The following is a 56,557-nucleotide window of genomic DNA, read 5'->3' as shown; positions in this document are numbered from 1 at the left end:
GCAGGCTGGCAACGCGATGAACTGCCGCTACAGCAGGGCGAAGTGACGTTTCCGGAAGGCGAATTTGACGCTGAACTCGATGCCACCGTCATCAAACGCCTGACCGACATGCTGCTGGTCAGCCATGAAAAGACCGCGCAAATCGTCGATGCCCGTCCCGCGCCACGTTTCAATGCCCTGGCAGACGAACCTCGTCCTGGCCTCAAGCGTGGCCATATCCCCGGCGCGCACAACGTGCCTTGGGGCGACCTGGTGTTTGAGGGGGAGCTAAAAACTGTCGACGAGCTACAGTCCATCTTTGAGCGTCAGGGCGTAGATTTAAATCAGCCTATTATTGCCAGCTGCGGTTCGGGCGTGACGGCATGCGTTGTCATCCTGGCGCTGGCAACGCTCGGCGTGACCAACGTATCGTTATACGACGGCGCATGGAGCGAATGGGGCGCGCGGGACGATCTGCCGGTTGAACCCGCTCAATAATGGATAACCGTCTGGCAACGCTACTCACGCGCGGGGAATCACTGACCCGCGCGGAATATCGCGTACTGGCACATCTGACAGAACACCCGTTACTGGTGGGCAATATCACGGTACGCGAACTGGCGCAGGCCACGTTTGTCTCGACCGCTACCATTATGCGGCTGTGTCAGAAACTCGGATTTAGCGGTTTCAGTGAGTTTATCTGGCACTGTAAACAGCTGCTTTCTGATACGCCTCACATCGCTGCACAGTCTCAGGATGTGAACCCGCTACCTGCTCTATTTAACCAGTTCATCGCCAACTTTCAGCAAACCTTTCAATGGGTGACGGAAGAAAAGCGTCGTCAGTTCTCCACCCTGCTACGGGAAAAAGAGAGCTTTTTTCTCTATGGAGCCGGATTTTCCTATTTGTTCGCCGAATACCTGACGAAGAAATTACAGGTCCTGGGCAAGACGGCATTTATCTCCGGGCCGGGCGATAGCCGGAATATTTTTCTCAGCAATGCTGCGCGCTATCAGGTATTTATCGCCGTCTCTCGGAGCGGTGAAACGGAACAGGTACTGGATAAGGCGCGGATCGCGAAAAACGTCGGGATGACGGTGGTGGCGTTTACGCGCGCTTCGGCCAACGCGCTGGCTGGCATGGCAGATCTTCATTTTGCGCTGTATGACGAAGCGGTGCATTACGACGCTGAAGCCGCCGGGGTGACATCGTTTGAATCGAACCTGGTTTTGCTGATGGATTTAATGCTGCTGGAAGCAACGGGGTGACATTCACCCCGATGGCCTTAAATGATGCGGTTGGTTTTGAGATCGCGCAGGAACCCGCCCCAACGGCGCTCGTAGAACGGCGTGATGTGTTCGGTAATAAAGTGGCTGATGCCCTTTTCACCTTTCACGACGCGGCAGATATCAATCGGCTCATCGCCCGGTAACGTATCGGTGGCGACGCTTCCCGCCGCCTGAATAATCTCGTCAATTTCGCCGTCCGCTTCAATACCAATCAGCAAAATCGGCTGTTCGTCGGCGCTCTCCTTGATGGAGCACAGGAACGCGCGCTTAACCGGCTTGATGGTTTTGAACAGCGTGGTCAGCGAATCAATCATCTGCGCTGGTGGCTCTGCAACTTCTGACAGCAGCAGCGTTTCACCGCCTTCCAGCACTTCTTGCGTACTGAGCGGGTTGCCCTCTTCGCCAATCAGATGGCTGATTTCGCGCGGGGTGAACTCTTTCCCCGTCGGCAGTTTGGCATTGAGGAACAGGGTTTCGCCCAGCGTCATCTCAAACAGCGTACGCACGGGCATCACCACAAAGGCCTGCTCGTCTTCAATGGCTTTCTGCAATGTTTCCAGCGAGGTAAAAAACGGGATCACAGAGGTGCCGTCGTCTTTTTCCCAGTGCAGCAAATCCAGCGCGCTGTCTTCAACAACCTGCTCTCCTTCTGCCGCGGTGCCAGGCACCCATACGGTAGATTCCAGCAGCGTGCGGAAAAAGGCCGGACGATGAGCAGGCTCAGTCGCTGCCTGCTCCAGCAGGGTTTCTAATTCGTTTTTGGTATCGGACATAATCATTCCAGATAGTGCATTCTCCCCTCACCCCTAACCCTCACCTCTGGGGAGAGGGCTGGGGTGAGGGGGATGTAGTTATTCTGCGGTCAAAAGGTTCGCAATGGTGCGCACACCCAAACCGGTCGCGCCTGCGGACCACTGCTCAACGCCCGCTTTGCGATAGGTTGCAGAACAGTCGATGTGCAACCAACCTTCGTGGTAGTTTTCAACGAAGTGGGACAAGAAACCTGCCGCAGTGCTTGCACCTGCCGGATACGCCGCACTCGCGGTGTTGTTCAGTTCGGCAAAGTTAGACGGCAACTGGCTACGGTGGAACTCGGCCAGCGGCAGACGCCAGAACGGTTCGTTTTCTGCGGCAGCGCTCGCCATCAGACGACCTGCCAGCTTATCGTCAAAGGTGAACAGCGCGTGATAATCGTTGCCCAATGCGGTTTTCGCCGCGCCGGTCAGGGTTGCCATATCAATAATCAGTTCTGGTTTCTGCGCACAAGCGTCGATCAGGCCATCGGCCAGCACCAGACGGCCTTCGGCGTCGGTATTCATCACTTCAACGTTTTTGCCGTTACGGTAGCGAATGATGTCGCCCAGCTTAAAGGCGTTACCGCTTACCATGTTGTCCGCACAGCACAGATACAGCTTCACACGCTTGTTCAGACCACGGTTAATGGCGAACGCCAGCGCACCGGTAATGGTCGCCGCGCCGCCCATGTCGGACTTCATGGAGTCCATAAAGGCGCTCTGCTTCAGGCTGTAGCCGCCAGTGTCAAAGGTAATGCCTTTACCGACCAGACACGCATACACAGGCGCTTCTTTATCGCCAGTCGGGTTGTAATCCAGCGCCAGCAGCACCGGTGGACGCTCGGAGCCGCGACCCACGGTGTAAAGACCCATATAGTTCTGCTCGCGCAGATCTTCACCTTTGGTGATGCGATAGGACATTTTGTCACCAGCCGCACCACACAGCAGATCGACAGCACGTTGCGCCAGCTGCTCAGGACCGAGCTCTTCTGCCGGGGCATTAATGGTGTCACGCACCCAGTCGATAATTTTCAGACGGCTTTCCAGCTCTTTCTGACCCGCGTCGTCGAGGTTTGCCCACTCAACTTTACGGGTGCCTTTCGGCCCTTTAAAACCCGCCCAGAATGCCCAGCTATGGTCGGTGTCCCAGCCAACGCCCTCCAGAGACACATGCTTAATACCCAGGCCGTCAATTTTACGCGCGACGCGCTGAATCAAACCCAAATCATCATTGCCGTTCAGGTGCACAGAGATGCCGTCGTTGTTAATGCTGTAGGTGGCTTTTTCGCCCCAGCGTGCATCAGCAGGCTGCGTAGAGAGCGTAATTTTCATCGCTTCGGTCATTTTATTTATCCTTATTAGCAACTAGCAAACGGGCCGCCTCAAGGCAGCCCGTTTCATTTTCTATTCTGCTTCATCTAACCAGACTAACAGAATCGCCTCCAGAATTTTTTCACTGGATGCGCTGGGATCGTCGTCAAAATCTTCCAGATCGCAAATCCACTGATGCATATCGGTGAATCGTACGGTCTTCGGATCGAGATCCGGATTGGCATCGTACAGCGCCTCGCCGATTTCACGGCTATCGGTCCACTTCAGTCCCATACTAACCTCTATTAATGCTCGCGCGCATGGTTGATAGTGTAACGAGGGAATTCGACCACCAGGTCTTCATCGGTGACGCGCGCCTGACAGCTTAAACGGCTGTCAGGTTCCAGACCCCATGCCTTATCCAGCATGTCATCTTCGTCTTCCGTGCTTTCCGCGAGGGAGTCAAAACCTTCACGAACGACACAGTGGCAGGTGGTGCAGGCACAGGATTTTTCACAGGCGTGTTCTACCTCGATACCGTTACGCAGGGCAACATCGAGAATAGTCTCGCCGGTCTCAGCTTCCAGAACTACGCCATCCGGACACAGGTCCGCATGAGGCAGAAAAACAATCTTTGGCATATTAAACCTCGTCCACGGACTGGCCTTTCAGCGCCACGCGGACAGATTTGTCCATGCGGCGAGCGGCGAAGTCCTGGGTTTCTTTATCAACGTTTTTAATGGCTTGTTCTATTGCGTCAGCGTCATTGCTTTCGGCAACTACACGTAAGTGAGCGGTTGCTTCATCAATCACCTGACGCTCTGCGGCGCTGAGCAGCGCGGCATCAGCAGTGAGCGCACCTTCCAGACTTTCCAGCACGCGAGCGGCTTCAACTTTTTGTTCAGCCAGCATACGCGCCTTTACGTCTTGTTCGGCGTAGCTCATTGAATCCTGAATCATGGAGGCGATTTCGCTATCGGTCAGACCGTAGGACGGTTTCACCTGAATAGACGATTCGACACCGGTCGATTTTTCCATCGCCGTGACGCTCAGCAGGCCGTCAGCATCGACCTGGAAGGTGACACGAATATGCGCCCCGCCCGCCGGCAGCGCCGGAATTCCGCGCAGCGCAAAGCGCGCAAGGGAGCGGCAATCCTGCACCAGCTCGCGCTCGCCCTGCATCACGTGGATGGACATTGCGGTCTGGCCGTCTTTGAAGGTCGTGAACTCCTGCGCACGCGCCACCGGAATAGTGGTGTTACGCGGGATAACTTTCTCGACCAGGCCGCCCATGGTTTCTAAACCAAGGGAAAGTGGAATGACGTCAAGCAACAGCATTTCGCTGTCCGGCTTGTTGCCCACCAGAATGTCGGCCTGAATGGCTGCACCTACGGCGACCACTTTATCCGGGTCGATTGCGGTCAGCGGCGTGCGGCCAAAGAACTCACCCACACGCTCACGCACCTGTGGGACACGGGTAGATCCGCCGACCATCACCACTTCCAGCACCTCGCTGGCTTCCACACCGGCATCTTTCAATGCGCGACGACAGGCCAACAGAGTGCGTTTAACCAGTGATGCAATCAGTTCATTGAACTGGTCGCGAGTGATTTCCCCGCTCCAGCCTGCCACGTTGACGGTGACGGTCTGTGCGTCGCTCAAGGCGATTTTGGCCGCGATGGCCGCATCCAGCAGTTCGCGCTGTACGCGAACGTCGCTGCGATCGGGGATTCCCGCCTGCTCGCGAATGAAATCCGCCAGCAGATGGTCAAAGTCGTCGCCGCCCAACGCAGAATCGCCGCCGGTCGCCAGCACTTCAAACACGCCGCGGCTCAAGCGCAGAATAGAGATATCAAAGGTGCCGCCGCCCAGATCGTACACGGCAATGACGCCTTCCTGACCGGAGTCCAGGCCGTAGGCAATCGCCGCAGCCGTGGGTTCATTCAGCAGACGCAGCACATGCAGACCAGCCAGACGCGCGGCGTCTTTGGTGCCCTGTCGCTGTGCATCGTCGAAATAGGCCGGAACGGTGATGACAACGCCGTCCAGTTCGCCTTCAAGCGTGGCGGTAGCTCGCGCCGCCAGCGCTTTGAGGATATCGGCAGAAACGCGAATGGGATTCAGCAGCCCTGCATCGGTGGCAATCATCGGCAGACCATTAACACTGGCCTGTAGCTGATACGGCAGATGCGGGTAACGTTGCTGAATGTCAGCCAGAGAGCGGCCCATCATGCGTTTAATAGAGCTGATGGTGTTGGCAGGATCTTTCGCCGCGTTAGTACGCGCGTCATAACCCACCGTGTGGCCCTGCTGCTGGTAGTGGACCACGGATGGCAGCAGATGACGCCCTTCGGCGTCTGCCAGCGTTTCCGCCTGGCCGCTACGAACGGTCGCCACGAGAGAATTGGTGGTGCCTAAGTCAATGCCAACCGCCAGACGACGCTGGTGAGGTGCGTCGCTTAAGCCAGGCTCACTAATTTGTAATAAGGCCATAATCGCTTCCGAAATTAAAAATCGAGCAGTTTTTCTTCGAGTTGTTCAGCGCTGCTTCGTAGTTTATCGAGAAAACGGAGCTTGCGTACAGTATCCGCCGCCACGTCCCACGTCTCGTTATTCAATTGTTCAACCATCTGTTGATGGCGGGAATCGAACATCCCTTTTACCCGTTTGATAAAACTCTCCAGCCGCGCTTCGTCTTTTGCCTGGTCGATTTCATCAAGCTCTTCACGCAGATCCAGCTGTTCCATCAGGAACGCGGTGTCGCGAACGGTGTGTTGTTCGCTTGCAAGGTCAAAACCGTGCAGCGAGAGCAAATATTCCGCGCGAGAGAGTGGATTGCGTAGGGTTTGCCACGCCTGATTGATCGTGGCCGACTGAGAAACTGCCGCCAGCTGTTCCGCTGGGGTGCCGCTCGCGAACTTATCAGGATGGAATTGACGTTGCAGATCCTGGAAACGCACCGTCAGCGCGGGGATATCAATCGGGTACTGGGCAGGTAACCCGAAGAGGGTGAAATAATCCATAACAATCTCAGGGTTAGCCAATTAAAACAAACCCCACCGCAGGAGTACTACGCGTGGGGTTCTTAGGGTACAGCGCGACTATACGTGGAAGCTTTCGCCGCAACCACACTCATCTTTGACGTTCGGGTTGGTGAATTTAAACCCTTCGTTCAGGCCTTCTTTAACGAAGTCCAGCTGAGTGCCATCGAGGAATTGCAGGCTCTTGCCATCGATCACTACCTTCACACCTTTGTCTTCAAACACGGTATCATCGGTCGCCGGTTCGTCCACAAACTCCAGTACATAAGCCATACCGGAACAGCCGGAGGTACGCACGCCCAGTCGCAGGCCATAGCCTTTACCACGGTTCTCCAGGAAGGAGCTTACTCGCGCGGCAGCGCTGTCGCTAAGGGTAATCGACATACTCAAACCTCAATTATTTTGCTTCACGTTTGCTTTTGTAGTCCGCAATAGCGGCTTTAATCGCGTCTTCTGCCAGAATAGAGCAGTGAATTTTCACCGGTGGCAGTTCGAGTTCGTCAGCAATATCGGTATTTTTAATTGCCTGTGCTTCGTCCAGAGACTTGCCTTTAACCCACTCTGTCACGAGGGAGCTGGAGGCGATTGCAGAACCGCAACCATAGGTCTTGAAACGCGCGTCTTCAATGATACCTTCATTGTTGACTTTGATCTGCAACTTCATCACGTCGCCACACGCTGGTGCGCCAACCATGCCGCTGCCAACGCTCTCGTCGCTGTTGTCGAAAGAGCCAACGTTGCGTGGGTTCTCGTAATGATCAATAACTTTTTCGCTGTATGCCATGATTGAATCTCCTTACCTACCGATTAGTGATGTGACCATTCGATGCTGTTGATATCCACGCCCTGTTTGAACATTTCCCACAGTGGAGAAAGATCACGCAGACGGCCAATGGAGTTACGAACCAGCTTGATGGTGTAGTCAATCTCTTCTTCGGTAGTGAAGCGACCTAAAGAGAAACGGATAGAACTGTGTGCCAGCTCGTCGGTCATACCCAGCGCGCGCAGCACGTAGGATGGCTCGAGGCTTGCAGAAGTACAGGCAGAACCGGAAGAAACGGCAAGGTCTTTCAGCGCCATAATCAGCGATTCGCCTTCAACATAGTTGAAGCTGACGTTGAGAATGTTTGGTACGCCCTGCTCGAGGTCGCCGTTCAGATACACTTCTTCCATATCTTTCACGCCGTCCCACAGACGGTTACGCAGAGTGCGCAGACGCGCCATCTCGGATTCCATCTCTTCTTTCGCAATACGGTAGGCTTCGCCCATGCCGACGATCTGATGAACAGGCAGAGTACCAGAACGCATGCCGCGCTCGTGACCGCCGCCGTGCATCTGTGCTTCGATGCGGATACGGGGTTTACGACGAACGTACAGCGCGCCGATACCTTTCGGGCCATAGATCTTGTGGCCGGTGAAGGACATCAGGTCAACTTTCAGCTGGCTCAGGTCGATAGGCAGTTTGCCCACGCTCTGGGTGGCGTCAACGTGATAGATGATGCCGCGTGCACGGCACATTTCGCCGATAGTCGCGATATCTTGAACCACGCCAATTTCGTTGTTCACGTGCATGATGGAGACCAGAATAGTGTCATCACGCATCGCCGCTTCGAGCTCTTTCAGGTCGATGATACCGTTGCTTTTCGGGGCGAGATAGGTGACTTCAAACCCTTCACGCTCCAGCTGACGACAGGTATCCAGCACGGCTTTGTGTTCGGTTTTGCTGGTGATGATGTGCTTGCCTTTTTTCTGATAGAAATTGGCCGCACCTTTAATCGCCAGGTTATCGGATTCGGTCGCACCGGAGGTGAAAACAATTTCACGCGGATCGGCACCAACCAGCTCGGCAATCTGATTACGGGCGATATCAACCGCCTCTTCAGCATGCCAGCCAAAACGGTGTGAACGGGAAGCTGGGTTACCAAAGTTTCCGTCCAGGGTCAGACACTGCATCATTTTCTCGGCAACACGCGGGTCCACCGGCGTGGTTGCGGAGTAATCGAGATAGATCGGTAATTTCATTGCTCTATAAACTCCGTACATTGCTTCAATGCAAGGAACCAGGCTACCGGCTGGATGTACGACCGAGTAGACGGGGCGCAGACGCCCCGGCCTGATTCTAAAATTCTTATCGTTTTATTACGCGCGTAACTTAACGTCGATTGCGTCTTGCGCGCGGGTGCTGCGTTGTGTTTCATGGCTCTGCTGACGGCCCGACACATCCAGAACTTCCTGGTTATTCACCAGTTCACCCAGGGTGATGTTGTTCAGGAAGCCGGTCAGACGGTCGCTCAGATCGCGCCACAGCGCGTGGGTCAGGCATTTATCGCCGCCCTGACAACCGCCTTTACCCTGGCAACGGGTCGCGTCGACAGATTCGTCAACCGCGCTAATCACTTCGCCAACGGCAATACTGCCCGCATCTTTACCCAGCAAGTATCCGCCGCCTGGGCCACGAACGCTGGAAACCAATCCGTTTTTACGTAATCTGGAGAACAGCTGTTCCAGATAGGACAGGGAAATACCCTGACGTTCAGAAATATCTGCCAACGGAACCGGGCCCGTTTCGGAGTTGAGCGCAACGTCCAGCATCGCGGTCACGGCATAACGCCCTTTAGATGTCAGTCTCATGTCTTACTTAACCTCAAACTCGCCCCTGCCCGGGGTTTTTTATTGTAAAATGGGGGTATTGCATAGCAGGAGCAAGTCTGACATTCCCGACTAAAATGGTCAACTATTTACTTGACTGTTTTAGTCAGGTATTTAACCTTCCGTGCCGTTTATTGGTCTTTGTTCTTCTGCTCAACAATAGAAGCCAGCATCCCGCGCAGGATGTTCAGTTCCTGCGTTTCCGGGCGGGCGCGGGTAAACAAACGGCGCAGCTTATTCATGACCTGACCCGGATGTGACGCGCGGATAAAACCGGTGGTCAGCAGCGTTTGCTCCAGATGACCGTAGAAACGCTCCAGATCGTCCACCAGCGGATACGGCGTATCTTCTGCTCCGGTGACAGGCTCTTTTTCCTGCGTGGCCAGCCAGGCCATACGCACTTCATAAGCAATAACCTGTACCGCCATCGCCAGATTCAGCGAGCTGTATTCCGGGTTCGCAGCAATAGCCACGTGATAGTGACATTTTTGCAATTCGTCATTGGTCAGACCGACGCGCTCACGACCAAACACCAACGCGACCGGCGCGTGTTCGGCTTCTTGCGTGCTTTTGAGGCCACATTCGCGCGGATCGAGCATCGGCCACGGTAGCGTACGCGAGCGAGCGCTAGTGCCGACCACCAGGCTACAACCGGCCAGCGCTTCGTCAAGGGTATCGACGATGTGGGCGTTGCCAATGACGTCACTGGCACCCGCTGCCAGCGCGATCGCCTGGGAGTCTGGCTTCACCAGTGGATTGACCAGCCAAAGATTGGTTAACCCCATGGTTTTCATGGCACGGGCCACAGAGCCCATATTGCCGGTATGCGATGTTTCGACCAGTACGATTCGGATATTTTGCAGCATAATTTTAGTTTTCTGAGTTCAGTGTCTGAAGAATATTCGGGCATATTATCATAAAGAAGAGACATGATCAGAACTCGCTGCTATACTCTGCGCCGTTTTAGCTTCCCTGTTCTTTAACATCCAGTGAGAGTAACCGATGCAACATCCTATGTTGACCATCGCCGTGCGCGCAGCGCGCAAGGCGGGTAATGTAATTGCCAAACACTACGAAACTCCAGATTCTGTAGAAACCAGCCAGAAAGGCAGCAATGACTTTGTGACTAACGTCGATAAAGCCGCAGAAGCGATTATTATCGAAACCATTCGCAAATCTTACCCGCAGCACACCATTATTGCCGAAGAAAGCGGTGAGAATGAAGGCGAAGATCAGGATGTTCAATGGATTATCGATCCGCTGGATGGCACCACCAACTTCGTCAAACGTCTTCCCCATTTCTCCGTTTCTATTGCAGTGCGCATCAAAGGCCGTACTGAAGTTGCTGTAGTTTACGATCCAATGCGTAACGAATTGTTCACCGCGACCCGTGGTCAGGGCGCACAGCTGAACGGTTATCGTCTGCGCGGCACCAACGCTCGCGATCTGGATGGCACTATTCTGGCAACGGGCTTCCCGTTCAAAGCCAAACAGCACGCGACCACCTATATGAAAATCCTTGGCAAGCTGTTCACTGAATGTGCGGATTTCCGTCGTTCTGGTTCTGCTGCGCTGGATCTGGCCTACGTTGCCGCTGGCCGCGTTGACGGTTACTTCGAAATTGCGCTTAAGCCATGGGATTTTGCCGCGGGCGATCTGATTGCTCGTGAAGCTGGCGCACTGGTGTGCGATTTCACCGGCGGTCATAACTACCTGACGAGCGGTAACATCGTTGCGGGTAACCCACGCGTAGTGAAATCTATGCTGGCGAGCATGCGTGATGAACTGAGTGATGCGCTGAAGCGTTAATTCGGTTTTGCCTGGTGGCGATACGCTTACCGGGCCTACGAGATATTATTGTAGGCCGGATAAGCGTAGCGCCATCCGGCGATGTCAAAACGGTCTCAACCCTCTTCCGACCAGCACCGCACTCATCCACATCGTGACCGAAGCCACCAGCAGTATCACCCCTCCTGCCAATGCCAGCGTCGTCCAGCCAACCTGTCGCCACAGCACCGGTGCTTTATTCCCACTCAGTTTGACCGCTAATTGGCGAAAGCTATGAACCAGTAACGCCAGAGACGTAATCGTCAACGACGTTCCCGCCGCCATCGCCAGCGCAGACATCACGCCCCAGTTAAATACCCCAATCACCTTACTGAACAGCAGTACCATGATCGCCCCGGAACAGGGACGCAGTCCCATCGATAAAATAATCATCAGTCGCGCACGCCAGTCGTCACCGCTCTGGAGCTGCTCCTGCGTAGGCAGATGTTGATGCCCACAGCCGCAGTGGGCATCGTGAACGTGGTGCGGCGTAAACGCCTTAAATTTCGGTTTCTGCATTAATGCGCGTAGTTTTTTGAGCGCTCGCCAGCACAGCATGATCCCCAGCACCCCCACCAGCGCGTAACTGCCCTTCTCCAGCCAGAAACTGCTCAGATGCAGCTGACGGGCAGGTAATTGCAGCAACGTCAGGACCACCACAACCAGCCCGATCGCCACGCAGCCCTGTAATAACGACGAGGCCAGCGTCAGGCCAATACTCGATTTCAGTTTCGAAGGATGGGTCGCAAGCCAGGTCGTTATAACGATCTTTCCATGCCCCGGACCGAGAGCATGCAGTACGCCGTACAGGAAGCTAAAGATCAGCAGCGAGCCCCCCGCTTTGGTCGGATTCTCGGCAACGGCTTTCAGCAAGCCGCTCATCTGCTGATTCACCTCTCGCTGCCAGATGATGCTTTTCATCATCACCTGCGGCCACGCCTGCCATAGCCACAGCGCGCCAAACGCCGCCAGGATCAGGAACAGCGCCAGCGGCCATAGATGTAGCCAGCGCGGTTTTTTCTTCAGTGGCGGTGAGATTACTGACATTGCAACGTCACCTGTTGTGCAAACTGTTTACCCAATTCCATGTCCTCCGGCGGGGCGTCTTCTTTATCAAGTGCTATCGCAAAATTCAGCGTTTCTTCGCTGGGATTCGGGGTGTGGACCGCCAGCTTGCAGCGTTGTTGCAGCGCGGCGGGCAGCGTGACGTCGCTGTCTTCGGTATAACTCATATCGACGTAGTAAGTGGGGTCAAAGGTGGAGAACGTGTATTTTTGTCCGGCTAACGGCTGCGGTTGAGCCAGGGGCAATATAAAGGTCAGCACCGCCTGATGACCGTCGCGCGCCATTGCGTAAGTCGTCGGTCGATTGAGAAACTTAACCTTCTGCCCGTTATGCCAGAACTCGGTAAAGTAATGCTGACCTAGCACGTTCGCCATTACCTCTGCCGCCAGTTTTTTCCAGATTTCATCGCCCGGTTTCGCGTTACCCGCATCGTAGAGCAGGTCCGCAGAGGTGATTTCATCCATCGTCCAGCGCATTTTCAGGCCAGTAAGCTGCATATCATCAGCCACCAGTTCCGTTTTCAGGCTGATAAAACTATGAGGATGCGCGGCAGCGGTGAAAGATAAAACCGCAAAAAATAACGCACTGGCGCTGTGTTTAACTATTTGCATCGTTTCCTCACGTCATAAATTCTGTGATGTTCTCCCGCATTCCTGAAGGAAAGAGCCACCGGCGCGCTTTCTTGCGTTCATCCTTTAGCTATTCTTATCGAATACTCACACTGGATACCGACAGATGATGACGACACTCGAAACCCCATCTGTGCTTTCCAGTTCGCAGCGCCGCTGCCAGGTACTGTTGATGCTCTATCAGCCCGGCTTTGCCGTTACCCCGCAAACCATTGTTGATATCAATGGGGTCGATGATGATACCGCACGGCAAGATATAGCCGAGACCCGCTTTGAAATCCAGCGCTATCACCGGCTAGACATCACCACGCACCATGACGGCAGCTACCGGATTGAAGGCACGACCCTCGATCAACGCTTATGCCTGTTGCAGTGGTTACGTCGGGCGCTGCGCCTTTGTCCGCATTTTGTTTCCCGCCAGTTTACCCCAGCGCTTAAAACTGAACTTAAACAACTGGGAATTGCGCGCACGCTTTATGACGATACCAACCTGCGCGCGCTGATTAACTTCTGCTCGCGCCGCCTGCAGCGCCAGTTTGAGTGTCGTGATATCCAGTTTTTGCAGCTCTATCTGCAATATTGCCTGATTCAACATCATTTGGGCCAGACACCGCTGTTTTCGCCGATTCAGCGCAACTGGACTCAATCACGTGGTGAATATTCTACGGCGGAGGAAATCGTCCGCCACTGGCAGCGCCGCGTGTTGCAAATGCCCCATATTGACGAGCACATCTTCCTGTCCCTGCTGTTTATGATGTTAAGAACGCCCGATCCGCTTCGGGATGTACACCAGCAGGATGAACGCCTGCGTCGTGCCATTACTCGCATGATAGGTCGCTTTCGCGGGCAAACGGGGATGCGTTTTAGTGATGAACAGGGCTTAACGGATCAGCTGTACATTCATATTGCGCAGGCGCTCGATCGCTCCCTCTTTGGCATTGGTATCGACAACAGCCTGCCCGAGGAGATTGCGCGTCTTTATCCCCGCCTGATGCGCACTACGCGCGACGTTTTGTTTGAAATTGAGGCCGAGTTTGGGCTGCGGTTTTCGGAAGAAGAGATGAGTCTGGTCGCCGTGATTTTTGGTGCCTGGCTGATGCAGGAAACGGATCTGCACGAAAAGCAGGTCGTGTTACTCACGGGTGATGATAAAGCCTGTGAAGTCATCATTGAGGAACAGCTCAGGGAACTGACCTTACTGCCGCTCAACATTCGCTATCTCACGCTACAGGCCTTTCAGAAAGAAGGCGCCCCACGTGAGGCGGCGCTGGTGATTACACCTTACGCCACCGCCCTGCCGCTGTTCTCACCGCCGCTCATTCATGCCGTAGAGACGTTGAATGCGCAGCAGCAAGAACATATTCGCGTCATGCTGGAATCTTAACGAATTACGTCCGCGCCGCCACTTTGGGACGAACGAACAGCGCTGGCAGCGCTACCGCCGCCATCACCCAGAACACGCCGTGCCCCAGGTGTTGATAGAGGAAACCGGCAAAAACAGTCATCACTGCAATGCTGCCGCCCATCGCCACGGCGGAATAGACGGCCTGGAGGCGAATCACTTCGCTTCCCTGTCGCGCAGCGATATAACGCATCGCGGCAAGATGGCACACGGTAAAGGTGCCGCAGTGAAGGATCTGCGCCACGATGAGCCACGGCAGCTCGGTGGTCCAGCCCATAATGCCCCAGCGTAAGATGCCGCAAACGGCAGAGAGCAACAGCAAATCCCGCGCACCAAAGCGGCGGAAAAGCTTTTTGCTCAGGGCGAAGATAATGACCTCCGCCACCACCCCGAGCGACCAGAGATACCCTATCGCCGAAGCCGAATAACCCGCCCCCTGCCAGTAGATTGCGCTAAACCCATAGTATGCCGCATGTGCTCCCTGGAGCAGACACACGCACGCCAGAAAACGCCAGCTCTGGGTAATCAAGGTCCGCCACGCGGGCCATCCTGCGCTATCGCTTTCCTGTTGGCGGTTTTCGCCCTGCGGCATAATCGACGGGCGCAGCAGCATTCCCAGCAACATCGAGGCAATACCCACGCTTAACAGCGCCAGAATCGCGTGGTAGTCATAAAGGCTGACCAGCTTACCCACCAGCGCCGAGCCAATCACAAAGGCAACCGAGCCCCACAGGCGTACGCGGCCATAGTCCATCGTTATCTGTTTTTGCCACGTATTTGCTAACGCATCCGTCAGCGGCACCAGCGGCGAGAAAAAGAGGTTGAAACCGACCATCACCACCATCAGCCAGGCAAACTGCTGGCTCACCCAGAAGGCCGCCAGAAAGACCAGCGTGAGCAGCGCCAGAATGCGCATGGCCTTGATCAGCAAAGAGGGATCGCTCACGCGCGGGGCAATCAGCAAACTCCCCAGAAAACGCGCCACCAGGCCCGCTCCCAGCAGAATACCGATGGTTTCTGGCGTCAGGCCAATCCCTGCGAGCCAGACGCTCCAGAAAGGCAGAAAAACGCCGTAACTAAAGAAATAGGTAAAATAGCTGAGCGCCAGCCAGCGTGTGGAATGCAAAACCATGAATCCCTCCCGTTTTGGAGGCGCTAGTCTGGCGTTAAAAAGGGGCGGGTGCAAGCTGAGTCGCGCAGAGCAATTACGGGGAATTGGCTATTTATACGTGGAATTGCAGCTCAGCGCGCCGTGAGGACGAAATGTCTAAAGAACAACAAAAAATTAAGGCCGCTTGCGCGGCCTCTATTATTTCTGCATTGCAGAACTAGGCGTAAACCGGGAAACGCGCGCAGATATCCAGCACTTTACCTTTGATACGCTCAATGACCGCTTCGTCATTAATGTTATCAAGAACGTCGCACATCCAGCCAGCCAGCTCTTTCACTTCGGCTTCTTTGAAGCCACGGCGAGTCACCGCTGGAGAACCAATACGGATGCCAGAAGTCACAAACGGGCTTTTCGGATCGTTTGGCACGCTGTTTTTGTTCACGGTGATGTTCGCACGGCCAAGCGCCGCATCTGCTTCTTTACCGGTCAGGTTTTTGTCTACCAGATCCAGCAGGAACAGGTGGTTCTCAGTACCGCCAGAAACCACTTTGTAGCCACGATTCAGGAACACTTCGACCATCGCTTTGGCGTTTTTAGCAACCTGCTGCTGATAAACCTTGAACTCTGGCTCCATGGCTTCTTTCAGCGCCACGGCTTTAGCCGCGATGACGTGCATCAGCGGGCCGCCCTGAGCGCTTGGGAAAACAGCTGAGTTCAGCTTTTTGTACAGCTCTTCACTACCGCCTTTCGCCAGGATCAGGCCGCCGCGCGGACCCGCCAGGGTTTTGTGGGTAGTGGTGGTCACAACGTGTGCATGTGGAACCGGGTTAGGGTAAACGCCTGCGGCAATCAGACCTGCAACGTGTGCCATATCGACGAACAGATATGCACCAATGCTGTCTGCGATTTCACGCATTTTTGCCCAGTCAACCACGCCGGAATAAGCAGAGAAGCCACCGATAATCATCTTCGGTTTGTGTTCCTGCGCCTGCTTGGCCATGTCTTCGTAGTCAATTTTACCGGCTTCGTCGATGCCATAAGGAACGATGTTGTACAGTTTGCCGGAGAAGTTAACCGGAGAACCGTGAGTCAGGTGACCACCTTGTGCCAGGTTCATACCCAGAACGGTATCGCCCGGTTGCAGCAGTGCGGTGTAGACCGCGAAGTTAGCCTGAGAGCCAGAGTGCGGCTGCACGTTTGCGTAGTCAGCGCCAAACAGTTCTTTTGCACGATCAATCGCCAGTTGTTCAACGATATCAACGTACTCGCAACCGCCGTAATAGCGTTTGCCCGGATAACCTTCAGCATATTTGTTGGTCAGCTGAGAACCCTGCGCCTGCATGACGCGCGGGCTGGTGTAGTTCTCGGAGGCGATCAGTTCAATGTGCTCTTCCTGACGTACTTTTTCCTGCTCCATAGCCTGCCACAGTTCGGCATCATAATCGGCAATGTTCATTTCACGCTTTAACATCCGCATCTCCTGACTCAGCTAACGATAAATTTTTGGCTTAAAAAGCCGGTCCTGTTGGACAACGGGCAACAGTATAACCGAATCGTTCTGTGATAACAGGTCTTGACAAACGATTTTACGCAAACGATTACCTCCACGCCACGCAAGGGTTTGTAGAATAAAGGCCTGGTGAATTTCAACGGATTTCTTTTCAGGTTTGTGATGCATATTTTTCACGTTGCAAAGAACCATTTACAACGCAGGGTTATTTTTTATAAGATGCATTTAAAATGAAACTTATAAATGACATTGAAGGAAGTTGCTATGTTAGACGCTCAAACCATCGCTACCGTTAAGGCTACTATTCCGCTGCTAGTGGAAACCGGTCCTAAACTCACCGCGCATTTTTACGATCGTATGTTCGCGCACAATCCTGAGCTCAAAGAAATTTTCAACATGAGCAACCAGCGCAACGGCGATCAACGTGAAGCGTTGTTTAACGCTATCGCGGCTTATGCCAGCAACCTCGAAAACCTGGCGGTTCTGCTGCCCGCGGTCGAAAAAATTGCGCAGAAGCACACCAGCTTCCAGATCAAACCTGAGCAGTACAACATTGTTGGTGAGCACCTGCTGGCGACGCTGGACGAATTGTATAACCCAGGCCAGGAAGTGCTGGATGCGTGGGGTAAAGCTTACGGCGTGCTGGCAAACGTGTTTATCAACCGTGAAGCACAAATTTACAGCGAACATGCAGAAAAGAGCGGCGGCTGGGAAGGCACTCGCGCCTTCCGCATCGTTGAGAAAACCCCGCGCAGCGCGCTGATTACCAGTTTTGAATTTGAACCTGTAGATGGTCTGCCTGTTGCTGATTATCAGCCAGGCCAATATTTGGGCGTATGGTTGAAGCCGAAAGGGTTCCCGCATCAGGAAATCCGTCAGTATTCCCTGACCCGCAAACCGAACGGGAAAGGCTATCGCATCGCGGTGAAACGCGAAGACGGCGGACAGGTTTCAACCTGGCTGCATCATCACGCTAACGTGGGCGACGTGGTTCATCTGGCATCGCCTGCTGGTGATTTCTTCATGGCCGTCGAAACCAACACGCCAGTGACTCTTATTTCAGCGGGCGTTGGCCAGACGCCCATGCTGGCGATGCTGGACACGCTTGCCAAAACCAACCATAGCGCACAGGTGAACTGGTTCCATGCAGCGGAAAATGGCGATGTGCATGCCTTCGCAGATGAAGTAAAAGCCCTGGCAACCACTCTGCCACACTTTGCTGCCCACACCTGGTATCGCCTGCCGACGGATGCCGATCGCGCAGCGCCACGTTTTGACAGCGAAGGTTTGATTGATTTACGTCAGCACGAAGGTCTGTTCAGCGCACCGGAGATGCAATTCTACGTATGTGGTCCGGTGGCATTTATGCAGTTTGCCGCGAAGCAGCTGGTTGAGCTGGGCGTGAACAAAGACAACATTCATTACGAATGTTTCGGCCCGCATAAGGTGTTGTAATGAGATGTCCCCTCCCGGACGGGAGGGGAATTATGTGGATTAGATTGCCGCGTCGTCTTCTTCACCCGTACGAATACGAATGACGCGAGCCACATCAAAGACGAAGATTTTGCCGTCGCCAATTTTACCGGTCTGCGCGGTACGGATAATGGTATCCACGCAGGTATCCACGATATCGTCGGTCACCACAATTTCGATTTTCACTTTCGGCAGGAAGTCCACCATGTACTCTGCGCCACGGTACAATTCGGTGTGGCCCTTTTGACGACCAAAGCCTTTCACTTCCGTTACCGTCATCCCCGTGATGCCGACTTCCGCCAGCGCTTCACGTACATCATCCAGTTTGAAAGGTTTAATAATCGCATCAATTTTTTTCATGGTGGGTCCTTAAACGCTTGCCTGTTTGCAGCCTCGTAATCGATTGCTCACAGTATCATATTGAATCGGTTTTTGCGGTATTACTCTTTAAAATCGTTGGCTTCCAGCTCGTGGCGCGACAGCAGTTTATAAAACTCGGTACGGTTGCGTCCGGCCATGCGCGCAGCGTGCGTCACGTTGCCCTTGGTTATCTGCAATAACTTACGCAAATAGTTTAGTTCGAACTGATTGCGTGCCTCAACAAACGTCGGCAGCGCGGTATTTTCCCCTTCCAGGGCTTGTTCTACGAGCGCGTCGCCAATGACCGGCGATGAAGTCAGCGCCACGCACTGTTCAATCACGTTCACCAGCTGGCGTACGTTACCCGGCCAGGCGGCTGTCATCAGGCGTTTCATCGCATCGGTAGAAAACGCGCGAACAAAAGGTTTGTGCCGTTCAGCCGACTGACGCAGCAGATGGTTTGCCAGCAGGGGAATATCTTCTGCTCGTTCCGCTAGTGCAGGAATTTTTAGGTTCACCACGTTCAGGCGGTAATAGAGATCTTCTCGAAACTCTTTGCGCTCCATCGCCTTGGGCAAATCACGGTGCGTCGCGGAGATAATACGCACGTTAATATTGATATCCCGATTGCTGCCCAGCGGGCGGACTTTTCGCTCCTGCAAGACGCGCAGCAGTTTGACCTGCAAAGGGATGGGCATATCGCCAATCTCATCGAGAAACAGCGTGCCGCCTTCCGCAGCCTGGAATAGCCCTTCCCTGCTGCTTACCGCGCCGGTAAATGCGCCGCGCGCGTGGCCAAAGAGTTCGGACTCCAGAAGTTGTTCCGGCAGCGCCCCGCAGTTAATGGCAATAAACGCATTTTTGCTGCGCGGACTGGCATTGTGAATCGCCTGGGCGAAGATCTCTTTACCGGTTCCGCTCTGGCCGTTAATCAGCAGGCTGACGTCCGATTGCGCTACCATCCGCGCCTGTTCGAGCAGGCGCAGCATAATCGGACTACGGGTAACGATCGATTCACGCCATTTTTCATCCACGGACGGTGCCGAGTGCTCAAGTGCGTCATCGATGGCTTTGTACAGCGCATCTTTATCTACCGGCTTGGTCAGGAAGCTGAATACCCCTTGTTGGGTAGCGGCGACTGCATCAGGAATAGAACCGTGCGCCGTCAAAATAATCACTGGCATGCCTGGCTGGAGCTTCTGGATTTCAACAAACAGCTGCATGCCGTCCATTTCGTCCATGCGCAGGTCGCTTATCACCAGATCGACTTTTTCGCGCCCCAGCGCTTTTAACCCCTCCTGCCCGCTTTCGGCGGTGACGACGCTATAGCCTTCACTGACCAGACGCATCCCAAGCAGCTTAAGCAAGCCGGGATCGTCGTCCACCAGCAGGAGATGGGCAGGTTTGCGGCTTGTCATGGCTTCACATCCTCTTGTTTCGGTATATCACCATCCGGGTCCGGCGTGGACGTCGAATGTGCACCGCCTTTCGAGCCGTCCGGCAAATAGTTGCTGGCCGGTTTACGGGTGGAAAGTTGCCGCTCGATATCCGTCAAATTTTCCAGCTTGCGGGTGGTGGTATCAAGCTGTGAGCGTAAGTACTGTTGCTGTTGACGCAGCGTGTCCAGCTCGCCATCGGCAGATTGTTGCAGCTTGCTGTAGCGAGAGCGTTCTTCGGCAAGCTGGAGTTGCAACACCTGCCCGTTCCGCCAAAGCTGATAAAGCGGACGCACCTGCGCCGGAATTTGTGGGCTCAACGCATCGAGGCGCGTGGTATTGGCACGACGCTCAACCGGATTGATTTTGGCGTTAGCCAGCAGGATGCCGCGTTTAAAGGTGTCCTGCCAGGTGTCGTCCGCCCACTGATGGGCCTGCGCACGCGCTGCGGCTGGAGCAAGACGGTCGGCACAGTCCATACTGCGCAGCCAGAAAAGCGGGTTAGCTTCAACGTCATGGCCTGCAAGCAACCAGATGTTATCGCACTCTGTTGATAAGAAATCCGCCAACTGGTGCTCAGGCAATTTATCGTCTTGTTTGTCGCTGATAGCACTTTTTGGCGTATGAGAAACACATCCGGCCAGGAAGAGACATGGCAGGCCTAATCGTAAGATTTTGCTGGAAAACGCCGCGTTAATCGCGCGGAAAAGGACGTGTGACATACTCACCAGACTTAGATTCATTTCATTGATTTTTCGGCTCAAGAGGCAGTTCGATACGAAAGCAAACATCGGCGCGAACATCGTGCGAGATGTGTAACTCTCCATGCATACGTCGTATGCAGTCGCGGGCAATGCTTAAGCCCAAACCACTTCCTTTTACCGCACCTTTTCGCTGATGACTTCCCTGGAAAAAGGGTTCAAAAATCATCACTTTTTCGTCATCCGGAATAGGAGTACCGGTGTTGGCGACGTCGATACACACCCGCGAACCGTTGGTAAAACTGCGAATATAAATGTTACCGGATTCAGTACCGTAGTGCACCGCATTGGAATAAAGATTATCCAGCACGCTCATTAACAGCATAGGTTCGGCATAACAAACCGGCTCCTGAAGATCGATCTCAGTACGCATCATTTTAGCCCGTGCAGGCAAGCTATGCGCAGAACGGACCATATCCACCAGCGGTTCAATTTCTACTTTTTCGAGCTCAACGGCACCATCGGCGAGCTTGCGGTTGTAATCCAGCAGTTGCTCAATCAGCTTTTGCAGATTACGGCTGCTGGCGTCGAGAATATCGACAATCTCTTTTTGTTCAGGACTCAGCGGTCCTGCAACTTCGTCTGCCAACAGCTCGGTGCCTTCACGCATGCTGGCAAGCGGCGTTTTTAGTTCGTGGGAGATGTGGCGTAAAAACTGATGGCGCTGAGATTCCAGCCACGCCAGACGTTCGGAAAGCCAGATGATCCGTTGCCCGACGGATCGCAATTCGCGTGGCCCCTTGAATACAACAGTATTCCCAAGCGACTTTCCCTCTCCCAGTCGATTGATCATCCGCTCTATCCCTTTCACCGGGCCGATTATCATACGCGTGAACAGCAATACCAGCCCCAGACTCACCAGAAACAGCACCAGTGCCTGCCAGCCAAAGAATTGACCGCGCTCCGCGATCTCCTGCTGAAGCTGCTGCCCGCGAGAGAAAACGACCGTGCGCGTCGATTGCACCATTTCGGTATTAGCGTTGGCAAAAGCTTCTAAGCGAGTGGTTGCGACAGCATCAGGGCCGCTGTTTTTACACTGTAGCTGGGCCAGATCGTTGAGATCCTGACGCAAGGTTTGATAGAGCTTATCGTCAGGGAGCACACCCGCATGGGCATCAAGCATTTCGCTGTAACGTCTGCGTTGATTTTGATAGACCTTTTCCAGCGTGCGATCGTCCAGGACACAATATTGACGATAGCTACGTTCCATCTCCAGCGCAGCATTGGTCATGGCCTCGCTGCGACGGGCATCGATGAGCGTTGTGCGATTGGTTAACGCGGCCTGGGCGCTGAGCGCATTGAGGCTCTGCCACGCCTGCCATGCCAAAACCAGCAGCGGTAACAAGATCAGCAAAAATGCCATCATTACTAACTGTCGCAGGGAGCGAGGAAAAAGGGACCAGCGTTTCAACGCATTACTCTCTCTGAAAAGGGGTTAAGAGAGACTAACCGAGTCTGTCCTTCAGATACAACAAAGCCGGGTAAAAACCCGGCTTTGTTATGCAATGAGGCGGTGCCTTACTCGACGTTTCGCCCGGGGTCTGATAAAGCAGAGCTATAATCAGTAGTTGGACGGCAGGCACCTTTTTGTGCGTCATTCGAAGTTTATGTAGCGCGTCCCGAAGGGGCTGACATAAGAAGGTGAATGAGCCACTGGTTAATATTATGCAACACTCATGCCAAAAAGCAAAATAAATTTTTAACATGCTGAAAAGTATGATTATTACTACAATAACACGTTAGTTATTCACTGAATGATTTCCAGGCTACGTGTCGCTTATTAGCAACACCTTATAAGCGACTTCTGGACTACTATAAAAATCAGTGAGTTACGTGTCTCCATTTGGAGACACTGTAATATGCTCTTTGTCGTGCATTCACGACACCAATAAAAAAGCCCGGCAGGCTGTGCTTACCGGGCTGAGAAGTTCAAAAACTAAACGTTAACCGAGCTGTTTGCGCGCATTGCGGAAGATGCGCATCCACGGGCTATCCTCGCCCCAGTTTTCTGGGTGCCAGGAGTTGCTCACGGTACGGAAAACGCGCTCCGGATGCGGCATCATCACCGTAACGCGACCGCTTTCGCTGGTCACCGCAGTGATGCCGTTTGCTGAACCGTTCGGGTTGGCTGGGTAGGTTTGCGTCACCTTGCCAAAGTTATCCACGAAGCGCAGCGCCACCAGACCTTTGCTTTCCAGCGTCGCGAGATGCGCCGCATCGCGCACTTCGACCTGGCCTTCGCCATGTGAAACCGCGATTGGCATTTGCGAACCGACCATGCCTTGCAGAAGCAGAGACGGGCTTTGTGTCACTTCAACCAGGCTAAAGCGCGCCTCGAAGCGATCGGACTGGTTACGCACAAAGCGCGGCCAGGCTTCACTGCCGGGGATCAGCTCACGCAGATTCGACATCATCTGGCAGCCGTTGCACACGCCCAGCGCCAGCGTTTGTGGACGGTGGAAGAAGGTTTCGAACTCATCGCGCACGCGATGGTTGAACAGAATGGACTTCGCCCAGCCTTCACCCGCGCCCAGTACGTCACCGTAAGAGAATCCACCGCAGGCTACCAGCGCCTGGAAATCTTCCAGACCAATACGGCCTGCCAGCAGGTCGCTCATGTGTACATCGATGGCATCAAAGCCCGCGCGGTGGAATGCCGCCGCCATCTCCACATGGGAGTTAACGCCCTGCTCGCGCAGAACCGCGACTTTTGGACGCGCGCCGGTAGCAATGTATGGCGCAGCAATATCCTCACTGATGTCGAAGGTGAGCTTCACGTTCAGGCCCGGATCGTTATCTCTGGCTTTCGCGTCGTGCTCTTGATCGGCGCATTCAGGGTTATCACGCAGACGCTGCATCTGCCAGGTCGTTTCCGCCCACCACATACGCAGCGTAGAACGGCTTTCGCTGAATACCGCATGGCCATCAGCTTCAATGACAAAACGATCGCCAGTTACGGCTTTACCCAGATAATGCACGCAGTCAGCCAGACCATGTTGCGCCAGTACCGCTTCGACGGTGTCACGATCCGCAGCGCGAACCTGAATCACCGCGCCCAGCTCTTCATTGAACAACGCGGCCAGACGATCGTCGCCAAGCGCTGCAATGTTAGCTTCAACGCCGCAGTGGCCAGTAAAGGCCATCTCCGCCAGGGTAACCAGCAGGCCGCCGTCTGAACGGTCGTGGTAGGCCAACAGTTGACGTGCCGCGACAAGCGCCTGAATCGCGTCGTAGAACCCTTTAAGCTGTGTGGCATCGCGCACGTCCGCCGGCTTGTCACCCAACTGGCGATATACCTGCGCCAAAGCCGTTGCGCCCAGCGCGTTATGACCTTTGCCCAAATCGATCAGCAGCAAGGCGTTATCTTCGGTCGACAGCTGCGGCGTGATGGTATGGCGCACATCTTCTACGCGCGCAAAAGCGGTGATAACCAGCGACAGCGGAGAGGTCATCTCGCGCTGCTCGCTGCCTTCCTGCCAGCGGGTTTTCATCGACATGGAGTCTTTGCCAACTGGAATCGTCAGACCCAGCGCTGGACAAAGCTCCTCACCCACCGCTTTAACCGCTTCGTAAAGGCCTGCATCTTCGCCCGGGTGACCAGCAGCAGCCATCCAGTTTGCAGAAAGCTTAATACGCTTGATATCGCCAATTTGCGTGGCGGCAATATTGGTCAGCGCTTCGCCCACAGCCAGGCGACCAGAGGCCGCAAAATCCAGCAGCGCGACAGGGGTACGTTCACCGAGCGCCATCGCTTCACCGTAATAGCTATCGAGACTCGCGGTGGTAACAGCGCAGTTCGCAACCGGTACTTGCCATGGTCCAACCATCTGATCGCGCGCCACCATGCCGGTGACCGAGCGGTCGCCAATGGTGACCAGGAAGGTTTTTTCCGCTACCGCAGGCAGATGCAGAACGCGATTTACCGCATCGGCAATAGTGATACCGTGAAGATCCAGCGGTTTACCAACGGCTTTACGGGTTTGCACGTTGCGGGTCATTTTCGGGGTTTTGCCCAGCAGCACGTCCAGCGGCAGGTCGATAGGCTGGTTGTCAAAATGCGGGTCGTTCATGGTCAGGTGCAGTTCTTCTGTTGCCTCACCGATAACCGCATACGGAGCGCGCTCGCGACGGCACAGCTCATCGAACAGCGGAAGCTGATCGGCTGCCACCGCCATGACATAGCGTTCCTGTGATTCGTTACACCAGATCTCTAACGGGCTCATGCCCGGTTCGTCGCTCAGGATCTTGCGCAGATCGAAACGACCGCCGCGACCACCGTCGCTCACCAGTTCCGGCATAGCGTTCGACAGACCGCCCGCCCCCACATCGTGGATAAACAGGATTGGGTTGGCGTCACCCAACTCCCAGCAGCGGTCGATCACTTCCTGGCAGCGACGCTCCATTTCCGGGTTGTCGCGCTGAACGGAGGCAAAATCAAGATCGGCATCCGACTGACCGGAGGCCATTGAAGAGGCAGCCCCACCGCCCAGACCGATATTCATCGCCGGACCGCCCAGCACGATCAGTTTCGCGCCCACGACGATCTCGCCTTTTTGTACGTGATCGGCGCGAATATTGCCGATCCCGCCCGCCAGCATGATCGGCTTGTGGTAGCCGCGCAGCTCTTCACCGTTGTGGCTCTCGACTTTCTCTTCATAGGTACGGAAGTAGCCGTTCAGCGCCGGGCGTCCAAACTCATTGTTAAACGCAGCACCGCCGAGCGGGCCTTCGGTCATGATGTCGAGCGCAGTTACGATACGTTCTGGCTTACCAAAATCTTCTTCCCATGGCTGTTCAAAGCCCGGAATACGCAAGTTGGAAACAGAGAAACCAACCAGACCCGCCTTTGGCTTAGCGCCACGACCTGTTGCGCCTTCATCGCGAATTTCGCCACCGGAACCGGTAGCCGCACCCGGCCAGGGCGAAATCGCCGTTGGATGGTTATGGGTTTCGACTTTCATCAGGATATGCGTTGGCTCCTGATGGAAGTCGTAACGCCCTGCTTCACGATCGGCGTAGAAGCGACCCACGTCGGAACCTTCCATTACCGCAGCGTTGTCTTTATAAGCTGACAGCACGTGATCGGGGATTTTCTCGAAGGTGTTTTTAATCATCTTGAACAGCGACTTCGGCTGCTCTACGCCGTCGATTACCCAATCGGCGTTGAAAATTTTGTGACGGCAGTGCTCAGAGTTGGCCTGCGCGAACATATACAGTTCGATGTCATTAGGGTTGCGATTCAGCTTTACGAACGCATCCTGCAGGTAATCAATCTCGTCGTCCGCCAGCGCCAGACCTAAGCGGAGGTTGGCATCAATCAGTGCCTGACGCCCCTGCCCCAGCAGATCCACACTTTGCACCGGTGCAGGCTGGTGATGAGCAAAAAGCTGCTGCGCGTCGTCCAGAGAGGCAAACACACTCTCCATCATGCGATCGTGCAGTTCATCAGCCACCGTCTGCCACTGTTCCGCGGTCAGCGTTGAGGCTTCAACATAGTACGCCACGCCACGTTCCAGACGGTTAATCTGGCTCAGGCCGCAGTTATGGGCGATGTCAGTCGCTTTGGAAGACCAGGGGGAGATGGTACCCGGGCGAGGCGTCGCAAGAATAAGTTTGCCGGTTGGCGTGTGGCTACTCAGGCTCGGGCCATACTTAAGCAGGCGCCCGAGCTGCTCTTGCTGCTGCGCGTTCAACGGCGCGTTCAGGTCAGCAAAATGGACATACTCAGCGTATATAGTGCTTACCGGAAGGTCGGCTGCCTGAAAACGTGCCAGCAGTTTGTTGATACGGAAGGCAGACAGTGCAGGCGAACCACGCAGAATTTCCATCATAAGTCTCTCGTCTTCGAAGCGCCTGAGGCGCTTACAGTGTGCGCAAGGGGAAAACGGGCGTCATTATAGAGAATCCTGAGCCTCGACGAAACCGTTTGCGTGGAAATAAAATCGACATTTGTTTTTATCAATAGATGTGACCGAACTCTCTAATTTGTTGCCAACTGGCGCAAGTTTGCGCAAAATGCCGCTCAATCAATGGTAAACCTTATTCATAACATGACTACAGCACACTGAGGCATCGCACGGCGCAGAGAATTAACTAATTGAAAAAATTCAAGATTAATTATCTGCTCATCGGCATCGTCACCTTGCTGCTGGCAGCGGCCTTATGGCCATCAATTCCCTGGTTCGGTAAAGCCGAAAACCGCATCGCCGCGATTCAGTCGCGGGGGGAATTGCGCGTCAGTACCATTAGTTCCCCGCTGACGTATAGCAACGTTAACGGCAAAATCATCGGCCTTGACTATGAGCTGGCACAACAGTTCGCCGACTACCTTGGCGTAAAGCTGACTATCACCGTGCGTCAAAATATCAGCCAGCTCTTTGACGATCTTGATAACGACAATGCTGACATGCTGGCTGCGGGTCTGGTCTATAACAGCGAGCGCAGTAAGAGCTATCAGCCGGGGCCGACCTACTATTCCGTATCCCAACAGCTGGTGTATCGCGTCGGCAACGTGCGTCCGCGGACGCTGGCAGCGCTCAACGAGCAGCAGTTGACCATCGCACCAGGTCATGTGGTCATCGACGATCTGCGAGCCCTGCAAGAGACTAAATTCCCCGAGCTTAGCTGGAAGGTCGATGAGAAGCTGGGTACGACGGCGTTACTTGAGCAAGTGAAGGATAAAAAGCTGGCTTACACCATCGCCGACTCCGTCGCGATAAGCCTGTTCCAGCGCGTGCACCCAGAAATTGCCGTCGCCCTCGATGTCACCGACGAGCAGCCTGTCACCTGGTTTAGCCCGCTGGATAACGATCAAACGCTCAGTGCAGCGATGCTCGATTTCTTTAACTCGATGAATGAAGACGGCACGCTGGCACGTCTTGAGGAAAAGTATCTCGGGCATGGCGGCGACTTCGACTATGTCGATACGCGTATTTTCCTGCGCTCGGTAGACAGCGTACTCCCGGATCTTCAGCCATTGTTTGAGAAATATGCTCAGGAGATCGACTGGCGTTTGCTGGCGGCAATTTCCTATCAGGAATCACATTGGGACGCGCAAGCCACTTCACCGACCGGCGTGCGCGGGCTAATGATGCTGACCAAGAATACGGCGCAAAGCCTTGGTCTGACCGATCGTACCGATGCTGAACAGAGCATTAGCGGCGGCGCACGTTATTTGCAGGACATGATGGCGAAAGTGCCGGAAACCGTGCCTGAAGAGGAACGTATCTGGTTTGCGCTGGCGGCGTATAACATGGGTTACGCGCACATGCTCGATGCACGCGCGTTGACGGCCAAAACCAAAGGCAATCCGGATAGCTGGTCTGATGTTAAACAACGCTTACCGTTGCTTAGCCAAAAGCCCTGGTATAACAAGCTGACCTACGGCTATGCGCGCGGGCACGAAGCGTATGCTTACGTGGAAAATATCCGTAAATATCAGATAAGCCTGGTCGGTTATCTGATGGAAAAAGAGAAGGAAGTGACCGAGGCTAAACAACTGGCGCAGAGTTATCCGGTGGTATCACTGAATGAAGTTAATCATCCGACAACTTCAATTCTGCCTTTTGTTGCTTTTTCTGCTGACGGCGCATTCGAAAGAAATCACTTAATAGCCCCGAACACTCTGGTGCAAGCACCCCGCCGATAATCTGTACCTGATGATTCATACCTGGATGCCCAAGCACATCCAACAGCGAACCTGCCGCACCGGACTTTTCATCACGCGCACCGTAGACCAGCGTACCAATGCGGCTGTGGATCATCGCGCCGGAGCACATGACACAAGGCTCCAGGGTGACGTACAGCGTGGTTTCCAGCAGACGATAGTTTTGTAGCACCAACCCGCCCTGCCTCAGCGCAATAATTTCGGCGTGAGCGGTAGGATCGTGACGACCGATCGGGCGATTCCAGCCTTCACCAATCACCTGATTGTTATGCACCAGTACGGCACCCACGGGCACTTCGCCCTCGTCCCAGGCACGTTGGGCCAGGTTGAGCGCGTGGCGCATCCAGTATTCATGATTGAGTTCGAGGTCGGACAACGGGTAATACTCCAGTCTGGAAAGCGGGCGCATTATACACACCCGTTATGGTTAACACTATTCCAGTTGCTGAAGTTCACCTGATGGTGTGACGCGAAAGCGATGCTCGCAGAAATACAGCAGCGGGTTATCTTGTTTACTGTCGCTGTAACCACTGTGCAGACGCAGCGGCGTACCAATTTTTTTCTCGAGTTGCACCACCTTCTCATGCCCAAGGCAGCGCATCGTCAGCACCCATCCACCATAGGCGCGGCCAATTTGCGTGGCGATAAGATTGACGCGCGGGAGCCACGGCGTATCGAAATAGACCTGCTCCACCAGCGGCTGGGGCGAACCGGTTATTAGCCAGATATCGGCATCATTGGCATTCAAATAATGCGTCAGACGATCCTGGACGACCGGAAACGCGGTGACGTGACCGCGAAACCAGACGGCAAAATCCTGTTCCAGCTGCTTGAGGCGCACCTCACTATGGCCGAAAGTGCAGCCCCACAGCAGCAGGCTCATCGGCCACCGCGCCGCACGTCCTTTCATCAACAACGCCATGCCAATCACCGGCAAAAGCGGCAGCACGAGCAGCGCGTTTAGAGGCTGTCGACGCAGCAGATAGCGCATAAATGTGCCAAACATGTCCTGCTGATGCAGCGTTCCGTCTAAATCAAAAAAAACGACACGACGCTCGTGATTAGCCAAACCTTACTCCTCTGGATCGTTGAACCCTAAAAGCCAGGTAAACAAGAACCCGGCAATTACCGCTACCAGATAGCCTAACAGATAGAACATGACTTTTCCGGTCACGATGGTTAATGCCAGTGGTAAACCGGAAATCCCAAAGGTAATGACCGTCGCCACTTTCCAGTAACTAATGAGCGCACCGCCAACCGCACCTCCCAGACATGCTCCCAGGAAAGGCTTGCCGAGCGGCAACGTGACCCCAAAAATAAGGGGCTCGCCAATACCCAATAATCCTACTGGCAGTGCCCCTTTAATGACTTTTTTCAAACGCTGGTTACGGGTTTTCATCAGTACTGCAATCGCCGCACCAACCTGCCCTACGCCCGCCATCGACAGAATCGGCAGCAGCGCGTTATACCCATGAGCCTGCACCAGCTCCACGTGAATGGGCACCAGACCCTGATGTAAGCCCGTGAGCACCAGCGGCAGGAAGGTCCCGGACAGAATCGCACCTACTGCCAGACCACCACGATCGATAGCCAGAGAAGCACCGTGCGCAATGGCATCGGAGATCAAGCCCCCCAGCGGCTGTAGGGCCACAATAGCGATAGTGCCCGTAATTAGCGTCGTCAGCAGCGGGTTAAGGATCAGTTCAATCGAGCCGGGCAAAACGTTGCGCAGCCGTTTCTCAATCCAACACATCAGGACCACCACCAGCAGCACCGCAATGACTCCGCCACGTCCTGGCTGTAATGCCTCGCCAAACAGGGTGATCTGCGCCAGCTGCGGGCTGGAAAGGATCCCTGCCATCACCCCACCCATTGCCAGCGATCCGCCAAAAACTTTCGCGGCGTTGACGCCAACCAGAATGTTCATGATGGCAAACACTGCGCTGCCAAAAATGCCCAAAATTCCGAGCATATTGGGATAGTGCGTAGCGAAATCCCCAACGATATCCGGGCGCTTGAGGATGTTGATAATCCCGGTTATCAGACCAGAGGCGATAAAGGCAGGAATCAGCGGAATAAAGACGTTTGCCAACTGTCGCAGCGCATCGCTCATTGGGGCTTTATATTTGGCTTTCGCCTGCGCTTTATTGCGATCGGCGTCATCAATCGCAACCGAACCTTCTGCGCCCATCAGCGCACGCATTGCGTCCACAACTTTTGCGGCTTTGCCGGGGCCGACAATCAGTTGATGCTGCGCCCCTTGCTTAACATAGCCACTCACGCCAGAAAGCGTTTTCAGGCGAGCGAGATCGAGCTTTTCGTCATCCTGAACTTCAACCCGCACACGCGTCATGCAGTTTTCCAGACGCAGAATATTTTTCTCCCCGCCAATCCCCTGCAAAATATCGCTGGCGAGCGCTGCTGTTTTTTCCATATACGCCTCTGCTGTTCTAGTTTTCTAATGCAGCCCGCAAGAATCCCTGGTGCGCATCAAGTTTTGCTCGTGCGGCAGCGGCGTCCAGCCCGCTGAGGATCATCAAAATGGCCGGTTTAACATCATGATCGGTTTGTTTGAGTACCGCTTCGGCTTCCTCACGGCTCGCGCCCGTAGCTTCCACCACCATACGGCAGGCCCGATCTACCAGCTTGATGTTAGAGGCTTTCATATCCACCATCAGGTTTTGATAGACCTTACCGAATTTCACCATTGCGCCCGTAGAGATCATGTTGAGCACCAGCTTTTGCGCGGTCCCGGACTTAAGGCGCGTTGAGCCAGTCAGTGCTTCTGGCCCCACAACCGGAGAGATGGCAATAGCCGCCACCTGCGCAATCGGGGAACCCGGGTTACAGGAGATAGCGACAGTGGTGCAACCTTGCTGATTGGCATATTCGAGCCCCCCAATGACATAAGGTGTACGTCCGGAAGCGGCAAGACCTACCACCAAATCCTCTGCGGTCAGGTTCAGTGCTTTGAGGTCGTCCTCCCCGAGCTGTTTATTATCTTCCGCCCCCTCAACCGCCTTTAGCAGTGCGCCTGGACCTCCGGCAATAAGCCCGATAACCAGACCGTGAGGGACACCAAACGTCGGCGGGCATTCAGAAGCATCAAGTACGCCAAGACGTCCGCTGGTCCCTGCACCCATGTAAATAATGCGCCCCCCGCTTTTCAGCGATTGTGCGGCGGCGTCAACGGCTTTCGCCACCTCGGGCAATGTCTCTTTCACTGCCTGCGCGACCAGCGTATCCTGTTGATTAAAACGGGTTACAAGGTCAAGCGTGGAGAGCGCATCGAGATCCATGGTTTGCGGATTACGGGTTTCAGAAACTAACTGGCCTAGATTCATCTTTTACACCTCAAGAATTTTTAATTCATAATAACCGTACTATAATGGAATATAAAATTCATTCAGGCGAGTATATTTCTGGATTTGTAGCAACAATCACACTTTCGCCAGGAGAACGTATGAACTGTTTAATTCGTATTCGCCAGCGTTACGCGGGCTTTGCCCAGAGCGATAAAAAACTGGCGGACTTCCTGCTGGCGCAACCCGATCACGCCCGCCATTTAAGCTCACAGCAGCTTGCAAGCGAGGCGGGTGTCAGCCAGTCGAGCGTCGTGAAATTTGCACAAAAGATTGGTTTTAAAGGTTTTCCGGCGTTAAAGCTGGCCATCAGTGAGGCGCTGGTGAGTAACCCTAACCCGCAGTCGATGCCGCTTCACAATCAAATTCGCGGCGATGATCCGATGCGTCTGGTGGGTGAAAAACTTATCAAGGAAAACGTCACGGCGATGCATGCCACTCTTGATGTAAACAGCGAAGAGAAGCTGTTGGAATGCGTCGCCATGCTGCGCGCAGCGCGGCGCATCATTCTTACAGGAATTGGGGCCTCGGGGCTGGTCGCACGTAATTTTGGCTGGAAGCTCACTAAAATTGGTTACAACGGCCTCGTTGAACAGGATATGCATGCGCTGCTGGCTACCGTGCAAGCGATGGGGCCTGAGGATTTACTGCTGGCCGTTTCTTATTCCGGCGAGCGCCGCGAGATTAATCTTGCCGCAGATGAGGCGCTGCGTGTTGGTGGCAAGATCCTGGCCATCACGGGTTTTACCCCTAACGCGCTCCAGCAACGAGCGACACGATGTCTTTATACCATCGCGGAAGAACAAGCCACGCGCAGCGCGGCTATTTCATCCACCAGCGCACAGATGATGCTGACTGATCTTCTCTTCGTGGCGCTGGTGCAGCAGGATCTTGAACATGCTCCAGAACGTATTCGTCACAGTGAAGCGCTGGTAAAAAAACTGGTCTGAGGCGTATAATGCCCGCCCTGTTTGTGATGTTTCTGAGATTTTCCTGATGGCGCTGTTAATCACTAAAAAATGTATCAATTGCGATATGTGCGAGCCCGAATGCCCGAATGAGGCTATTTCGATGGGTGATAGCATTTATGAGATTAACAGCGACCGCTGCACTGAATGCATCGGCCACTATGAAACGCCGACCTGCCAGAAGGTGTGCCCAATCCCGAACACTATCCTTAAAGATCCTGCGCATGCTGAATCCGAAGAACAGCTTTGGGATAAGTTTGTGCTGATGCACCACGCAGACAAGCTTTAACTTTCGAGAATCACCGTGGCACAGGCGTAGCGTCGTTCATCGGCTAGCGTAACATGCATGTTGACCACGCCGAGCTTATCCGCCAGTTTTTGCGCTTCTCCCCATAAACGTAGCCGGGGTTTTCCGAGCTCATCGTTAAACACTTCAAACTGTTCGAATGCAAGCCCGTTACGGATACCGGTACCGAAAGCTTTTGCTGCTGCTTCTTTAACAGCAAAGCGCTTTGCCAGAAAACGCACCGGCTGTTGATGCGTTTCCCAGATAGCCCACTCGTTGTCGCTTAGCACGCGTCTCGCAAGGCGATCGCCACTCCGGGCGATCACTGCTTCGATGCGGGCAATTTCAACGATGTCAGTTCCTAAGCCCAAAATCGCCATTACTGACGTGCTTCATGCATCAGACGCTTCATTTCGGCAACCGCGTCTTTTAAACCACTCATCACCGCACGACCAATAATCGCGTGCCCAATGTTTAACTCGTACATTTCCGGAATGGCGGCAATGGCTTTCACGTTGTGATAAGTCAGACCGTGACCGGCGTTAACCTTAAGACCCAGACTTGCGGCGTAGGTGGCGGCTTTAGCGATGCGATCGAGCTCTTTGGCCAGCGTGGTTTCATCTTCGGCATCTGCATAGCAGCCGGTATGAATTTCGATATACGGTGCGCCGACTTCGGCTGCTGCTTTGATCTGTTCAAAATCGGCGTCAATAAACAGCGAAACCAGAATGCCCGCATCGGCAAGGCGTTTGCAGGCATCACGCATTTTATCCTGCTGTCCCGCGACATCCAGCCCCCCCTCGGTGGTGACTTCCTGACGTTTCTCAGGCACCAGGCAACAGAAGTGTGGTTTGGTGTCGCAGGCTATTGCCAGCATCTCTTCCGTCACCGCCATCTCAAGGTTCATGCGGGTATCAAGAGTCTGACGCAGAATGCGCACATCACGATCGGTGATATGGCGACGGTCTTCACGCAAATGAACGGTAATGCCGTCGGCGCCAGCCTGCTCAGCGATAAATGCCGCCTGAACGGGATCAGGATACGCTGTGCCGCGCGCATTACGCAGCGTAGCAATATGATCAATGTTGACGCCTAACAGTAATTCAGCCATGACAATCCTCGGTTTTCGTAGTTCGTTAGCGCTTTGGCACAAACTGCCTGAATAATTCTCTGCTCTTTAAGGGCTTGCCACCAAGATAAGGCTTGAGGGCAATTCGGGTAAAGCGTTTTGCCGCACGTAGCGTATCCTGGTCGGGGAATTCCCGCTCTGACAGCGCTCTAAGATGCCGCCCGGTAAACGTGCTGTTATCAATGACGATGCTGGCAATGAACCCCTTCTCTTCCCGATACCGGTAGGTCATGGTGTCATCAACTGATTCTCCGCTTCCCGCGCAGTGCAAAAAATCGACCCCGTAACCAAGATGCCCCAATAACGCCAGCTCAAAACGACGTAATGCAGGCTCAGGCGAATCGAGAGCGCCCGCAAGCGCCTGAATACAGTGCAGGTAATCGAAAAAAAGTTCAGAGAAGCGAGTCTCATGCTCGAGGACGCGCGAGATGAGTTCATTGACGTACAGACCGCTGTAAAGCGTGATACCGGAAAGGGGAAGCGCCAGCGAGACGGCTTCAGCACTGCGCAGGGTTTTGACATCCCCACGGCCACCAAAACGGACTAAAAGCGGGGTAAAAGGCTGTAGAGCACCTTTAAGGTTTGAACGTTTGGAACGTGCGCCTTTTGCAACAAGGCGCACGCGACCGGACTCTTCCGTGAAGACGTCCAGCATGAGGCTGGTTTCGCTCCAGGGACGACTATGCAGGACGAATGCGCGCTGCCAGCCTTCCACGAGTTATTGACTTAGACGTCGTCGCCGTAACCGAGACTACGCAGGGCGCGCTCGTCATCGGCCCAGCCGGATTTCACCTTCACCCACAGTTCCAGGTGAACAGGAGATTCAAACATTTCCTGCATGTCTTTACGGGCTTCAATACCGATGGTTTTAATCTTGGAACCTTTGTTACCAATAACCATCTTCTTCTGCCCTTCACGCTCAACGAGAATCAAACCGTTGATGTCGTAACCGCCACGCTCATTGGTCTGGAAGCGTTCAATTTCTACCGTCACGGAGTAAGGCAGTTCGGCTCCCAGGAAACGCATCAGTTTTTCACGAATGATTTCTGACGCCATAAAGCGCTGGGAACGGTCAGTAATGTAATCTTCCGGGAAGTGATGAATCGCTTCTGGCAGATGTTTACGTACAATACCGGCGATGGTATCCACGTTCATTCCGCTTTCCGCCGACAGCGGAACGATATCAAGGAAGTTCATTTGGCTTGCCAGGAACTGTAGATGTGGCAGCAAATCGGCTTTCTCTTGAACGTTATCAACTTTGTTGACCGCAAGAATAACCGGTGCTTTCCCATCACGCAGTTTGTTCAACACCATTTCGTCGTCCGCAGTCCAGCGAGTGCCTTCTACGACGAAGATGATCAGCTCAACATCGCCGATGGAGCTGCTCGCCGCTTTGTTCATCAGGCGGTTGATCGCACGTTTCTCTTCCATGTGCAGACCTGGGGTATCAACGTAAATAGCCTGATATTCACCCTCTGTATGGATGCCCACGATACGGTGACGCGTGGTCTGCGCTTTTCGGGAAGTAATAGAAACTTTCTGCCCAAGCAGGGTATTCAGCAAGGTTGATTTGCCAACGTTCGGACGTCCGACGATGGCGATAAAACCGCAGTAACTTTTTTCTTCGCTCATTCCAACTCCAGCATTATTAACGCCTGTTCGGCGGCAGCCTGTTCCGCCTTACGACGGCTTGAACCCGTGCCAACCACCGGTTCACTCAGGCCGCTAACCTGGCAATGGATGGTAAATTCCTGATCGTGTGCTTCGCCACGGACCTGAACTACCAGATAAGATGGTAGAGGGAGATGACGCCCCTGCAGATATTCCTGCAAACGGGTTTTCGGATCTTTTTGTTTGTCGCCTGGGCTGATTTCGTCCAGGCGCGTTTGATACCAGTTCAGGATCAGTTGCTCTACCGTCTGAATATCGCTATCGAGGAAAACGCCACCGATTAATGCTTCGACAGTATCTGCCAGGATAGATTCACGGCGAAAACCCCCGCTCTTCAATTCCCCGGGACCCAGTCGCAGACATTCGCCCAATTCAAACTCGCGAGCAATCTCTGCAAGCGTGTTGCCACGTACCAGCGTCGCACGCATGCGGCTCATATCACCTTCGTCCACACGAGGGAAACGATGGTAGAGCGCGTTCGCGATCACGTAACTCAAAATGGAGTCACCTAAAAACTCTAAACGCTCATTATGCTTGCTGCTGGCACTGCGGTGGGTTAATGCCTGTTGCAATAATTCATGATGCTGAAAAGTGTAGCCCAGCTTCCGTTGAAGCCGATTAATTACGATGGGGTTCATGCTATACCAATAAATGAATGCGTCAAAAATGCAGCACACGAAACCGTCCTGAGAACACCAACGCGGTTTCGTGTGCCGTGGCACTACATCAGCGCCAACCTTAAACTTCGGGGGAATATTCTATACACAACGGGTGGGGATGTCGTTAGCCAGGTGAGATTATCCCTTAAATAATTCACGTAACCACGTTTTATCGTGGTTACGTGTTCAATTCACAAGAATTAATGAATAGCGCCAATTCGGCTCAAACGGACGCCCGTTGGCCATTCGCCTTCTTGTTTCTCAAAACTCATCCAAATCGCGGTCGCTTTACCGACCAGATTCGCTTCCGGTACAAAGCCCCAATAGCGGCTGTCCGCGGAATTATCGCGGTTATCACCCATCATGAAGTAGTGTCCCGGCGGAACGATCCAGGTTGCCAGCGGCTGGCCAGACTGCTGGTAATACATCCCCAGTTGATCCTGCGCAATCGGCACGGTCAGAATACGGTGCGTCACGTCACCCAGCGTTTCTTTGCGTTCCACTAAACGAATGCCATTCTCTTTGCTCTCGCCTTTAGGCAACTGGAAGAAGCCACTGGTGGCTTCTCCGCCATTACGGCGCGCAAAGGTCTGAACGAAATCGCTCGGCTCAACGTTGGAGTAAGTAATCGGCAGAGCATTTTCACATGCGGTACCGGAGCTGCAACCTGGCTGAACGGACACTTCTTTCGCGACTGGATCGTAACTTACTTTATCACCAGGCAGACCGACCGCACGTTTGATGTAATCCAGGCGTGGGTCATCGGGATATTTGAAGACCACGATATCGCCACGTTTCGGATGACCCGTTTCGATTAAGGTTTTCTGGTAAATAGGATCTTTGATGCCGTAAGCAAATTTCTCTACCAGAATAAAATCGCCAATCAGAAGCGTTGGCATCATCGAACCTGACGGGATCTGGAAGGGTTCATAAATAAACGAACGCACCACCAGCACGATCGCCAGCACCGGAAATACTGAAGCCCCAGTTTCCAGCCAACCCGGTTTCGGGCTGACTTTCTTCAGGGTTTGTGGATTCAGTCCATCGCCAGTCGCTGCCTGAGCAGCGGCCTGACGTTCACGACGTTTTGGCGCGAAAATAAACTTATCCAGACACCACAACAGACCCGTCACCAGAGTAGCAATGACCAGGATCAGGGCAAACATGTTCGCCATGCCAACTCCTTAAGAATTATTTTCCGTCTTTACCCACGTGCAGAATGGCGAGGAACGCTTCCTGCGGCAGCTCAACGTTACCGACCTGCTTCATGCGCTTCTTACCATCTTTCTGTTTCTGCAACAGCTTTTTCTTACGGCTGACGTCACCGCCATAGCATTTTGCCAGAACGTTTTTACGCAGCTGTTTAACCGTTGCGCGAGCAATAATATGGTTACCGATTGCAGCCTGAATCGCGATATCAAACTGCTGACGCGGAATCAGTTCTTTCATCTTTTCAACCAGTTCACGGCCACGATACGGTGCATTATCATTGTGAGTGATCAACGCAAGCGCATCGACACGCTCGCTGTTGATCAGCACGTCAACACGCACCATGTTCGAAGCCTGGAAGCGTTTGAAGTTGTAATCCAGAGACGCGTAGCCGCGCGAGGTGGACTTCAGACGATCAAAGAAGTCGAGTACCACTTCAGCCATCGGGATTTCGTAAGTCAGCGCAACCTGATTACCGTGGTAAACCATGTTGGTCTGCACGCCTCGTTTTTCTATACAAAGCGTGATGACGTTGCCCAGGAACTCCTGCGGCAGCAGCATGTGACATTCGGCAATAGGCTCGCGTAGCTCTTCGATGTTATTGAGCGGCGGCAGCTTAGATGGGCTGTCGACGTAAATAACTTCGTTGCTGGTCGTCTGAACTTCATACACTACGGTCGGTGCCGTCGTAATCAGCTCCAGATCGTATTCGCGCTCCAGACGCTCCTGAATGATCTCCATGTGCAGCAGACCGAGGAAGCCACAGCGGAAGCCGAAGCCTAGCGCGGTTGAGCTTTCTGGCTCATAGAACAAGGAAGCATCATTCAGGCTCAGCTTGCCAAGCGCATCACGGAAGTTTTCGTAATCGTCAGAGCTAATCGGGAACAGACCGGCATAGACCTGCGGCTTCACTTTTTTAAAGCCTGGCAGAGCTTTGTCTGCTGGGTTGCGAGCCTGCGTCAGCGTATCACCAACCGGTGCGCCCAAAATATCTTTAATTGCACAGACCAACCAGCCAACTTCACCGCATTTCAGCTCAGTACGGTCAACCTGTTTTGGCGTGAAGATACCGAGTCGGTCGGCGTTGTAAACCTGCCCCGTACTCATCACTTTAATTTTGTCGCCTTTACGCATGGTGCCGTTTTTAATACGGACCAGTGACACTACGCCCAGGTAGTTATCAAACCATGAGTCGATAATCAGCGCCTGCAGCGGAGCATCCAGATCGCCTTCCGGCGGTGGAATGTCGCGAACCAGTCGTTCCAATACCTCAGGAACACCTACACCGGTTTTTGCTGAACAGCGTACCGCGTCGGTCGCATCAATGCCGACAATGTCTTCAATCTCTTCTGCTACGCGCTCAGGTTCGGCTGCCGGTAGGTCGATTTTGTTGAGGACCGGCACCACTTCAAGTTCCATTTCCATCGCGGTGTAGCAGTTTGCCAGGGTCTGAGCTTCTACACCCTGCCCCGCATCGACCACCAGAAGCGCGCCTTCACAGGCCGCCAGCGAACGGGAAACTTCATAGGAGAAGTCAACGTGTCCTGGAGTGTCGATAAAGTTCAGTTGATAGATTTCGCCATCAGCGGCTTTGTAATCGAGCGTTACGCTCTGCGCTTTGATGGTAATGCCACGTTCGCGTTCCAGGTCCATGGAGTCCAGTACCTGGGCTTCCATTTCACGATCAGAAAGGCCACCGCAAATTTGGATAATACGGTCAGACAGCGTCGACTTACCGTGGTCAATGTGAGCTATGATCGAAAAGTTACGTATGTTCTTCATATAGTTAAATAATTATGCCTTACGAATACCTGGAGGCCGCTGTTCTTAGCCTGACGTTTTTCAGTGCGAAAACGCAGCATTCTACACTACATCTTCGTCACCAGGAAATGCTCTTGCAGCCAAGCATAGTGCTAAGGAACAGTGTTTTCTTTTTGGAGATGTAAATAAAGATAAAGCCCGGTGAAATTACCGGGCTTCTGAAGAGAGTGTTTCGACACGAAGCATGTTGGGTGGGATCCCCACGCTCAGAATAACCGGCTGCCACGCTTCGCGCTCGGCAAGCCTCTGGGAGAAACCACGCGCCAGTAAAAAACCGCCCACTCCGCCCAAAAGGCCACCACACATGGCCGCAAGGTCGGTGCCGAATAGCATCTGAAATAGACCCGCTACGGCGAACAACCCCACCAACGGAGAGAGATAAACCAGCATTGCTGAACCTAGCAGGCTACCTTCTGCAATGCCCAGTTCAACCTTTTGTCCTTCCATCAGCGGCTTGTCGCTTGGTACAGAAATCATATGCGTTGTTTGCGGCCCGAGTTTGTTTAATACCCGGCTGCCGCAACCTGCGCGAGAAGCGCAACTATTGCAGGAGGCCTTAACGTCGCAGCTGACAAGCGCTACGCCATCCTGCCACGAAACAACTGTTGCCCATTCTTTAATCATTGTGCAGCCCTGAATTTAATACTGTCAGCTATACGTTTCGCGGTTTGCGGAGGTAATTCACCCACAATGGTGATCTCCGCGTTGTCGCGTACCGTCGTGCTGACCGTTCGACGTCCAGTGCGAAGCATCTGCTCAGAACTATTCGCTGTCGCCCGATTAATATTGACCGAGAAGCTGAACAAACCGTCAGAATAAAGACGAGATTCGACAGGCGTTTCGATGGTCGGAAGCTGGCGTCGGCTGCTGGAAATCTCACTGAAACCTTGCGGAATCCAGGAAGGCACCCAGTTGAAATTAACGGTGTCGCCAACCGGGACAGAGAGAAGCGGCGGCAGGCTGGCTTTGGCCAGACTCTGCATACTGTTCCCTACCTGATTATTCACCGAGAAGGAGATAACCCGGAATTGCTCAAGCGTTTCACCATCACGATCGAGAAGATCGACACGCATTGGCAGTTTGCTCTCAGCGTCCATCCATACGATATAGCTGTAGCGCGTACCGTCTCTGGCCACCACACGAATCACTTCGCAGAGTCTGTCCGCAATACGTGTACGCCCCACCGAGATGAAATCGTAATAAGGGGCAAGGCGCTTAAAGTCGGTATAGATCAGAGATGGCATTGAATCGACGATGTAATCGCCATTCAAAGTAAAAGGCTCAAGGCCTGGCTCGAAATAACTGATCTCATTGCCGCGCTGAACGACCTCACGACGCGGGCCATCCAACTGCAAAAGCTGGGCAAGCGGCTGATTATCAAGACGAGCATGGCGATAGCGCAACGACTCTACGCCTTGCTTGTTAATACTGATAAAGGCCAACTCATAATTGAGTGACTGGCTCGCCATGTTCATTTGCTGCAACAACGCCCCGGACGATACATCAGCCGAGGCGTTTACAGAGAAGAACAGGCTACCCGCCATCAGAGACATGGCGCACCAAAGTTGCTTCATTACTGCGATTGCGTTCCTAAAGTTTGGGTTCCAGGTACCTGCACAGCGGCTTGCTGGGTCTGCGCCTGCTCAAACTGAAGCTGTTCTGAGTGCAGACGACGCTGCAATTCATAATCCTGCAACATAGCATTAATGCGACGACGTTGTTCCTGGACCTGCTGTTGCTGGCCAGGACTTACCGACGCATCAGCTGGCACGCCCAGACTCACCGGGCTTGCTTTCCCCATCATCGGCAGCGTATTAAACACTGGCGCTTCAGGTTGCTGGTTGGCTTCAGGCTGGCTGTTATACTGCTGGACGCCAACGATAACTGCAAGCGATACGCAAGCTGCGACGCCCATTTGAGTCAATTGGCTGGCCCACGGACGCACTTTTTTCCAGAATGGCATTTTCTGCCACTGGTGCGGCGCAGGCTGAGCTTCAGGAATCAGCGGAGTCGTGGCCTGACGAACAGGTTCGTTCTCAATAGCAGCCATTACGCGCGTAGAGATATCGAAATGGAGAACGTCCCCCGTGTCACCACGCAGGGTGTCACGGATGAGATGGTAACTCTCCCAGGTCTTTTGCATCTCGGAAGAGTCAGAGAGCTCTTTTAGCAGCTCACTATCTAACGTTTCACCATCCATTAAAGCGGAAAGTTTTTCTTTCTGCATGCCTAATACCTTTTCCAGTATCCCGCTACCGTCAACGCCTGATAAGCGGTTGAACTTTATTATCAATAGCTTCTCGCGCACGAAAAATTCGTGAGCGAACCGTGCCGACCGGACAATCCATGATGGCTGCTATTTCTTCATAGCTAAGTCCATCAAGCTCCCGCAACGTGATTGCCATACGTAAATCTTCAGGGAGCGACTCGATCGTACGAAAAACTATCTGTCTCAGTTCTTCTGACAACATTAAGTTCTCAGGGTTCGAAATTTCTTTCAGTGCACCGCCACTTTCGAAGTTTTCGGCTTCAATGGCATCAATGTCACTGGAAGGCGGACGACGACCCTGAGCGACCAGATAATTCTTTGCTGTATTCACCGCAATGCGATACAGCCAGGTGTAGAAAGCACTATCCCCCCGGAACGAATCCAGCGCACGATAGGCCTTAATAAAAGACTCTTGCACCACATCAGGCACATCGCCTGATGGGACATAGCGGGAAACCAGACTCGCCACTTTATGCTGGTAGCGAACCACCAGTAAGTTAAAGGCTTTCTGATCTCCCTTCTGGACCCGTTCTACCAGGACCTGGTCCGTTAACTGCTCGCTCATCCGAGGTAATGTCTCCCCAAACCTAAATTCCACGCGTTATCGAAACGCCACTCTAAAATTACTGCACTTTGAGCAAGCACCGAGTAAGAGTGTCTGTTCTTCAATAAGTTCCGTCACGCCTTTGTTTTTGTTCATCGTGTCACAGACTGCTCGTTTTCTCTCATTATAAGTCTGTTACCGATACCTACCCAGTTTCTAATAAGAAATGGCATTTTTACAGCGAGCAGAGTACCCCAACGCAGGTATTATTTCACCACATAATCTGAAGCTAACGATCTGCTTCGCAAAATATTTTCTTTTTTTCACCACGATTTTCCTCAAGCAGTGAGTTTAGGCGGCGCAACGCAAGTTAAATAAAACGTGCGATTCATCTCATCCTGGTGCTATTCTGGCCAAACACTGTTTAGTAAATTAAACAAACATCATGAACACAACTCCAGAGCTTCATTGTGATGTACTGATTATCGGCAGCGGCGCGGCCGGATTGTCCCTCGCACTCCGTCTGGCCGCTCATCAAAGAGTGATCGTCCTCAGTAAAGGACCGATGAGTGAAGGCTCAACATTCTATGCACAAGGCGGTATCGCCGCCGTATTTGATGAAACAGACAGTATTGCTTCACATGTTGAAGATACGCTGATTGCCGGTGCGGGTATTGTTGACGAGCATGCTGCTGAATTTGTCGCCAGCAATGCACGCCATTGTGTGCAGTGGTTGATCGATCAGGGCGTGTTATTCGACACCCAAATTCAGCCTAACGGTGAGGAAAGTTACCATCTCACTCGTGAAGGCGGTCATAGCCACCGACGCATCCTGCATGCGGCAGATGCCACGGGCAAAGCCGTTGAAACCACATTAGTCAGCCAGGCGCTCAACCATCCCAATATTCAAGTGCTTGAACGCAGCAATGCGGTAGATTTGATTATCTCGGATAAAGTGGGATTAGCCGGAACGCGTCGCGTTGTCGGTGCATGGGTCTGGAATCGAAATAAAGAAAAAGTCGAAACCTGCCGTGCAAAATCCGTGGTGCTGGCAACGGGTGGGGCCTCAAAAGTTTATCAATATACTACCAACCCTGATATCTCCTCAGGTGATGGTATCGCCATGGCATGGCGTGCAGGCTGTCGCGTCGCCAATCTGGAATTTAACCAGTTCCACCCAACAGCGCTGTTCCACCCCCAGGCGCGTAATTTTTTGCTGACTGAAGCCCTGCGCGGTGAAGGTGCCTATCTTAAACGCCCGGATGGCTCGCGCTTTATGCCAGACTTTGATTCGCGTGGCGAACTTGCCCCGCGCGACATTGTCGCTCGCGCTATCGATCACGAGATGAAACGTCTTGGTGTCGATTGTATGTATCTGGATATCAGTCATAAGCCCGCCGAGTTCGTCCGACAGCACTTCCCGATGATTTATGAAAAGTTGCTTGGGCTGGGGATCGACTTAACAAAAGAACCCGTTCCTATCGTCCCGGCCGCTCATTACACCTGCGGTGGGGTGATGGTAGACGATCATGGGCGCACGGACGTTGATGGTCTGTATGCTATTGGCGAGGTAAGTTACACCGGGCTGCACGGTGCGAACCGCATGGCTTCTAACTCTTTGTTGGAGTGCCTGGTTTACGGCTGGTCGGCTGCTGAGGATATTACCAAACGTATGCCGTATGCTCGTCATGTTGAACAACTGCCCGCCTGGGATGAAAGCAGAGTAGACAATCCGGATGAGTTAGTCGTCATTCAGCACAACTGGCATGAGCTGAGACTGTTTATGTGGGACTACGTCGGGATCGTGCGCACGACCAAACGTCTGGAGCGTGCACTACGGCGAATCACAATGCTACAGCAGGAGATTGACGAGTATTACGCTCATTTTCGCGTCTCAAATAATCTGCTGGAACTGCGGAATTTGGTTCAGGTTGCAGAGCTGATTGTTCGTTGCGCCATGATGCGAAAAGAGAGTCGTGGCCTGCATTACACGCTGGATTACCCTGAACGGCTGGCAGAATCCGGTCCTTCCGTATTGTCCCCGCTATCTCACATAAACAGGTAAAAGGCCTGGGTCAGAGCAGTGTAATCTTCGGAGTAGCGCTGGTCTGGCCCACGGATAACCATTCGGTCACTGAAGCACTCCCCTTCTTTTGGGGATAAGGCTAATAAAACACGATGCGGTGTTCGACCTTCTGTATCAGCAATATCGGTGCGCAGGCGTAGATTCCAGCCAATACTCACCGCTTTTTCAATAAACGTGTTACCGGTGGCTTCTGGCAGAACGACGCAGAAGAAACCTTCTTCAGAAATCAGATTTGCGGCGCAGGTTAACAACGCCTCATGACCAAGCGATCCGGTATATCGCGCCTGGTCACGCTGTGGCGTGGCGCATTCAATACCAGGTTCGTAATAAGGCGGATTGCTGACGATAAGATCGTAGCGCGCAGTTTGCTCCGCAGCCCATACCAGAATATCGGCACATTCCACCTGGACTCGATCGGCCCACGGTGATTCAGACGCGTTTTCAGCAGCCTGTATAGCCGCCGGAGCATCAAGCTCAATCGCATCAATGGTGACATGTTGATCGGTACGTTGCGCCAGCATCAGTGCAACAAGGCCGCTTCCGCTGCCAATATCCAAAATTCGCTTAACACCCGCGACTGGAGACCACGCACCGAGTAAAATACCATCAGTACCAACTTTCATGGCGCAGCGATCGTGCGCGACAAAGAACTGTTTAAAAGTGAAGCCATCGCGGCGCAGCTGCGCTTTGGGTAGAGACATGTCAAAGCAACCTTCTTATTCGAAACTGGAGTAGCATAGGGGAAAGCGAAGTGGTGGAAAAGGGATATCCATACAAACAGATGAAGATTGCAGCCATAACGTCTATAATCAGCGCCCCACACAGAGGTAGAACATGACTGTAACGACTTTTTCCGAACTTGAACTCGATGAATGCCTGCTGGAAGCTCTCCAGAATAAAGGCTTCGAACGCCCGACTGCCATTCAGGCGGCAGCCATTCCGCCTGCACTAGAAGGCCGTGACGTACTCGGTTCTGCGCCGACAGGCACCGGTAAAACGGCGGCGTACTTGCTGCCTGTCTTGCAGCATCTTATTGATTTTCCACGCAAAAAATCAGGTCCGCCGCGCATTCTTATTCTGACCCCTACACGTGAATTAGCCGTTCAGGTGGCAGAACATGCGCGCGAGTTAGCCGCCAATACCCATCTGGATATCGCCACCATCACCGGCGGTGTTGCCTATATGAACCACGCCGAAGTGTTCAGCGAGAACCAGGATATTGTGGTGGCAACAACCGGGCGCCTGATGCAGTACATCAAAGAAGAAAACTTTGACTGCCGTGCCGTTGAAACGCTGATACTGGATGAAGCTGACCGCATGCTGGAATTGGGCTTTGCCCAAGATATCGAGCATATTGCGGGCGAAACTCGCTGGCGCAAACAGACGATGCTGTTCTCCGCTACCCTTGAAGGTGAAGCGATTAAAGACTTTGCTGAGCGTCTTCTGGAAAACCCAGCGGAAGTCTCTGCCACCCCATCCACCCGTGAGCGCAAAAAAATTCACCAGTGGTATTACCGCGCAGATAATTTTGAGCACAAGCTTGAGCTACTGAAGCACCTGCTGAAACAAGATGATACGACGCGTACGATCGTTTTTGTTCGTAAACGTGAACGCGTTCATGAGCTGGCCAACCTGCTGCGTTCCGCCGACATTAACAATTGTTACCTCGAAGGTGACATGCCGCAGGTTAAGCGTACCGAAGGAATTAAACGCCTGACCGAAGGCCGCGTTAATGTGCTGATTGCCACTGACGTAGCGGCGCGCGGTATTGATATTCCTGAAGTGAGCCATGTAATTAACTTCGACATGCCGCGCAGCGGAGATATCTACCTCCACCGTATTGGTCGTACAGGACGCGCAGGCCTTAAAGGCACAGCAATTTCTCTGGTTGAAGCACATGACTATCTGTTGCTTCAGAAAGTGGGCCGTTATATCGAAGAGCCGGTGAAAGCCCGAGTCATCGATGAACTGCGCCCTACAACGCGTCCACCGAGCGAGAAAATGACGGGTAAACCGTCCAAAAAAGTGCTGGCAAAACGCGAAGAGAAGAAAGAGAAGGACAAAGAGAAGCCGCGCGTCAAAGAACGCCATCGCGATGCCAAGAATATTGGTAAGCGCCGTAAGCCAAGTGGCGAGACAGCGAATTCGCCAAAAGAAAAATAAAAAAACGCCGGGCTCATCACCCGGCGTTCTTATTTATCGCGAACCTTACAGGCTTGCGGTAAAGGTACGAGCAATAACGTCACGCTGCTGCTCTGGTGTCAGTGAGTTGAAGCGAACCGCATAACCAGAAACGCGAATAGTCAGCTGCGGATATTTTTCTGGGTGCTTAACGGCGTCTTCTAAGGTTTCACGGCGCAGAACGTTGACGTTCAGATGCTGACCACCTTCAACACGCACTTCTGGCTTCACTTCCATTGGGATTTCGCGGTATTCGATTTCGCCCAATTGAGTTACTGGCACAATTTCATCTTCTGCAAAACCCGCTTTCGCTACCACACAGCGCGCTTCACCTTTCTCGCTGTCCAGCAGCCAGAATGAGTTTAACAGGTCGTCATTTGCAGCTTTAGTGATCTGGATACCCGTAATCATGTGATGTCTCCCATAACCTACATTATTTGGTGTCGGCCATGTGCGGCCAATTGGTAAAACCATTGTTTCTTGAGTGTATATATAACAGTCGTACACGCTCTATTCATTGACCTAAATCAACAAAAACCAGACCTTACAAACCGTGTGGTTTGAATTTGTTGTTTTATATCAATTTTTATAAAGCTGAATTTGGGTGTTTTTTATCTCATTTCAAGAGTTAAGCGCTTTATCCTCAACGGATTTTGCAGCCACATGTATAACGGTTAAGCTAGGCGCAGATAAAATTCGCAGGAGAGCGAGATGACTACCTCTTTGAAATGGCATGACGTGCTGGCCAATGAGAAACAGCAGTCTTATTTTATGAACACTTTGAACACCGTCGCGGCGGAAAGACAGTCAGGGCAAACCATTTACCCGCCACAGAAAGATGTGTTTAACGCCTTTCGCTATACGGAACTAAACGATGTCAAAGTGGTGATCTTAGGTCAGGATCCCTACCACGGCCCAGGGCAGGCGCATGGGCTGGCCTTTTCCGTTCGTCCGGGCATCGCAACGCCACCCTCGCTGCTCAATATGTATAAGGAACTGGAAGGATCGATCCCGGGTTTCACACGCCCGTCTCATGGCTATCTTGAAAGCTGGGCGCATCAGGGCGTGCTGCTGCTCAATACTGTGTTGACCGTTCGGGCAGGTCAGGCTCACTCTCACGCAAGCCTGGGCTGGGAAACCTTCACCGATAAAGTGATCGCCCTGATTAACGAACATCGAGAAGGTGTGGTATTCCTGCTGTGGGGGGCCCACGCACAGAAGAAAGGGGCAATAATTGATACGCAGCGTCACCACATTTTGAAAGCACCCCATCCCTCGCCGCTATCGGCGCACCGTGGCTTCTTTGGGTGTAATCATTTTGTGTTAGCGAATGAATGGCTGAAAAAACGTGGCGAAATGCCGATTGACTGGATGCCTGTGTTACCGGCTGAGAGTGAGTAAGAGATAATATTCAGGCCCGGCGGCACAACAGTACCGCCGGATCTACAAAAGCGTGATTACGCTTTGTTTTGACGCCACCATTCAGCCAGCAGTACGCCGGTTGCAACGGAAACGTTAAGGCTTTCTACTTTGCCAGTACCATCAATAGACACGCTGAGATCGGCCGTCGATAGCGCCGCATCAGTCAGACCATCGCGTTCCTGACCCAGTACCAATACCATTTTGCGCGGCAGAGTCGCTTTGAACAGCGGCGTTCCTGCATGGCTAGAGGTAGTCACGATGGAGTAGCCTGCTTTACGGAATTGCTCAATGCCATCCAGCACGCTTTCGCCAGTAATCGGTTGTACATGCTCCGCACCACCTTCAGCAGTACGAATTGCCGCACCCGACTCCACAATGGCTGCATCTTGCAGCAATACGCCTTTTACGCCGAAATGAGCGCAGCTACGCATCATTGCGCCCAGATTGTGCGGGTTACCCACATCTTCCAGCGCCAACACACAGTCGTCAGCGTCGGCCTGGCTCACCCATTGTTGAACCGTTGTACCATTGCGTTTTTTGATCAGGAAGCACACACCACCATGATGCTCGGTGCCAGACGCTTTGGTCAGCTCTTCGTCTTCAACAACGTGGTATGCCTTACGGTTTGCCGCCATCCAGCGCAACGCTTCTTTGAAGCGCGGCGTTACGCTCTGGATAAACCAGGCGCGTACGATACAGTCAGGGCGGTTCTGGAACAGTGCCTGACAAGCATTTTCACCGTAAACACGTGTTTCTTCAGCACGCTGGCGGCGAATGACTTCAGGATCAATGATGCCCTTACCACTAACACCACCGTGATCGGCTTTGACAGGCGTATCGTCGTTCGGTGCACGAGACACGGTACGCCATGGCGATGCATCACGTTGGAAATCGTCCTGTGGACGATCGTCGCGTTTGCGATCGTCACGCTTACGGTCATCACGTTTGCGGTCATCACCGCGGTTATTTCTGTCATCGCGGGCGGGGCGACGGCCACCGTCTGCACGAGATGATGCCGGACGTCCAGCACCTTTTCCGGTACGCGGATTTACGGTGCGTTTGTCAGAATCATCATCACTGCGGACATACATCACTTTGACCTTGCCGCTTTTATTTTTCAGTTCGTCGTTCATGCTTTTCTCCACCAGCGCTGCGCGAAGCGCGCAGATTACCCGATGTGCAAGCGCATAGCCATTATTTCGTATAAAAGCCTGTGACTATTGTTCCTATTGAATAAAACGCATTGTCGTTTCAAACAGGCTCAATGATAATATGTAACATATAAGAAACATTATCGGCATGTGCCGCATGTTCAACTGCTCTATCAGAGGTTAGTTATGAATACCGTATGTGCCAACTGCCAGGCTCTTAATCGCATTCCGGATGGCCGAATTGATGATGGTGCGAAATGCGGGCGTTGCGGTCATGAACTTTTCGATGGCGATGTGATTAACGCGACGGGTGAAACTCTCGATAAACTGCTGAAAGACGATCTGCCGGTCGTGGTGGACTTCTGGGCCCCCTGGTGCGGTCCTTGTCGTAATTTCGCGCCCATCTTTGAAGATGTTGCCGAAGAACGTAGCGGAAAAATGCGTTTCGTTAAGGTCAATACCGAGGCTGAACGTGAGTTAAGCGCGCGTTTTCGCATTCGCAGCATCCCAACCATCATGATTTTTAAAAATGGTGAAATGATCGACATGCTCAATGGCGCGGTACCAAAGGCCCCGTTTGAAAGCTGGCTTAACGAATCAATGTAACATTAGCGGGGCGCATCTTGTGCCCCGTTCCTGCCTCTGCGAAAATGGCGTTTTATCTGCACCTCTTCCATGACCTTCCATGACTGATAACGCCGTACTCCAATTACGTGCCGAGCGACTTTTACGTGCGACTCGTCCTTTTCTTGCCCGTGGTAACCGCATTCGTCGCTGCCAGCGTTGCCTGCTGCCGCTAAAACTGTGCCTGTGCGAAACGCTGCTCCCGAGCCATGCGCAAAGCCGTTTCTGCCTGGTCATGTTTGATACTGAACCCATGAAACCCAGCAATACCGGTCGTTTGATCGCCGACATTCTGCCCAATACCACAGCGTTTCAGTGGTCTCGCACCGAACCGCCACAGGCGCTTCTGGATTTAGTTGCCAGCCCGGATTATCAGCCAATGGTGGTCTTTCCTGCTTCCTATGCTGGCGAACAGCGGCAGGTCATCTCTACGCCAGCAACAGGAAAGCCGCCTCTATTTATTATGCTCGATGGCACCTGGAGTGAAGCGCGAAAAATGTTTCGCAAAAGCCCTTATCTCGATTCGTTTCCCGTTATCTCTGTCGACCTTTCGCGGGTGTCGAACTATCGACTGCGTGAAGCCCATGCAGAAGGCCAGTACTGCACAGCGGAAGTCGCCATCGCCTTACTCGATCTTGCTGGCGACACCCTGGCAGCTAGCGCCCTGGGCAGCCATTTTTCCTGTTTCCGTGAACGCTATCTGGCAGGAAAACCTAATCGTAAGGCGAACGTCACAGCAGACGAGTCGGAAAGCGTTTAAAATCATCAAGTCACTCGCGTTTACAGGAGACTTGTATGAGCCAGCGAGGGCTAGAAGCGCTACTCCGCCCTAAATCCATCGCCGTTATTGGCGCATCAATGAAACCCGATCGTGCGGGGTATCTTATGATGCGCAACCTGCTGGCCGGTGGTTTCAATGGACCCGTCTTGCCTGTTACGCCGGCATATAAAGCGGTTCAGGGCGTACTCGCGTGGCCCGATGTACAAAGTCTCCCCTTCATTCCTGATCTCGCCGTGCTTTGCACTCACGCCAAACGAAATCTCGCGCTACTCGAAGCGCTCGGCGAAAAAGGGTGTAAGACTTGCATTATTCTCTCCTCACCACCTGAACAACAAGCTGAGCTCTTAGCCTGCGCTAGCCGTCATCAAATGCGCCTGCTTGGGCCAAACAGCCTTGGCTTGTTAGCCCCCTGGCAAGGGCTTAATGCCAGCTTTTCACCCGTGCCGATTCGCAAAGGCAAGCTGGCATTTATTTCTCAGTCAGCGGCTGTGTCGAATACCATTCTGGACTGGGCCCAGCAGCGTGAAATGGGCTTCTCGTACTTTATCGCGCTTGGGGATAGCCTGGACATCGACGTCGATGAGCTGCTTGATTTTCTTGCCCGAGACAGCAAAACCAGCGCAATACTTTTATATCTTGAACATCTTAGCGATGCGCGACGCTTCGTTTCCGCTGCACGTAGCGCCTCGCGCAATAAACCCATCCTGGTTATCAAAAGTGGTCGAAGCCCTGCCGCGCAGCGTTTGTTACAATCGCATTCGGGAATGGATCCAGCCTGGGATGCAGCGATTCAACGCGCAGGGTTGCTGCGCGTGCAAGATACACACGAGCTTTTCTCCGCCGTGGAGACATTAAGCCATATGCGTCCGTTACGCGGTGAACGGTTAATGATCCTGAGTAATGGTGCCGCCCCGGCGGCACTGGCGCTGGACGAACTGTGGTTACGCAATGGCAAGCTTGCAACTCTGGGCGAAGACACCTTGCATCGTCTGCGTGATGAGCTTCCCGGAAGCGTTACGCCGGGGAACCCGCTCGATTTGCGTGACGACGCCAGCAGCGATCGCTATATCAAGGCGATCTCGATTTTACTGGATAGTCAGGACTTTGATGCTCTAATGGTTATCCACTCCCCCAGCGCCGTTGCGCCAGGTAGCGAAAGCGCACGAGCCTTAATTGAGGTCGTGAAAAACCATCCTCGAGGAAAGTACGTCACCTTGCTGACCAACTGGTGTGGCGAGTTTTCTTCGATTGAGGCGCGTCGTTTTTTCAGCGAAGCAGGATTACCGACTTACCGAACGCCGGAAGGCACCATTACCGCTTTTATGCACATGGTGGAATATCGTCGCAACCAGAAGCAACTGCGTGAAACGCCTTCCATGCCCGGCAATCTGACGGCAAATACGGCAGAGGCTCATAAACTACTTCGACAAGCGATTGAAGAGGGTGCTCGCTCTCTTGATACTCATGAAGTTCAGCCCTTACTCAATGCATACGGCATGCAAACACTGCCGACCTGGATCGCCAGCGATAGTGCAGAGGCGGTGCATATTGCCGAGCAGATTGGTTACCCGGTGGCCTTGAAACTGCGCTCTCCTGATATCCCACATAAATCAGATGTTCAGGGCGTAATGCTTTATCTACGCACCGCAGCTGAGGTCCATCAGGCCGCCGAGGCAATTATCGATCGCGTTAAAATGACCTGGCCTCAGGCAAGGATCCACGGACTGTTGGTACAAAGCATGGCCAACCGTGCAGGTGCGCAAGAGCTGAGGGTGGTTGTCGAACACGACCCCGTTTTCGGCCCGTTAATTATGCTTGGCGAAGGCGGTGTCGAATGGCGTCCTGAGGAACAGGCTGTTGTAGCGTTGCCTCCGTTGAACATGAATCTGGCGCGCTATCTGGTCATCCAGGCGATTAAGAGCAAAAAAATCCGTGGCCGCAGTGCGCTTCAACCTCTGGATATTGCCGGGTTAAGCCAATTTTTGGTGCAGGTCTCGAACCTGATCGTTGATTGCGCCGAAATCCAACGGCTGGATATTCATCCTCTATTAGCCTCTGCTAACGAGTTCACCGCGCTGGACGTTACCATTGATATCGCGCCTTTCAATGGCGATCGCGAAAGTCGGCTAGCGATTCGACCCTATCCCCTTCAGCTTGAAGAGTGGATAAAAATGAAGAACGGTGAACAGGCACTGTTTCGCCCTATCCTGCCGGAAGACGAACCGCAGCTTCGAGCTTTTATCGCTCAGGTGACTAAAGAAGATTTGTATTACCGTTACTTTAGCGAGATAAGCGAATTTACCCACGAAGATTTAGCCAATATGACCCAGATCGACTACGATCGGGAAATGGCGTTTGTTGCCGTTCGCCGCAGTAATGAAGGTGATGAGATCCTCGGCGTAACGCGCGCAATTTCCGATCCAGACAATGTGGATGCAGAGTTTGCTGTACTGGTACGATCCGATCTTAAAGGTCTTGGTCTGGGAAGACGATTGCTGGAAAAGCTCATCAGCTATACGCGCGATCACGGATTATCCTGCCTGAACGGCATTACTATGCCGAATAACCGAGGCATGATTGCTCTGGCGCGTAAACTCGGATTTGAAGTTGATGTCCAGTTGGAAGAAGGGATTGTTGCCCTTTCTCTCCGCCTGACATCCTCGGCTAACCGAAAGTAAGGTACTGGAAATGTTGACCACTTTACGTATCACTGGTGGTATCATTATCCGCTTATGTTGTCTGCAGATGACAGATAACCCTTCAATGAACAGAGAAGAAACGCACTGTGATGTTGTCAAAATTTAAGCGCAATAAACATCAACAACACCTTGCTCAACTACCGAAGATTTCTCAGTCAGTTGATGATGTAGAGTTCTTTTACGCTCCCGCTCATTTTCGCGAGACGCTTCTGGAAAAGATCGCTTGCGCGACGCAGCGTATTTGCATCGTTGCGCTTTATCTTGAACAAGATGAAGGCGGACGCGCTATTTTGAGCGCTGTCTATGAAGCTAAACGCCTGCGTCCCGAATTAGATGTTCGCATATTGGTTGACTGGCATCGCGCGCAACGCGGCCGAATCGGTGCGGCGGCCTCTAACACCAATGCCGACTGGTATTGCCGTATGGCTCAGGAAAACCCAGGCGTTGATGTGAAGGTTTATGGCGTACCGGTAAATACCCGTGAAGCCTTGGGCGTTCTCCATTTCAAAGGGTTCATCATCGATGACAGCGTGTTGTACAGCGGTGCCAGTCTCAATGATGTCTACCTGCATCAGCTTGATAAGTATCGTTACGATCGCTATCACCTCATCCGTAATGCTCAGATGACCGACATTATGTTCAACTGGGTTGATCAGAATCTGGTTCATGGTCGCGGGGTAAACCGACTTGATGATCCACATCGCCCAAAGAGCCCTGAAATCAAAAATGATATCCGCCTTTTCCGTCAGGAATTGCGCGATGCGATTTATCACTTTCAGGGTGATGCGGATAACGAGCAGCTATCAGTCACGCCGTTGGTTGGTCTGGGTAAATCCAGTCTCCTGAATAAAACTATCTACCATTTGATGCCGTGTACCGAGCAAAAGCTGACGATATGTACACCGTATTTCAACTTACCGGCAATTCTGGTACGCAATATTATTCAACTGCTGCGTGACGGCAAAAAAGTCGAAATTATTGTTGGCGATAAAACTGCGAATGACTTCTTTATTCCTGAAGATCAGCCGTTCAAAATTATCGGCGCACTGCCGTATCTCTATGAGATCAACCTACGCCGATTCCTGAGCCGCCTGCAATATTATGTTAATACCGATCAATTGGTCGTCCGTCTCTGGAAAGATGAGGATAATACCTATCACCTGAAAGGCATGTGGGTCGATGACGAATGGATGCTTCTGACAGGGAACAATCTCAATCCACGGGCCTGGCGTCTGGATTTGGAGAATGCGATTCTCATTCACGATCCGCGGCATGAACTAGGTGCGCAACGTGAGCGTGAACTCGAATTAATTCGTACCCATACCACAACTGTTCGTCATTACCGTGACCTGCAAAGTATTGCTGACTACCCCGTTAAAGTCCGCAAACTTATCCGCCGTTTGCGTCGTATCCGTATCGACCGCTTGATCAGCCGTATTCTTTGACGAGAAAGCTCCGCCAATGCGGGGCTTTTTTATGGAGGTCGCTGTGCGCATCCCTCTTCTCCTTTCAACATGTTTACTTTCAGGATGTAGTCACGTTGCCAACGATAGCTGGCAAGGACAAGACAAAGCTCAGCATTTCATCGCGTCTGCAATGCTTTCTGCCGCGGGGAATGAATACGCACAGCGTCAGGGATTTAGCCGCGATCGAAGCGCGGCCATTGGGTTCATGTTCTCTGTTGGCCTGGGTGCCTCAAAAGAGCTTTGGGATAGCCGCCCAGAAGGAAGCGGCTGGAGCTGGAAAGATTTTGCCTGGGACGTTGCCGGGGCCACAACGGGTTATGCCGTTTGGCAAATGGCAGAACATTAAAGCCGAATACCTTTTCCTTTTCGGTGCAGCTTTAATGAGACGATAAATGCCAGAACTCCCATGATTGTGACATACCAGAAGAAAGCATTTTCGCTGCCAATCGATTTTAACGATAGTGCGACATACTCGGCGGAACCACCAAATAAGGCGTTGGCAATTGCGTAGGATAGCCCTACTCCCAGAGCCCGAACCTGAGCGGGAAACATTTCGGCCTTAAGTATTCCGCTGATCGACGTATAAAAACTGACAATGACCATTGCCAGGATGATCAATGCAAATGCGGCATAAGGTGAAGAAACGTGTTTAAGTGCAGATAAGATAGGTACTGTACAAATTGCGGATAACCCACTAAATATCAGCATCGACGTTCGTCGACCAATCTTATCTGATAATGCCCCTATTAATGGTTGTATTAACATAAATACAAACAGCGCCACGGTCATCACAACACTGGCCACATTGGCATGCATCCCGGTAGTGTTGACGAGATACTTTTGCATATAAGTGGTGAACGTGTAGAAACTCAACGATCCGCCAGCGGTGAATCCCAGTACCATCAGGAAAGCTTTTCGTTTACGCCATAGCCCTTTCAATGAGCCGGCTTCTTTAAGCATCCTCACTTCTTGTTTCGACGTTTCATCCAGTTGACGACGTAACCACAATGCAACAACGGCCAATACGGCTCCCATGGCGAAAGGAATACGCCATCCCCAGGAATGTAATTGATCGTCCGTGAGGATCTGTTGCAGGATCACCACGACCAGGATTGCCAATAATTGGCCGCCAATTAACGTAACATACTGGAAAGACGCGTAAAAACCTTTGCGACCTTCGATTGCCACTTCACTCATGTAGGTTGCGCTTGTTCCATATTCTCCCCCTACAGAGAGTCCCTGGAATAATCGAGCCAACAATAATAATGCAGGTGCCCATGTGCCAATGGCGCCATAGCCAGGTAGGCAGGCGATCACCAGCGATCCTACACACATCATGCAAACTGAAATAAGCATCGATGTTTTTCGACCTCGACGATCGGCTATTCGGCCAAATAACCAGCCGCCAATGGGTCGCATGAGAAATCCAGCTGCAAATATCCCCGCCGCCTGGAGTAACTGAGTGGTGGTATTTCCGGTTGGAAAGAAAATATGAGCAAAATAGAGTGAGCAAAATGAGTAGACGTAAAAATCGAACCATTCGACCAGATTACCCGATGAGGCACTGACAATAGCCCATATCCTACGCCGGGTGTCACCGCTATCTGGCGACCCTTGTGATGAAATACTTACCGTCATGCTTAACGCTACTCCCACCGTCACTTAGGCTTATCGATATAGATACCTATTTGTTCGTAAATTAAATGTTATAATTTTGTTATATTTAACATTGTGATATACATCACACATTTACTTAGCAGAGTAAGTTATTCAGAATAGAAGTTATCTTGTGAGTATGATACGCATGCAAAAAACCCCGCACCTTTCGGTACGGGGTTCTTCTTAATTAATGCCTGGCAGTTCCCTACTCTCACATGGGGAGACCCCACACTACCATCGGCGCTACGGCGTTTCACTTCTGAGTTC

At 52.9% G+C, this 56,557-nt stretch carries 56 protein-coding genes and 1 rRNA gene (1 of these 57 cut by a window edge); 16 read left to right on the top strand and 41 right to left on the bottom strand.

Annotated features, from left to right (window positions below):
- Together sseA and AC6EMZ_RS06105 are read left to right on the top strand one after the other, a co-directional pair.
- Window positions 1–477, top strand: the 3' portion of a protein-coding gene (gene sseA, locus AC6EMZ_RS06110; RefSeq protein ID WP_498401539.1) for a 3-mercaptopyruvate sulfurtransferase. Its footprint begins 369 nt before the window's first position; only the last 477 of its 846 coding nucleotides appear in the window; its start codon lies beyond the left edge, outside the window; its stop codon occupies window positions 475–477.
- Entirely contained in the window at window positions 477–1,247 is a 771-nt protein-coding gene (locus AC6EMZ_RS06105) for a MurR/RpiR family transcriptional regulator (RefSeq protein WP_498401538.1), read from the top strand. Before sseA ends, AC6EMZ_RS06105 begins: the two co-directional genes overlap by 1 nt.
- A gap of 17 nt (window positions 1,248–1,264) precedes the next feature.
- On the opposite strand, the gene sseB is transcribed toward AC6EMZ_RS06105, so the two are convergent.
- The 11 genes from sseB to trmJ form a co-directional block, all read right to left on the bottom strand.
- A complete protein-coding gene (gene sseB, locus AC6EMZ_RS06100) occupies window positions 1,265–2,041 on the bottom strand; it encodes an enhanced serine sensitivity protein SseB (RefSeq protein ID WP_498401537.1) in 777 nt (258 codons plus the stop codon).
- A 78-nt stretch (window positions 2,042–2,119) separates the two neighbouring features.
- On the bottom strand, window positions 2,120–3,406 hold the full coding sequence (gene pepB, locus AC6EMZ_RS06095; RefSeq protein WP_498401536.1) for an aminopeptidase PepB: 1,287 nt from the start codon (window positions 3,404–3,406) through the stop codon (window positions 2,120–2,122).
- 60 nt (window positions 3,407–3,466) lie between these two features.
- Window positions 3,467–3,667: a Fe-S cluster assembly protein IscX gene (gene iscX, locus AC6EMZ_RS06090; protein WP_015960017.1), complete on the bottom strand. Its 201-nt coding sequence runs from the start codon at window positions 3,665–3,667 to the stop codon at window positions 3,467–3,469.
- Between the two features lie 11 nt (window positions 3,668–3,678).
- Window positions 3,679–4,014, bottom strand: a complete 336-nt coding sequence (gene fdx / locus AC6EMZ_RS06085) for an ISC system 2Fe-2S type ferredoxin (protein ID WP_015960018.1) — start codon at window positions 4,012–4,014, stop codon at window positions 3,679–3,681.
- 1 nt (window position 4,015) lies between these two features.
- Complete coding sequence (hscA, locus tag AC6EMZ_RS06080) at window positions 4,016–5,866, bottom strand: Fe-S protein assembly chaperone HscA (RefSeq protein WP_498401535.1); 1,851 nt, start codon at window positions 5,864–5,866, stop codon at window positions 4,016–4,018.
- A 14-nt stretch (window positions 5,867–5,880) separates the two neighbouring features.
- Complete coding sequence (gene hscB / locus AC6EMZ_RS06075) at window positions 5,881–6,396, bottom strand: co-chaperone HscB (protein ID WP_498401534.1); 516 nt, start codon at window positions 6,394–6,396, stop codon at window positions 5,881–5,883.
- Window positions 6,397–6,474: 78 nt separating this feature from the next.
- Window positions 6,475–6,798, bottom strand: coding sequence for an iron-sulfur cluster assembly protein IscA (gene iscA / locus AC6EMZ_RS06070; RefSeq protein ID WP_015960021.1), 324 nt, complete (start codon window positions 6,796–6,798; stop codon window positions 6,475–6,477).
- A gap of 13 nt (window positions 6,799–6,811) precedes the next feature.
- Window positions 6,812–7,198, bottom strand: a complete 387-nt coding sequence (gene iscU, locus AC6EMZ_RS06065; RefSeq protein ID WP_005120408.1) for a Fe-S cluster assembly scaffold IscU — start codon at window positions 7,196–7,198, stop codon at window positions 6,812–6,814.
- Window positions 7,199–7,221: 23 nt separating this feature from the next.
- The gene (locus AC6EMZ_RS06060; protein WP_498401533.1) at window positions 7,222–8,436 is read right to left on the bottom strand and encodes an IscS subfamily cysteine desulfurase; all 1,215 of its coding nucleotides are present in this window, start codon (window positions 8,434–8,436) and stop codon (window positions 7,222–7,224) included.
- 117 nt (window positions 8,437–8,553) lie between these two features.
- Entirely contained in the window at window positions 8,554–9,045 is a 492-nt protein-coding gene (gene iscR, locus AC6EMZ_RS06055) for a Fe-S cluster assembly transcriptional regulator IscR (RefSeq protein ID WP_059179455.1), read from the bottom strand.
- Window positions 9,046–9,194: 149 nt separating this feature from the next.
- Window positions 9,195–9,929 carry a tRNA (cytosine(32)/uridine(32)-2'-O)-methyltransferase TrmJ gene (gene trmJ / locus AC6EMZ_RS06050; RefSeq protein ID WP_498401532.1) on the bottom strand — a complete coding sequence of 245 codons (735 nt, stop codon included), beginning with the start codon at window positions 9,927–9,929 and terminating at the stop codon, window positions 9,195–9,197.
- Window positions 9,930–10,065: 136 nt separating this feature from the next.
- On the opposite strand from trmJ, the gene suhB reads away from it, so the two are divergent.
- Window positions 10,066–10,872, top strand: a complete 807-nt coding sequence (suhB, locus tag AC6EMZ_RS06045; RefSeq protein ID WP_498401531.1) for an inositol-1-monophosphatase — start codon at window positions 10,066–10,068, stop codon at window positions 10,870–10,872.
- A gap of 84 nt (window positions 10,873–10,956) precedes the next feature.
- Here suhB and AC6EMZ_RS06040 read toward each other — a convergent pair whose 3' ends face one another.
- Both AC6EMZ_RS06040 and AC6EMZ_RS06035 read right to left on the bottom strand, forming a co-directional pair.
- A complete protein-coding gene (locus AC6EMZ_RS06040) occupies window positions 10,957–11,937 on the bottom strand; it encodes a nickel/cobalt transporter (RefSeq protein WP_498401530.1) in 981 nt (326 codons plus the stop codon).
- Entirely contained in the window at window positions 11,928–12,566 is a 639-nt protein-coding gene (locus AC6EMZ_RS06035; protein ID WP_498401529.1) for a DUF1007 family protein, read from the bottom strand. The genes AC6EMZ_RS06040 and AC6EMZ_RS06035 overlap by 10 nt, the downstream gene beginning before the upstream one ends.
- 124 nt (window positions 12,567–12,690) lie before the next feature.
- Here AC6EMZ_RS06035 and csiE point away from each other — a divergent pair, with 124 nt between their 5' ends.
- Window positions 12,691–13,968: a stationary phase inducible protein CsiE gene (gene csiE, locus AC6EMZ_RS06030; protein WP_498401528.1), complete on the top strand. Its 1,278-nt coding sequence runs from the start codon at window positions 12,691–12,693 to the stop codon at window positions 13,966–13,968.
- A 4-nt stretch (window positions 13,969–13,972) separates the two neighbouring features.
- On the opposite strand, the gene AC6EMZ_RS06025 is transcribed toward csiE, so the two are convergent.
- The gene (locus tag AC6EMZ_RS06025; protein ID WP_498401527.1) at window positions 13,973–15,118 is read right to left on the bottom strand and encodes a 3-phenylpropionate MFS transporter; all 1,146 of its coding nucleotides are present in this window, start codon (window positions 15,116–15,118) and stop codon (window positions 13,973–13,975) included.
- A 196-nt stretch (window positions 15,119–15,314) separates the two neighbouring features.
- Window positions 15,315–16,568: a serine hydroxymethyltransferase gene (gene glyA / locus AC6EMZ_RS06020; protein WP_498401526.1), complete on the bottom strand. Its 1,254-nt coding sequence runs from the start codon at window positions 16,566–16,568 to the stop codon at window positions 15,315–15,317.
- 303 nt (window positions 16,569–16,871) lie between these two features.
- On the opposite strand from glyA, the gene hmpA reads away from it, so the two are divergent.
- Window positions 16,872–18,062: an NO-inducible flavohemoprotein gene (gene hmpA / locus AC6EMZ_RS06015; protein ID WP_498401525.1), complete on the top strand. Its 1,191-nt coding sequence runs from the start codon at window positions 16,872–16,874 to the stop codon at window positions 18,060–18,062.
- 39 nt (window positions 18,063–18,101) lie between these two features.
- Here the strand turns inward: hmpA and glnB are convergent, their stop codons facing one another.
- The 5 genes from glnB to purL all read right to left on the bottom strand — a co-directional run bounded on the left by glnB (window position 18,102) and on the right by purL (window position 26,468).
- Window positions 18,102–18,440 (bottom strand): nitrogen regulatory protein P-II, encoded by a 339-nt coding sequence (gene glnB, locus AC6EMZ_RS06010; RefSeq protein WP_002914032.1) that lies wholly within the window; start codon window positions 18,438–18,440, stop codon window positions 18,102–18,104.
- A gap of 80 nt (window positions 18,441–18,520) precedes the next feature.
- Window positions 18,521–19,858 carry a two-component system response regulator GlrR gene (glrR, locus tag AC6EMZ_RS06005; RefSeq protein ID WP_498401523.1) on the bottom strand — a complete coding sequence of 446 codons (1,338 nt, stop codon included), beginning with the start codon at window positions 19,856–19,858 and terminating at the stop codon, window positions 18,521–18,523.
- The gene (qseG, locus tag AC6EMZ_RS06000; RefSeq protein WP_498401522.1) at window positions 19,855–20,619 is read right to left on the bottom strand and encodes a two-component system QseEF-associated lipoprotein QseG; all 765 of its coding nucleotides are present in this window, start codon (window positions 20,617–20,619) and stop codon (window positions 19,855–19,857) included. Before qseG ends, glrR begins: the two co-directional genes overlap by 4 nt.
- Before the next feature lies 1 nt (window position 20,620).
- Entirely contained in the window at window positions 20,621–22,048 is a 1,428-nt protein-coding gene (gene qseE, locus AC6EMZ_RS05995; protein WP_498401521.1) for a two component system sensor histidine kinase QseE/GlrK, read from the bottom strand.
- 532 nt (window positions 22,049–22,580) lie between these two features.
- Entirely contained in the window at window positions 22,581–26,468 is a 3,888-nt protein-coding gene (gene purL / locus AC6EMZ_RS05990; RefSeq protein ID WP_498401520.1) for a phosphoribosylformylglycinamidine synthase, read from the bottom strand.
- 266 nt (window positions 26,469–26,734) lie between these two features.
- Here purL and mltF point away from each other — a divergent pair, with 266 nt between their 5' ends.
- Window positions 26,735–28,285, top strand: a complete 1,551-nt coding sequence (gene mltF, locus AC6EMZ_RS05985; RefSeq protein ID WP_498401519.1) for a membrane-bound lytic murein transglycosylase MltF — start codon at window positions 26,735–26,737, stop codon at window positions 28,283–28,285.
- On the opposite strand, the gene tadA is transcribed toward mltF, so the two are convergent.
- The 4 genes from tadA to murQ are packed head-to-tail and all read right to left on the bottom strand — an operon-like array spanning window position 28,173 to window position 31,647.
- Window positions 28,173–28,712, bottom strand: a complete 540-nt coding sequence (gene tadA, locus AC6EMZ_RS05980) for a tRNA adenosine(34) deaminase TadA (protein WP_498401518.1) — start codon at window positions 28,710–28,712, stop codon at window positions 28,173–28,175. The genes mltF and tadA overlap by 113 nt on opposite strands.
- A gap of 24 nt (window positions 28,713–28,736) precedes the next feature.
- On the bottom strand, window positions 28,737–29,372 hold the full coding sequence (gene yfhb / locus AC6EMZ_RS05975; RefSeq protein ID WP_498401517.1) for a phosphatidylglycerophosphatase C: 636 nt from the start codon (window positions 29,370–29,372) through the stop codon (window positions 28,737–28,739).
- Window positions 29,373–29,375: 3 nt separating this feature from the next.
- Window positions 29,376–30,737 carry a PTS transporter subunit EIIC gene (locus AC6EMZ_RS05970; protein ID WP_498401516.1) on the bottom strand — a complete coding sequence of 454 codons (1,362 nt, stop codon included), beginning with the start codon at window positions 30,735–30,737 and terminating at the stop codon, window positions 29,376–29,378.
- Between the two features lie 16 nt (window positions 30,738–30,753).
- Window positions 30,754–31,647, bottom strand: coding sequence for an N-acetylmuramic acid 6-phosphate etherase (murQ, locus tag AC6EMZ_RS05965; protein ID WP_498401515.1), 894 nt, complete (start codon window positions 31,645–31,647; stop codon window positions 30,754–30,756).
- Window positions 31,648–31,766: 119 nt separating this feature from the next.
- Here murQ and AC6EMZ_RS05960 point away from each other — a divergent pair, with 119 nt between their 5' ends.
- Both AC6EMZ_RS05960 and AC6EMZ_RS05955 read left to right on the top strand, forming a co-directional pair.
- Window positions 31,767–32,615: a MurR/RpiR family transcriptional regulator gene (locus AC6EMZ_RS05960; protein ID WP_498401514.1), complete on the top strand. Its 849-nt coding sequence runs from the start codon at window positions 31,767–31,769 to the stop codon at window positions 32,613–32,615.
- Between the two features lie 46 nt (window positions 32,616–32,661).
- Window positions 32,662–32,922 carry a YfhL family 4Fe-4S dicluster ferredoxin gene (locus AC6EMZ_RS05955; RefSeq protein ID WP_154128266.1) on the top strand — a complete coding sequence of 87 codons (261 nt, stop codon included), beginning with the start codon at window positions 32,662–32,664 and terminating at the stop codon, window positions 32,920–32,922.
- Here AC6EMZ_RS05955 and acpS read toward each other — a convergent pair.
- From acpS to rseD, 12 genes are all read right to left on the bottom strand, one after another.
- Window positions 32,919–33,299, bottom strand: a complete 381-nt coding sequence (gene acpS, locus AC6EMZ_RS05950; protein WP_498401513.1) for a holo-ACP synthase — start codon at window positions 33,297–33,299, stop codon at window positions 32,919–32,921. The genes AC6EMZ_RS05955 and acpS overlap by 4 nt on opposite strands.
- Window positions 33,299–34,030 (bottom strand): pyridoxine 5'-phosphate synthase, encoded by a 732-nt coding sequence (pdxJ, locus tag AC6EMZ_RS05945; protein ID WP_498401512.1) that lies wholly within the window; start codon window positions 34,028–34,030, stop codon window positions 33,299–33,301. Before pdxJ ends, acpS begins: the two co-directional genes overlap by 1 nt.
- Before the next feature lie 25 nt (window positions 34,031–34,055).
- Entirely contained in the window at window positions 34,056–34,763 is a 708-nt protein-coding gene (recO, locus tag AC6EMZ_RS05940) for a DNA repair protein RecO (protein ID WP_498401511.1), read from the bottom strand.
- Between the two features lie 11 nt (window positions 34,764–34,774).
- Window positions 34,775–35,680 (bottom strand): GTPase Era, encoded by a 906-nt coding sequence (gene era / locus AC6EMZ_RS05935; protein ID WP_498401509.1) that lies wholly within the window; start codon window positions 35,678–35,680, stop codon window positions 34,775–34,777.
- Window positions 35,677–36,357, bottom strand: coding sequence for a ribonuclease III (gene rnc / locus AC6EMZ_RS05930; protein ID WP_498401508.1), 681 nt, complete (start codon window positions 36,355–36,357; stop codon window positions 35,677–35,679). Before rnc ends, era begins: the two co-directional genes overlap by 4 nt.
- 221 nt (window positions 36,358–36,578) lie before the next feature.
- Complete coding sequence (gene lepB / locus AC6EMZ_RS05925) at window positions 36,579–37,553, bottom strand: signal peptidase I (protein WP_498401507.1); 975 nt, start codon at window positions 37,551–37,553, stop codon at window positions 36,579–36,581.
- A 16-nt stretch (window positions 37,554–37,569) separates the two neighbouring features.
- The gene (gene lepA, locus AC6EMZ_RS05920; RefSeq protein WP_498401506.1) at window positions 37,570–39,369 is read right to left on the bottom strand and encodes a translation elongation factor 4; all 1,800 of its coding nucleotides are present in this window, start codon (window positions 39,367–39,369) and stop codon (window positions 37,570–37,572) included.
- 186 nt (window positions 39,370–39,555) lie between these two features.
- Window positions 39,556–40,032: a SoxR-reducing system protein RseC gene (gene rseC, locus AC6EMZ_RS05915; RefSeq protein WP_498401505.1), complete on the bottom strand. Its 477-nt coding sequence runs from the start codon at window positions 40,030–40,032 to the stop codon at window positions 39,556–39,558.
- Window positions 40,029–40,982 (bottom strand): sigma-E factor regulatory protein RseB, encoded by a 954-nt coding sequence (gene rseB / locus AC6EMZ_RS05910; protein ID WP_498401504.1) that lies wholly within the window; start codon window positions 40,980–40,982, stop codon window positions 40,029–40,031. The genes rseC and rseB overlap by 4 nt, the downstream gene beginning before the upstream one ends.
- Window positions 40,982–41,635, bottom strand: a complete 654-nt coding sequence (gene rseA, locus AC6EMZ_RS05905) for an anti-sigma-E factor RseA (protein ID WP_498401503.1) — start codon at window positions 41,633–41,635, stop codon at window positions 40,982–40,984. The genes rseB and rseA overlap by 1 nt, the downstream gene beginning before the upstream one ends.
- Window positions 41,636–41,666: 31 nt before the next feature.
- Window positions 41,667–42,242, bottom strand: a complete 576-nt coding sequence (gene rpoE, locus AC6EMZ_RS05900; RefSeq protein WP_015960054.1) for an RNA polymerase sigma factor RpoE — start codon at window positions 42,240–42,242, stop codon at window positions 41,667–41,669.
- Window positions 42,239–42,322, bottom strand: coding sequence for a rpoE leader peptide RseD (gene rseD, locus AC6EMZ_RS05895; protein WP_498402289.1), 84 nt, complete (start codon window positions 42,320–42,322; stop codon window positions 42,239–42,241). Before rseD ends, rpoE begins: the two co-directional genes overlap by 4 nt.
- A 344-nt stretch (window positions 42,323–42,666) precedes the next feature.
- Here rseD and nadB point away from each other — a divergent pair, with 344 nt between their 5' ends.
- The gene (nadB, locus tag AC6EMZ_RS05890; RefSeq protein WP_498401502.1) at window positions 42,667–44,286 is read left to right on the top strand and encodes an L-aspartate oxidase; all 1,620 of its coding nucleotides are present in this window, start codon (window positions 42,667–42,669) and stop codon (window positions 44,284–44,286) included.
- Here the strand turns inward: nadB and trmN are convergent.
- Complete coding sequence (gene trmN / locus AC6EMZ_RS05885) at window positions 44,271–45,008, bottom strand: tRNA(1)(Val) (adenine(37)-N(6))-methyltransferase TrmN (RefSeq protein WP_498401501.1); 738 nt, start codon at window positions 45,006–45,008, stop codon at window positions 44,271–44,273. The genes nadB and trmN overlap by 16 nt on opposite strands.
- A gap of 133 nt (window positions 45,009–45,141) precedes the next feature.
- On the opposite strand from trmN, the gene srmB reads away from it, so the two are divergent.
- Window positions 45,142–46,470 (top strand): ATP-dependent RNA helicase SrmB, encoded by a 1,329-nt coding sequence (gene srmB / locus AC6EMZ_RS05880; RefSeq protein ID WP_498401500.1) that lies wholly within the window; start codon window positions 45,142–45,144, stop codon window positions 46,468–46,470.
- Between the two features lie 45 nt (window positions 46,471–46,515).
- Here the strand turns inward: srmB and grcA are convergent, their stop codons facing one another.
- Window positions 46,516–46,899 (bottom strand): autonomous glycyl radical cofactor GrcA, encoded by a 384-nt coding sequence (gene grcA / locus AC6EMZ_RS05875; RefSeq protein ID WP_498401499.1) that lies wholly within the window; start codon window positions 46,897–46,899, stop codon window positions 46,516–46,518.
- A gap of 300 nt (window positions 46,900–47,199) precedes the next feature.
- Here grcA and ung point away from each other — a divergent pair, with 300 nt between their 5' ends.
- Window positions 47,200–47,889: a uracil-DNA glycosylase gene (gene ung, locus AC6EMZ_RS05870; RefSeq protein ID WP_498401498.1), complete on the top strand. Its 690-nt coding sequence runs from the start codon at window positions 47,200–47,202 to the stop codon at window positions 47,887–47,889.
- A 56-nt stretch (window positions 47,890–47,945) separates the two neighbouring features.
- On the opposite strand, the gene AC6EMZ_RS05865 is transcribed toward ung, so the two are convergent.
- Complete coding sequence (locus tag AC6EMZ_RS05865; protein ID WP_498401497.1) at window positions 47,946–49,043, bottom strand: tRNA/rRNA methyltransferase; 1,098 nt, start codon at window positions 49,041–49,043, stop codon at window positions 47,946–47,948.
- Between the two features lie 204 nt (window positions 49,044–49,247).
- Here AC6EMZ_RS05865 and trxC point away from each other — a divergent pair, with 204 nt between their 5' ends.
- From trxC to AC6EMZ_RS05840, 5 genes are all read left to right on the top strand, one after another.
- Window positions 49,248–49,667 (top strand): thioredoxin TrxC, encoded by a 420-nt coding sequence (trxC, locus tag AC6EMZ_RS05860; RefSeq protein ID WP_498401496.1) that lies wholly within the window; start codon window positions 49,248–49,250, stop codon window positions 49,665–49,667.
- Between the two features lie 79 nt (window positions 49,668–49,746).
- Window positions 49,747–50,445 carry a tRNA-uridine aminocarboxypropyltransferase gene (locus AC6EMZ_RS05855; RefSeq protein WP_498401494.1) on the top strand — a complete coding sequence of 233 codons (699 nt, stop codon included), beginning with the start codon at window positions 49,747–49,749 and terminating at the stop codon, window positions 50,443–50,445.
- A 35-nt stretch (window positions 50,446–50,480) separates the two neighbouring features.
- Complete coding sequence (locus tag AC6EMZ_RS05850) at window positions 50,481–53,144, top strand: bifunctional acetate--CoA ligase family protein/GNAT family N-acetyltransferase (RefSeq protein WP_498401493.1); 2,664 nt, start codon at window positions 50,481–50,483, stop codon at window positions 53,142–53,144.
- A gap of 110 nt (window positions 53,145–53,254) precedes the next feature.
- Complete coding sequence (pssA, locus tag AC6EMZ_RS05845) at window positions 53,255–54,610, top strand: CDP-diacylglycerol--serine O-phosphatidyltransferase (RefSeq protein WP_498402288.1); 1,356 nt, start codon at window positions 53,255–53,257, stop codon at window positions 54,608–54,610.
- A 43-nt stretch (window positions 54,611–54,653) separates the two neighbouring features.
- The gene (locus tag AC6EMZ_RS05840; RefSeq protein ID WP_498401492.1) at window positions 54,654–54,977 is read left to right on the top strand and encodes a YfiM family lipoprotein; all 324 of its coding nucleotides are present in this window, start codon (window positions 54,654–54,656) and stop codon (window positions 54,975–54,977) included.
- Here the strand turns inward: AC6EMZ_RS05840 and AC6EMZ_RS05835 are convergent.
- Window positions 54,974–56,269 carry an MFS transporter gene (locus AC6EMZ_RS05835; RefSeq protein WP_498401491.1) on the bottom strand — a complete coding sequence of 432 codons (1,296 nt, stop codon included), beginning with the start codon at window positions 56,267–56,269 and terminating at the stop codon, window positions 54,974–54,976. The two genes, AC6EMZ_RS05840 and AC6EMZ_RS05835, sit on opposite strands and share 4 nt — an antisense overlap.
- Before the next feature lie 213 nt (window positions 56,270–56,482).
- A 5S ribosomal RNA gene (gene rrf / locus AC6EMZ_RS05830) occupies window positions 56,483–56,557 on the bottom strand; the annotation flags it as partial.

It is taken from the genome of Enterobacter sp. SCRI0065, from assembly GCF_059766475.1.
Note: the sequence above shows the minus strand (reverse complement) of the source record. Positions and strands in the feature narration are given on the sequence as shown.

What these genes read in the sequence shown, in the direction of transcription:
- AC6EMZ_RS06105 (WP_498401538.1), top strand. Translation starts at nt 477, where the DNA reads ATGGATAACCGTCTGGCAACGCTACTCACGCGCGGGGAATCACTGACC.
- sseB (WP_498401537.1), bottom strand. Translation starts at nt 2,041, where the DNA reads ATGTCCGATACCAAAAACGAATTAGAAACCCTGCTGGAGCAGGCAGCG.
- pepB (WP_498401536.1), bottom strand. Translation starts at nt 3,406, where the DNA reads ATGACCGAAGCGATGAAAATTACGCTCTCTACGCAGCCTGCTGATGCA.
- iscX (WP_015960017.1), bottom strand. Translation starts at nt 3,667, where the DNA reads ATGGGACTGAAGTGGACCGATAGCCGTGAAATCGGCGAGGCGCTGTAC.
- fdx (WP_015960018.1), bottom strand. Translation starts at nt 4,014, where the DNA reads ATGCCAAAGATTGTTTTTCTGCCTCATGCGGACCTGTGTCCGGATGGC.
- hscA (WP_498401535.1), bottom strand. Translation starts at nt 5,866, where the DNA reads ATGGCCTTATTACAAATTAGTGAGCCTGGCTTAAGCGACGCACCTCAC.
- hscB (WP_498401534.1), bottom strand. Translation starts at nt 6,396, where the DNA reads ATGGATTATTTCACCCTCTTCGGGTTACCTGCCCAGTACCCGATTGAT.
- iscA (WP_015960021.1), bottom strand. Translation starts at nt 6,798, where the DNA reads ATGTCGATTACCCTTAGCGACAGCGCTGCCGCGCGAGTAAGCTCCTTC.
- iscU (WP_005120408.1), bottom strand. Translation starts at nt 7,198, where the DNA reads ATGGCATACAGCGAAAAAGTTATTGATCATTACGAGAACCCACGCAAC.
- AC6EMZ_RS06060 (WP_498401533.1), bottom strand. Translation starts at nt 8,436, where the DNA reads ATGAAATTACCGATCTATCTCGATTACTCCGCAACCACGCCGGTGGAC.
- iscR (WP_059179455.1), bottom strand. Translation starts at nt 9,045, where the DNA reads ATGAGACTGACATCTAAAGGGCGTTATGCCGTGACCGCGATGCTGGAC.
- trmJ (WP_498401532.1), bottom strand. Translation starts at nt 9,929, where the DNA reads ATGCTGCAAAATATCCGAATCGTACTGGTCGAAACATCGCATACCGGC.
- suhB (WP_498401531.1), top strand. Translation starts at nt 10,066, where the DNA reads ATGCAACATCCTATGTTGACCATCGCCGTGCGCGCAGCGCGCAAGGCG.
- AC6EMZ_RS06040 (WP_498401530.1), bottom strand. Translation starts at nt 11,937, where the DNA reads ATGTCAGTAATCTCACCGCCACTGAAGAAAAAACCGCGCTGGCTACAT.
- AC6EMZ_RS06035 (WP_498401529.1), bottom strand. Translation starts at nt 12,566, where the DNA reads ATGCAAATAGTTAAACACAGCGCCAGTGCGTTATTTTTTGCGGTTTTA.
- csiE (WP_498401528.1), top strand. Translation starts at nt 12,691, where the DNA reads ATGATGACGACACTCGAAACCCCATCTGTGCTTTCCAGTTCGCAGCGC.
- AC6EMZ_RS06025 (WP_498401527.1), bottom strand. Translation starts at nt 15,118, where the DNA reads ATGGTTTTGCATTCCACACGCTGGCTGGCGCTCAGCTATTTTACCTAT.
- glyA (WP_498401526.1), bottom strand. Translation starts at nt 16,568, where the DNA reads ATGTTAAAGCGTGAAATGAACATTGCCGATTATGATGCCGAACTGTGG.
- hmpA (WP_498401525.1), top strand. Translation starts at nt 16,872, where the DNA reads ATGTTAGACGCTCAAACCATCGCTACCGTTAAGGCTACTATTCCGCTG.
- glnB (WP_002914032.1), bottom strand. Translation starts at nt 18,440, where the DNA reads ATGAAAAAAATTGATGCGATTATTAAACCTTTCAAACTGGATGATGTA.
- glrR (WP_498401523.1), bottom strand. Translation starts at nt 19,858, where the DNA reads ATGACAAGCCGCAAACCTGCCCATCTCCTGCTGGTGGACGACGATCCC.
- qseG (WP_498401522.1), bottom strand. Translation starts at nt 20,619, where the DNA reads ATGAATCTAAGTCTGGTGAGTATGTCACACGTCCTTTTCCGCGCGATT.
- purL (WP_498401520.1), bottom strand. Translation starts at nt 26,468, where the DNA reads ATGATGGAAATTCTGCGTGGTTCGCCTGCACTGTCTGCCTTCCGTATC.
- tadA (WP_498401518.1), bottom strand. Translation starts at nt 28,712, where the DNA reads ATGCGCCCGCTTTCCAGACTGGAGTATTACCCGTTGTCCGACCTCGAA.
- AC6EMZ_RS05970 (WP_498401516.1), bottom strand. Translation starts at nt 30,737, where the DNA reads ATGGAAAAAACAGCAGCGCTCGCCAGCGATATTTTGCAGGGGATTGGC.
- murQ (WP_498401515.1), bottom strand. Translation starts at nt 31,647, where the DNA reads ATGAATCTAGGCCAGTTAGTTTCTGAAACCCGTAATCCGCAAACCATG.
- AC6EMZ_RS05960 (WP_498401514.1), top strand. Translation starts at nt 31,767, where the DNA reads ATGAACTGTTTAATTCGTATTCGCCAGCGTTACGCGGGCTTTGCCCAG.
- AC6EMZ_RS05955 (WP_154128266.1), top strand. Translation starts at nt 32,662, where the DNA reads ATGGCGCTGTTAATCACTAAAAAATGTATCAATTGCGATATGTGCGAG.
- acpS (WP_498401513.1), bottom strand. Translation starts at nt 33,299, where the DNA reads ATGGCGATTTTGGGCTTAGGAACTGACATCGTTGAAATTGCCCGCATC.
- pdxJ (WP_498401512.1), bottom strand. Translation starts at nt 34,030, where the DNA reads ATGGCTGAATTACTGTTAGGCGTCAACATTGATCATATTGCTACGCTG.
- era (WP_498401509.1), bottom strand. Translation starts at nt 35,680, where the DNA reads ATGAGCGAAGAAAAAAGTTACTGCGGTTTTATCGCCATCGTCGGACGT.
- rnc (WP_498401508.1), bottom strand. Translation starts at nt 36,357, where the DNA reads ATGAACCCCATCGTAATTAATCGGCTTCAACGGAAGCTGGGCTACACT.
- lepB (WP_498401507.1), bottom strand. Translation starts at nt 37,553, where the DNA reads ATGGCGAACATGTTTGCCCTGATCCTGGTCATTGCTACTCTGGTGACG.
- lepA (WP_498401506.1), bottom strand. Translation starts at nt 39,369, where the DNA reads ATGAAGAACATACGTAACTTTTCGATCATAGCTCACATTGACCACGGT.
- rseC (WP_498401505.1), bottom strand. Translation starts at nt 40,032, where the DNA reads ATGATTAAAGAATGGGCAACAGTTGTTTCGTGGCAGGATGGCGTAGCG.
- rseB (WP_498401504.1), bottom strand. Translation starts at nt 40,982, where the DNA reads ATGAAGCAACTTTGGTGCGCCATGTCTCTGATGGCGGGTAGCCTGTTC.
- rseA (WP_498401503.1), bottom strand. Translation starts at nt 41,635, where the DNA reads ATGCAGAAAGAAAAACTTTCCGCTTTAATGGATGGTGAAACGTTAGAT.
- rpoE (WP_015960054.1), bottom strand. Translation starts at nt 42,242, where the DNA reads ATGAGCGAGCAGTTAACGGACCAGGTCCTGGTAGAACGGGTCCAGAAG.
- nadB (WP_498401502.1), top strand. Translation starts at nt 42,667, where the DNA reads ATGAACACAACTCCAGAGCTTCATTGTGATGTACTGATTATCGGCAGC.
- trmN (WP_498401501.1), bottom strand. Translation starts at nt 45,008, where the DNA reads ATGTCTCTACCCAAAGCGCAGCTGCGCCGCGATGGCTTCACTTTTAAA.
- srmB (WP_498401500.1), top strand. Translation starts at nt 45,142, where the DNA reads ATGACTGTAACGACTTTTTCCGAACTTGAACTCGATGAATGCCTGCTG.
- grcA (WP_498401499.1), bottom strand. Translation starts at nt 46,899, where the DNA reads ATGATTACGGGTATCCAGATCACTAAAGCTGCAAATGACGACCTGTTA.
- ung (WP_498401498.1), top strand. Translation starts at nt 47,200, where the DNA reads ATGACTACCTCTTTGAAATGGCATGACGTGCTGGCCAATGAGAAACAG.
- AC6EMZ_RS05865 (WP_498401497.1), bottom strand. Translation starts at nt 49,043, where the DNA reads ATGAACGACGAACTGAAAAATAAAAGCGGCAAGGTCAAAGTGATGTAT.
- trxC (WP_498401496.1), top strand. Translation starts at nt 49,248, where the DNA reads ATGAATACCGTATGTGCCAACTGCCAGGCTCTTAATCGCATTCCGGAT.
- AC6EMZ_RS05855 (WP_498401494.1), top strand. Translation starts at nt 49,747, where the DNA reads ATGACTGATAACGCCGTACTCCAATTACGTGCCGAGCGACTTTTACGT.
- AC6EMZ_RS05850 (WP_498401493.1), top strand. Translation starts at nt 50,481, where the DNA reads ATGAGCCAGCGAGGGCTAGAAGCGCTACTCCGCCCTAAATCCATCGCC.
- pssA (WP_498402288.1), top strand. Translation starts at nt 53,255, where the DNA reads ATGTTGTCAAAATTTAAGCGCAATAAACATCAACAACACCTTGCTCAA.
- AC6EMZ_RS05835 (WP_498401491.1), bottom strand. Translation starts at nt 56,269, where the DNA reads ATGACGGTAAGTATTTCATCACAAGGGTCGCCAGATAGCGGTGACACC.